This is a genomic window from Mycobacterium genavense ATCC 51234 (assembly GCF_000526915.1).
Taxonomy (GTDB): Bacteria; Actinomycetota; Actinomycetes; order Mycobacteriales; family Mycobacteriaceae; genus Mycobacterium; species Mycobacterium genavense.
This window is the reverse complement of record NZ_JAGZ01000016.1, coordinates 1-57,061: the sequence shown is the minus strand read 5'-3', so window position 1 is coordinate 57,061 and position 57,061 is coordinate 1. Positions and strand designations below refer to the sequence as shown.

The 57,061-nt window shown below is 67.1% G+C and carries 52 protein-coding genes, 2 tRNA genes and 6 pseudogenes (1 of these 60 cut by a window edge); 39 read left to right on the top strand and 21 right to left on the bottom strand.

Going from position 1 to position 57,061, the window contains the following annotated elements:
* Positions 1-336, bottom strand: partial view of an ACT domain-containing protein gene (locus T428_RS0123130; RefSeq protein ID WP_025738320.1) — the 5' portion only. 321 nt of this gene lie to the left of the window's left edge; the window shows 336 of its 657 coding nt (coding positions 1-336); its start codon is at positions 334-336; the stop codon falls past the left edge of the window.
* A 94-nt stretch (positions 337-430) separates the two neighbouring features.
* On the opposite strand from T428_RS0123130, the gene gatC reads away from it, so the two are divergent.
* The 10 genes and pseudogenes from gatC (at position 431) to gatB (ending at position 8,857) form a co-directional block, all read left to right on the top strand.
* Positions 431-730 (top strand): Asp-tRNA(Asn)/Glu-tRNA(Gln) amidotransferase subunit GatC, encoded by a 300-nt coding sequence (gatC, locus tag T428_RS0123125; protein WP_025738319.1) that lies wholly within the window; start codon positions 431-433, stop codon positions 728-730.
* The gene (gene gatA / locus T428_RS0123120) at positions 727-2,214 is read left to right on the top strand and encodes an Asp-tRNA(Asn)/Glu-tRNA(Gln) amidotransferase subunit GatA (RefSeq protein ID WP_025738318.1); all 1,488 of its coding nucleotides are present in this window, start codon (positions 727-729) and stop codon (positions 2,212-2,214) included. Before gatC ends, gatA begins: the two co-directional genes overlap by 4 nt.
* Positions 2,215-2,267: 53 nt before the next feature.
* The gene (locus T428_RS0123115; protein WP_025738317.1) at positions 2,268-3,299 is read left to right on the top strand and encodes an ATP-dependent 6-phosphofructokinase; all 1,032 of its coding nucleotides are present in this window, start codon (positions 2,268-2,270) and stop codon (positions 3,297-3,299) included.
* A gap of 52 nt (positions 3,300-3,351) precedes the next feature.
* The gene (locus tag T428_RS30475; RefSeq protein ID WP_051465334.1) at positions 3,352-4,335 is read left to right on the top strand and encodes an AraC-like ligand-binding domain-containing protein; all 984 of its coding nucleotides are present in this window, start codon (positions 3,352-3,354) and stop codon (positions 4,333-4,335) included.
* A gap of 176 nt (positions 4,336-4,511) precedes the next feature.
* Positions 4,512-6,063: pseudogene (locus T428_RS30470) on the top strand (GMC family oxidoreductase).
* A gap of 217 nt (positions 6,064-6,280) precedes the next feature.
* Positions 6,281-6,466, top strand: a complete 186-nt coding sequence (locus T428_RS35130) for a hypothetical protein (protein ID WP_245605052.1) — start codon at positions 6,281-6,283, stop codon at positions 6,464-6,466.
* A gap of 45 nt (positions 6,467-6,511) precedes the next feature.
* Positions 6,512-6,667, top strand: coding sequence for a hypothetical protein (locus T428_RS35125; protein WP_245605051.1), 156 nt, complete (start codon positions 6,512-6,514; stop codon positions 6,665-6,667).
* Positions 6,668-6,696: 29 nt separating this feature from the next.
* On the top strand, positions 6,697-6,915 hold the full coding sequence (locus T428_RS35120) for a hypothetical protein (RefSeq protein ID WP_245605050.1): 219 nt from the start codon (positions 6,697-6,699) through the stop codon (positions 6,913-6,915).
* Positions 6,916-6,921: 6 nt separating this feature from the next.
* Positions 6,922-7,290, top strand: a complete 369-nt coding sequence (locus T428_RS35115) for a hypothetical protein (RefSeq protein ID WP_245605049.1) — start codon at positions 6,922-6,924, stop codon at positions 7,288-7,290.
* A gap of 49 nt (positions 7,291-7,339) precedes the next feature.
* Positions 7,340-8,857: an Asp-tRNA(Asn)/Glu-tRNA(Gln) amidotransferase subunit GatB gene (gene gatB, locus T428_RS0123085; protein ID WP_025738314.1), complete on the top strand. Its 1,518-nt coding sequence runs from the start codon at positions 7,340-7,342 to the stop codon at positions 8,855-8,857.
* An 87-nt stretch (positions 8,858-8,944) separates the two neighbouring features.
* Here gatB and T428_RS0123080 read toward each other — a convergent pair whose 3' ends face one another.
* Positions 8,945-10,066: a PQQ-dependent sugar dehydrogenase gene (locus tag T428_RS0123080; RefSeq protein ID WP_025738313.1), complete on the bottom strand. Its 1,122-nt coding sequence runs from the start codon at positions 10,064-10,066 to the stop codon at positions 8,945-8,947.
* A 220-nt stretch (positions 10,067-10,286) separates the two neighbouring features.
* On the opposite strand from T428_RS0123080, the gene T428_RS0123075 reads away from it, so the two are divergent.
* Positions 10,287-11,129: a DoxX family protein gene (locus tag T428_RS0123075; protein ID WP_025738312.1), complete on the top strand. Its 843-nt coding sequence runs from the start codon at positions 10,287-10,289 to the stop codon at positions 11,127-11,129.
* 17 nt (positions 11,130-11,146) lie between these two features.
* On the opposite strand, the gene T428_RS0123070 is transcribed toward T428_RS0123075, so the two are convergent.
* On the bottom strand, positions 11,147-11,485 hold the full coding sequence (locus T428_RS0123070; RefSeq protein ID WP_025738311.1) for a PH domain-containing protein: 339 nt from the start codon (positions 11,483-11,485) through the stop codon (positions 11,147-11,149).
* A gap of 344 nt (positions 11,486-11,829) precedes the next feature.
* On the opposite strand from T428_RS0123070, the gene T428_RS0123065 reads away from it, so the two are divergent.
* The 3 genes from T428_RS0123065 to ilvC all read left to right on the top strand — a co-directional run bounded on the left by T428_RS0123065 (position 11,830) and on the right by ilvC (position 15,270).
* Positions 11,830-13,698, top strand: a complete 1,869-nt coding sequence (locus T428_RS0123065; RefSeq protein WP_025738310.1) for an acetolactate synthase large subunit — start codon at positions 11,830-11,832, stop codon at positions 13,696-13,698.
* Entirely contained in the window at positions 13,698-14,204 is a 507-nt protein-coding gene (ilvN, locus tag T428_RS0123060; RefSeq protein WP_025738309.1) for an acetolactate synthase small subunit, read from the top strand. The genes T428_RS0123065 and ilvN overlap by 1 nt, the downstream gene beginning before the upstream one ends.
* Before the next feature lie 64 nt (positions 14,205-14,268).
* Complete coding sequence (ilvC, locus tag T428_RS0123055) at positions 14,269-15,270, top strand: ketol-acid reductoisomerase (RefSeq protein ID WP_025738308.1); 1,002 nt, start codon at positions 14,269-14,271, stop codon at positions 15,268-15,270.
* A gap of 145 nt (positions 15,271-15,415) precedes the next feature.
* On the opposite strand, the pseudogene wrbA reads toward ilvC, so the two are convergent.
* Positions 15,416-16,014, bottom strand: a pseudogene (gene wrbA / locus T428_RS30460) (NAD(P)H:quinone oxidoreductase).
* A complete protein-coding gene (locus T428_RS0123045; protein ID WP_025738307.1) occupies positions 16,011-16,367 on the bottom strand; it encodes a hypothetical protein in 357 nt (118 codons plus the stop codon). The pseudogene wrbA and the gene T428_RS0123045 overlap by 4 nt, the downstream one beginning before the upstream one ends.
* A gap of 41 nt (positions 16,368-16,408) precedes the next feature.
* On the opposite strand from T428_RS0123045, the gene serA reads away from it, so the two are divergent.
* The 6 genes from serA to T428_RS0123015 all read left to right on the top strand — a co-directional run bounded on the left by serA (position 16,409) and on the right by T428_RS0123015 (position 21,685).
* Complete coding sequence (serA, locus tag T428_RS0123040; protein ID WP_025738306.1) at positions 16,409-17,995, top strand: phosphoglycerate dehydrogenase; 1,587 nt, start codon at positions 16,409-16,411, stop codon at positions 17,993-17,995.
* Positions 17,992-19,002 carry a 3-isopropylmalate dehydrogenase gene (locus tag T428_RS0123035; protein WP_025738305.1) on the top strand — a complete coding sequence of 337 codons (1,011 nt, stop codon included), beginning with the start codon at positions 17,992-17,994 and terminating at the stop codon, positions 19,000-19,002. The genes serA and T428_RS0123035 overlap by 4 nt, the downstream gene beginning before the upstream one ends.
* Positions 19,003-19,078: 76 nt before the next feature.
* Positions 19,079-19,879, top strand: coding sequence for a fumarylacetoacetate hydrolase family protein (locus T428_RS0123030; RefSeq protein ID WP_025738304.1), 801 nt, complete (start codon positions 19,079-19,081; stop codon positions 19,877-19,879).
* A complete protein-coding gene (gene gltX / locus T428_RS0123025) occupies positions 19,876-21,342 on the top strand; it encodes a glutamate--tRNA ligase (RefSeq protein ID WP_025738303.1) in 1,467 nt (488 codons plus the stop codon). Before T428_RS0123030 ends, gltX begins: the two co-directional genes overlap by 4 nt.
* Positions 21,343-21,467: 125 nt before the next feature.
* Positions 21,468-21,539: transfer RNA gene (locus tag T428_RS0123020), tRNA-Gln, on the top strand.
* Between the two features lie 73 nt (positions 21,540-21,612).
* A tRNA-Glu gene (locus T428_RS0123015) sits at positions 21,613-21,685 on the top strand.
* A gap of 5 nt (positions 21,686-21,690) precedes the next feature.
* Here the strand turns inward: T428_RS0123015 and T428_RS0123010 are convergent.
* Both T428_RS0123010 and T428_RS0123005 read right to left on the bottom strand, forming a co-directional pair.
* Positions 21,691-22,203 carry a pyridoxamine 5'-phosphate oxidase family protein gene (locus T428_RS0123010; protein WP_025738302.1) on the bottom strand — a complete coding sequence of 171 codons (513 nt, stop codon included), beginning with the start codon at positions 22,201-22,203 and terminating at the stop codon, positions 21,691-21,693.
* Positions 22,204-22,289: 86 nt separating this feature from the next.
* Complete coding sequence (locus tag T428_RS0123005; protein ID WP_025738301.1) at positions 22,290-22,991, bottom strand: IclR family transcriptional regulator; 702 nt, start codon at positions 22,989-22,991, stop codon at positions 22,290-22,292.
* Positions 22,992-23,077: 86 nt separating this feature from the next.
* Here T428_RS0123005 and leuC point away from each other — a divergent pair, with 86 nt between their 5' ends.
* The 3 genes from leuC to T428_RS0122990 all read left to right on the top strand — a co-directional run bounded on the left by leuC (position 23,078) and on the right by T428_RS0122990 (position 25,965).
* Entirely contained in the window at positions 23,078-24,517 is a 1,440-nt protein-coding gene (leuC, locus tag T428_RS0123000; RefSeq protein WP_025738300.1) for a 3-isopropylmalate dehydratase large subunit, read from the top strand.
* 20 nt (positions 24,518-24,537) lie between these two features.
* On the top strand, positions 24,538-25,134 hold the full coding sequence (gene leuD / locus T428_RS0122995; RefSeq protein ID WP_025738299.1) for a 3-isopropylmalate dehydratase small subunit: 597 nt from the start codon (positions 24,538-24,540) through the stop codon (positions 25,132-25,134).
* Between the two features lie 213 nt (positions 25,135-25,347).
* Positions 25,348-25,965 carry an HU family DNA-binding protein gene (locus T428_RS0122990; protein ID WP_025738298.1) on the top strand — a complete coding sequence of 206 codons (618 nt, stop codon included), beginning with the start codon at positions 25,348-25,350 and terminating at the stop codon, positions 25,963-25,965.
* A 64-nt stretch (positions 25,966-26,029) separates the two neighbouring features.
* On the opposite strand, the gene mutT1 is transcribed toward T428_RS0122990, so the two are convergent.
* The 3 genes from mutT1 to cofC form a co-directional block, all read right to left on the bottom strand.
* Complete coding sequence (mutT1, locus tag T428_RS0122985) at positions 26,030-26,977, bottom strand: 8-oxo-(d)GTP phosphatase MutT1 (RefSeq protein ID WP_025738297.1); 948 nt, start codon at positions 26,975-26,977, stop codon at positions 26,030-26,032.
* A gap of 71 nt (positions 26,978-27,048) precedes the next feature.
* The gene (locus T428_RS0122980) at positions 27,049-29,229 is read right to left on the bottom strand and encodes an RNA degradosome polyphosphate kinase (RefSeq protein WP_025738296.1); all 2,181 of its coding nucleotides are present in this window, start codon (positions 29,227-29,229) and stop codon (positions 27,049-27,051) included.
* Between the two features lie 86 nt (positions 29,230-29,315).
* The gene (gene cofC, locus T428_RS0122975; protein WP_025738295.1) at positions 29,316-29,966 is read right to left on the bottom strand and encodes a 2-phospho-L-lactate guanylyltransferase; all 651 of its coding nucleotides are present in this window, start codon (positions 29,964-29,966) and stop codon (positions 29,316-29,318) included.
* A gap of 139 nt (positions 29,967-30,105) precedes the next feature.
* On the opposite strand from cofC, the gene T428_RS0122970 reads away from it, so the two are divergent.
* Positions 30,106-31,125 carry an NAD(P)H-dependent glycerol-3-phosphate dehydrogenase gene (locus tag T428_RS0122970; RefSeq protein WP_025738294.1) on the top strand — a complete coding sequence of 340 codons (1,020 nt, stop codon included), beginning with the start codon at positions 30,106-30,108 and terminating at the stop codon, positions 31,123-31,125.
* 79 nt (positions 31,126-31,204) lie between these two features.
* Positions 31,205-32,314 (top strand): D-alanine--D-alanine ligase family protein, encoded by a 1,110-nt coding sequence (locus tag T428_RS0122965; RefSeq protein WP_025738293.1) that lies wholly within the window; start codon positions 31,205-31,207, stop codon positions 32,312-32,314.
* Here the strand turns inward: T428_RS0122965 and T428_RS0122960 are convergent.
* Entirely contained in the window at positions 32,311-32,877 is a 567-nt protein-coding gene (locus T428_RS0122960) for a DUF3515 domain-containing protein (protein ID WP_025738292.1), read from the bottom strand. The two genes, T428_RS0122965 and T428_RS0122960, sit on opposite strands and share 4 nt — an antisense overlap.
* Positions 32,878-33,040: 163 nt before the next feature.
* Between T428_RS0122960 and T428_RS0122955 the strand changes: the two genes are divergently transcribed.
* Positions 33,041-34,042 (top strand): thiamine-phosphate kinase, encoded by a 1,002-nt coding sequence (locus T428_RS0122955; RefSeq protein ID WP_051465336.1) that lies wholly within the window; start codon positions 33,041-33,043, stop codon positions 34,040-34,042.
* Positions 34,043-34,049: 7 nt separating this feature from the next.
* A complete protein-coding gene (locus tag T428_RS0122950; RefSeq protein ID WP_025738290.1) occupies positions 34,050-34,733 on the top strand; it encodes a uracil-DNA glycosylase in 684 nt (227 codons plus the stop codon).
* 6 nt (positions 34,734-34,739) lie between these two features.
* On the opposite strand, the gene T428_RS0122945 is transcribed toward T428_RS0122950, so the two are convergent.
* The 5 genes and pseudogenes from T428_RS0122945 to T428_RS30445 all read right to left on the bottom strand — a co-directional run bounded on the left by T428_RS0122945 (position 34,740) and on the right by T428_RS30445 (position 38,449).
* A complete protein-coding gene (locus T428_RS0122945) occupies positions 34,740-35,570 on the bottom strand; it encodes an oxidoreductase (RefSeq protein WP_025738289.1) in 831 nt (276 codons plus the stop codon).
* A 2-nt stretch (positions 35,571-35,572) separates the two neighbouring features.
* Positions 35,573-36,815: pseudogene (locus T428_RS35875) on the bottom strand (hypothetical protein).
* Positions 36,808-37,536 (bottom strand): sulfotransferase family protein, encoded by a 729-nt coding sequence (locus tag T428_RS30450; RefSeq protein WP_342666369.1) that lies wholly within the window; start codon positions 37,534-37,536, stop codon positions 36,808-36,810. The pseudogene T428_RS35875 and the gene T428_RS30450 overlap by 8 nt, the downstream one beginning before the upstream one ends.
* Entirely contained in the window at positions 37,431-38,006 is a 576-nt protein-coding gene (locus T428_RS36295) for a sulfotransferase (protein WP_342666368.1), read from the bottom strand. The genes T428_RS30450 and T428_RS36295 overlap by 106 nt, the downstream gene beginning before the upstream one ends.
* Positions 38,006-38,449, bottom strand: a pseudogene (locus T428_RS30445) (nuclear transport factor 2 family protein). The gene T428_RS36295 and the pseudogene T428_RS30445 overlap by 1 nt, the downstream one beginning before the upstream one ends.
* Positions 38,450-38,533: 84 nt before the next feature.
* Between T428_RS30445 and T428_RS0122925 the strand changes: the two are divergent.
* A complete protein-coding gene (locus T428_RS0122925; RefSeq protein ID WP_025738288.1) occupies positions 38,534-39,418 on the top strand; it encodes an SDR family NAD(P)-dependent oxidoreductase in 885 nt (294 codons plus the stop codon).
* A 2-nt stretch (positions 39,419-39,420) separates the two neighbouring features.
* The gene (locus T428_RS0122920) at positions 39,421-40,242 is read left to right on the top strand and encodes a mycofactocin-coupled SDR family oxidoreductase (protein ID WP_025738287.1); all 822 of its coding nucleotides are present in this window, start codon (positions 39,421-39,423) and stop codon (positions 40,240-40,242) included.
* A 2-nt stretch (positions 40,243-40,244) separates the two neighbouring features.
* Here T428_RS0122920 and rpmB read toward each other — a convergent pair whose 3' ends face one another.
* A complete protein-coding gene (gene rpmB / locus T428_RS0122915) occupies positions 40,245-40,439 on the bottom strand; it encodes a 50S ribosomal protein L28 (RefSeq protein WP_025738286.1) in 195 nt (64 codons plus the stop codon).
* 181 nt (positions 40,440-40,620) lie between these two features.
* Between rpmB and T428_RS0122910 the strand changes: the two genes are divergently transcribed.
* From T428_RS0122910 to T428_RS0122900, 3 genes are read left to right on the top strand one after another with little or no spacing between them, the layout of a single operon-like run.
* Positions 40,621-42,294 carry a DAK2 domain-containing protein gene (locus T428_RS0122910; protein WP_025738285.1) on the top strand — a complete coding sequence of 558 codons (1,674 nt, stop codon included), beginning with the start codon at positions 40,621-40,623 and terminating at the stop codon, positions 42,292-42,294.
* A 2-nt stretch (positions 42,295-42,296) separates the two neighbouring features.
* Entirely contained in the window at positions 42,297-44,516 is a 2,220-nt protein-coding gene (gene recG / locus T428_RS0122905) for an ATP-dependent DNA helicase RecG (protein ID WP_025738284.1), read from the top strand.
* Between the two features lie 47 nt (positions 44,517-44,563).
* Complete coding sequence (locus T428_RS0122900) at positions 44,564-45,274, top strand: HNH endonuclease family protein (RefSeq protein ID WP_025738283.1); 711 nt, start codon at positions 44,564-44,566, stop codon at positions 45,272-45,274.
* Positions 45,275-45,286: 12 nt separating this feature from the next.
* On the opposite strand, the gene T428_RS0122895 is transcribed toward T428_RS0122900, so the two are convergent.
* A complete protein-coding gene (locus tag T428_RS0122895) occupies positions 45,287-45,835 on the bottom strand; it encodes a peroxiredoxin-like family protein (protein ID WP_025738282.1) in 549 nt (182 codons plus the stop codon).
* 114 nt (positions 45,836-45,949) lie between these two features.
* Between T428_RS0122895 and T428_RS0122890 the strand changes: the two genes are divergently transcribed.
* Entirely contained in the window at positions 45,950-46,624 is a 675-nt protein-coding gene (locus T428_RS0122890) for a TetR/AcrR family transcriptional regulator (protein ID WP_025738281.1), read from the top strand.
* Between the two features lie 155 nt (positions 46,625-46,779).
* On the opposite strand, the gene T428_RS0122885 is transcribed toward T428_RS0122890, so the two are convergent.
* Both T428_RS0122885 and T428_RS0122880 read right to left on the bottom strand, forming a co-directional pair.
* Positions 46,780-47,625, bottom strand: coding sequence for an aldo/keto reductase (locus T428_RS0122885; protein WP_169733699.1), 846 nt, complete (start codon positions 47,623-47,625; stop codon positions 46,780-46,782).
* Between the two features lie 6 nt (positions 47,626-47,631).
* Positions 47,632-48,537: an aldo/keto reductase gene (locus T428_RS0122880; protein WP_084298848.1), complete on the bottom strand. Its 906-nt coding sequence runs from the start codon at positions 48,535-48,537 to the stop codon at positions 47,632-47,634.
* Between T428_RS0122880 and T428_RS30440 the strand changes: the two are divergent.
* The 6 genes and pseudogenes from T428_RS30440 (at position 48,536) to coaD (ending at position 55,503) form a co-directional block, all read left to right on the top strand.
* Positions 48,536-49,579: pseudogene (locus tag T428_RS30440) on the top strand (alpha/beta hydrolase). The gene T428_RS0122880 and the pseudogene T428_RS30440 overlap by 2 nt on opposite strands.
* 79 nt (positions 49,580-49,658) lie before the next feature.
* A complete protein-coding gene (locus T428_RS0122870; protein WP_025738278.1) occupies positions 49,659-50,426 on the top strand; it encodes a DsbA family protein in 768 nt (255 codons plus the stop codon).
* Positions 50,423-51,058, top strand: a complete 636-nt coding sequence (locus T428_RS0122865; protein ID WP_036468742.1) for a vitamin K epoxide reductase family protein — start codon at positions 50,423-50,425, stop codon at positions 51,056-51,058. The genes T428_RS0122870 and T428_RS0122865 overlap by 4 nt, the downstream gene beginning before the upstream one ends.
* A 9-nt stretch (positions 51,059-51,067) precedes the next feature.
* On the top strand, positions 51,068-54,451 hold the full coding sequence (locus T428_RS0122860) for a pyruvate carboxylase (protein WP_025738276.1): 3,384 nt from the start codon (positions 51,068-51,070) through the stop codon (positions 54,449-54,451).
* Positions 54,448-55,002: a 16S rRNA (guanine(966)-N(2))-methyltransferase RsmD gene (rsmD, locus tag T428_RS0122855; RefSeq protein ID WP_025738275.1), complete on the top strand. Its 555-nt coding sequence runs from the start codon at positions 54,448-54,450 to the stop codon at positions 55,000-55,002. The genes T428_RS0122860 and rsmD overlap by 4 nt, the downstream gene beginning before the upstream one ends.
* A 24-nt stretch (positions 55,003-55,026) precedes the next feature.
* On the top strand, positions 55,027-55,503 hold the full coding sequence (gene coaD / locus T428_RS0122850) for a pantetheine-phosphate adenylyltransferase (RefSeq protein WP_025738274.1): 477 nt from the start codon (positions 55,027-55,029) through the stop codon (positions 55,501-55,503).
* 9 nt (positions 55,504-55,512) lie between these two features.
* Here coaD and T428_RS30435 read toward each other — a convergent pair.
* Positions 55,513-57,042, bottom strand: a pseudogene (locus T428_RS30435) (HNH endonuclease signature motif containing protein).
* Between the last annotated feature and the right edge of the window lie 19 nt (positions 57,043-57,061).

Sequence of the window (57,061 nt, the reverse complement as noted above, 5' to 3'; positions counted from 1 at the left end):
GGCCTCGTCGGCCAGTACCTGCAGCCGGGCCGCCTTGTCCGCGGTCGCGGCGACGTGGTCGAGCAGTTCCAGCTCGCGGTGCGCCTCCAGCAGGCCGGTGTGCGGGCGCACGCTGTCCACCCGCACGCCGTTCAGCGATTCGGCCGCAGTGATCAGCGTGTCGGGCATTGTCCCGGCGGGCAGTTCGATGACCAGGTCGTCGGTCGCGTAGCCCGCGCTGCGGTCCACGACGTCGAGCGACAGGATGTCCCCGCCCACCGAACCGAGCGCCACCGCCAGCGCGCCCAGGCTTCCCGGGCGGTCGACGAGCTCGATGCGCAACAGATATGACGGCACGCCCCACTGTCGCACAGAGCCGCGCGAACGGCATTTCCGCAGGGTGGGTGCCAGCTGCACGCCGGCCGCCACTGCACCGATAGGCTTTTCGCTCGTGTCCCAGATCTTCCGCGACGAGGTCGCGCACCTGGCCCGGCTGGCACGGTTGGCGTTGACCGATACCGAGCTGGACAGCTACGCCGGCCAACTCGACGCCATCTTGACCCACGTCAGTCAGATCCAGGCGGTCGACGTCACCGGCGTCGAGGCGACCGACAACCCGCTCAAGGACGTCAATGTCACCCGGCCGGACGAGCCCAGGCCGTGCCTGACGCAGCAGCAGGCGCTCGCCGCGGCACCCGAAGCCGTCGACGGCCGCTTCGCCGTCCCGCAGATCCTGGGGGACAGCGAGTGAACGAGATCATCCGATCCGACGCCGCGACGCTGGCCGCCCGGGTGGCCGCCAAGGAGCTGTCGTCGGTCGAGATCACCCAGGCCTGCCTGGACCAGAGCGAGGCGACCGATGACCGCTACGGCGCGTTTTTGCACATCGCGGCCGATGAGGCGCTCTCGGCGGCGGCCGCGGTCGACGAGGCGGTGGCCGCCGGGGAGCGGCTGCCCTCGGCGCTGGCCGGCGTTCCGTTGGCGCTCAAAGACGTGTTCACCACCGTCGACATGCCCACCACCTGCGGATCCAAGATCCTCGAGGGCTGGCGCTCGCCCTATGACGCCAGTGTCACCACCCGGCTGCGCGCGGCCGGCATCCCGATCCTGGGCAAGACCAACATGGACGAGTTCGCGATGGGCAGCTCGACGGAGAACTCGGCCTACGGCCCCACCCGCAATCCGTGGGACCTCGAGCGGGTGCCCGGTGGCTCCGGGGGCGGCAGCGCGGCGGCGCTGGCCTCGTTCCAGGCGCCGCTGGCCATCGGCACCGACACGGGCGGCTCGATTCGCCAGCCCGCCGCGCTGACCGCGACCGTCGGCGTCAAGCCCACCTACGGCACGGTGTCCCGCTACGGCCTGGTGGCCTGCGCGTCGTCGCTGGATCAGGGCGGCCCGTGCGCGCGCACCGTGCTGGACACCGCGCTGCTGCATCAGGTGATCGCCGGCCACGACCGGATGGACTCCACCTCCATCGACGCCGCGGTGCCCGACGTGGTCGGCGCCGCCAGGGCCGGTGCGGCCGGCGACCTCGCGGGCGTGCGCGTCGGGGTGGTCAAGCAGTTGCGCGGCGAGGGCTACCAGCCCGGAGTGCTGTCGTCGTTCGAGGCCGCGGTGCAGCAGCTGACTGAGCTGGGCGCGCAGGTGAGCGAAGTCGATTGCCCGCACTTCGATTACGCGTTGTCGGCCTACTACCTGATCCTGCCGTCGGAGGTGTCGAGCAACCTGGCCCGCTTCGATGCGATGCGTTACGGACTGCGGATCGGAGACGACGGCAGCCACAGCGCCGAGGAAGTGATGGCGCTGACGCGGGCCGCCGGCTTCGGGCCAGAAGTCAAGCGCCGCATCATGATTGGCGCCTACGCGCTCTCGGCCGGCTACTACGACGCCTACTACAACCAGGCGCAGAAGGTGCGCACCCTGATCGCGCAGGATCTCGACGAGGCCTACAAATCCGTCGACGTGCTGGTGTCACCGACCACCCCGACCACCGCGTTCCGGCTGGGGGAGAAGGTCGACGACCCGCTGGCGATGTACCTGTTCGACTTGTGCACGCTGCCGCTGAACCTGGCCGGCCACTGCGGAATGTCGGTGCCGTCCGGGCTGTCCCCGGACGATCAGCTGCCGGTGGGTCTGCAGATCATGGCGCCGGCGCTGGCCGACGACCGCCTGTACCGCGTCGGTGCCGCCTACGAGGCGGCGCGCGGACCGTTGCCGGTTGCGCCGACCGTGTAGCCGCCCGCGCCCCAACTTGCCCCGGGGGCAGCCGTTACGGGCAAGATGAAGGGATGCGGATCGGAATTCTCACCGGGGGCGGCGACTGTCCGGGGCTCAACGCCGTCATCCGGGCGGTGGTACGCACCTGCGACGCCCGGTACGGCTCGTCGGTGGTCGGCTTTCAGGATGGGTGGCGCGGGCTGCTGGAAAACCGGCGCATCCAGCTGCAGAACGACGATCGTAACGACCGGCTGCTGGCCAAGGGCGGGACGGTGCTGGGCACCGCGCGCGTGCACCCCGACAAGCTGCGGGCCGGGCTGGACCAGATCAAGCAGACCCTGGACGACAACGGCATCGACGTGCTGATCCCGATCGGCGGCGAGGGCACGCTGACCGCCGCGCACTGGCTGTCGGAGGAGAACGTGCCCGTCGTCGGCGTGCCGAAGACGATCGACAACGACATCGACTGCACCGACGTCACTTTCGGTCACGACACCGCGCTGACCGTGGCCACCGACGCCATCGACCGCTTACACAGCACCGCCGAATCCCACCAGCGCGTCATGCTGGTGGAGGTGATGGGCCGCCACGCCGGCTGGATCGCGCTGAACGCCGGGCTGGCGTCCGGGGCGCACATGACGCTGATTCCCGAGCAGCCGTTCGACATCGAGGATGTCTGCCGGTTGGTCAAACGCCGCTTCCAGCGCGGGGATTCGCACTTCATCTGCGTGGTGGCCGAGGGAGCCAAACCGATTCCCGGATCGATGCTGTTGCGGGAGGGCGGGATTGACGAATTTGGCCACGAGAAGTTCACCGGCGTCGCCCAGCAGCTGGGCGTGGCGGTGGAAAAGCGGATCAACAAGGACGTGCGAGTGACCGTGCTGGGCCACGTCCAGCGCGGCGGTACCCCGACGGCCTACGACCGCGTGCTGGCCACCCGGTTCGGCATCCACGCCGCCGACGCCGCGCATGCCGGCGAATACGGCCAGATGGTGTCGCTGCGCGGGCAGGAGATCGGCCGGGTTTCGCTGGCCGACGCGACGCGTCAGCTCAAGCTGGTGCCCGACGCCCGCCACGACGAGGCCGCCGCCTTCTTCGGCTGACCCGCGGCCGCCGTCGCGGTAAACAAATATCGCGGCGGAAGCGTTGTCAACGATGATGATCGTCAGCAAATCCGATCCGCGCAGCGGTGTGGAGCGCTTCGAGGCGTTTGACGCGCTCGTGGGTGACACGTTCGTCCCGGTCGCGCTCTCGATGGCCGACGCCGACTCCTTCCGGGCAAAGCTGCACACGTCCAGCCTGGGCACGATGCGGATGAATCGGCTCCAGTTCAGCGGTGGGTTGGTGATGCGCCGGACGCCGCGACAGCTGCGGCGCGGCACGCCTCAGCTGATCGAGCACCATAGTGCCGAGTATTTGAAGGTCGGTGTCCACATCGCGGGGCGCTGCGTGGTCCGTCAGGACGGCCGCGAAGCAAACCTGTCCCCAGGGGATTACGTCGTGTACGAAACGACGCGACCGTTCGAATTCGCGGTCGGCGGAAAATTTCAGATGTCCAGTGCGCTTATTCCTCGCGAATTACTGCGCATTCCGTCGGTGCAACTGTCTTCGCTCACGGCTCGCAGCTTCGACGGCCGGCAGGGAATGGGCGCGCTGTTGGCCCCGTTCCTGGTCGAGGTTGCACGACAGACCACCAACGAAGCCCGGCCGACCAATATCCGATTGGCCGATGCGATGTTCGACATGCTGGAGGCCGCGTTTTGCGAGCAATTGGCCTCCGATCGCCCGGAGGGCCGCAGCCCGGTCCAGGTCGACTTGCTGTTGCGGATATTCGGCTTCATCGAGCGACACCTCGGTGACCCCGACCTGAATGGCATGAAAATCGCTGCAGCACACCATATTTCGATTCACCAGCTGCAACGGATGCTGGAAGTCAACGGTCACACGGTCACCGAGTGGATCAGGAACCGCAGGATCGAGCACTGTCGCAAGGACCTTGCGAATGCGGAGCTGGTCACGGTGCCGGTGAGTGCGATCGGCGCACGGTGGGGGCTCGTCAACGCCGCGCATATCTCTCGGCTCTTCAAAGCCGCACATGGTCTGTCGCCGCGGGAGTATCGCGCCGCGGCGCTGAGCTGACGTTTGCGCACCGCGGCAACATCCTGGCACGCACGTGCAAGATTTGCGTCTCGGCCCGACCAATAGTGGGTGGTGACAGGTGACTGCCCGGGTACGGAGGCGAGATGCAAGACACGGCAGACGAATTCGACGAGGACCAGAAATTCGCCGAGCGTGTCGCGGCGAACTAGGCCAGACTGACGGCCGTCCTCAAGCCGCGCTACGACTTCATCGTGTGCGGTTCGGGTTCCTTGGGTTCGTTCGTCGCGGGCAGACTGGCCGAGCACGCGGGCGTCGACGTGCTGCTGGTCGAGGCTGGCGGCACCGACAACGTCGCCGAGGTCGTCGCCCCGGGTCAATGGACCGCCAACCTGGGGTCCGAACGCGACTGGGGATTCCACGGCGAGCCGAACCCCCACCTCAACAACCGCTCCATCACCTACTCGATGGGCAAGGTGCCCGGCGGCAGCTCGAGTATCAACGTGATGGCTTGGATCCGTGGCCACCGCGACGACTGGAACCATTTCGCCGCCGAAGCGGGCGATCCGGTGTGGAACTACGAATCCGTCCTCGACATCTATCGAGGCATCGAAGACTGGCATGGTGCCCCGGATCCGGTGTACCGGGGAAGCGGCGGACCGGTTTTCGTGCAACCGGCACCCGACCCCAACCCGCTCGCCCTGGCGACATTGGATGCGGCGTCGGGCACCGGCACAAAGGTGTACCCGTCCGCCAATGGGGGGCTGATGGAGGCTACCGCGGGCGCGGCTCTGGGTGATGTCCGTATTCGAAACGGCCAACGCCAGTCCGTCTTTCGCTCATATACCTTCCCGCTGATGGACCGCCCCAACCTCACTTTCCTCACCCGTGCGGTCGTGCAGCGGGTCGTCATCGAGGGCGGCAAGGCGGTCGGCGTCGAACTTCGTCATCACGGGACGACTCGCCGCATCGATGCCAAGGCCGAAGTCGTTCTGTCGCTGGGTGCGCCCAACACGGCCAAGGTGCTGATGCTCTCCGGTGTGGGTGACCAAGACGAGCTGAGCCGCGTCGGGCTTCCGGTGCTCCAACACCTGCCCGGCGTGGCGCAACCTTCAAGACCACGTCGCCTTCGATTGCATCTGGGAGTACCGCGAGCCCCAACCACCGCGCAACAATGCCGCCGAGGTCGTCGTGCTCGGCGAGACCACGTCCGGGCTCACCCACCCGGACGTCTTCGCCTGGCAGGTGGAGGTGCCCTATGCGACCGAAGAGACGGCGGCCCGGATCGGCCTTCCCGACGCCGGATAAACCTTTCATGCCGCGATCACCCATCCGAAAAGCCGGGGCCGGGTACGGCTGGGCGGCCCCGACCCGACGGACCCGCTGCGCATCGAGGACAACACCTTGGCCGATCCCGACGATGTGCGCAAAGCCATGGCGTGCGTGCGGTGGTGCCGGAAAATCGCCAACAGCGCGCCGCTGCGGCCGTATGTCAAACGCGAGGTCATGCCCGGAAGCCGGTGCGCAGTGGCAGTGGAGGAGTTCGTTCGGGACGCGGCAACGACGTTTTTCCATCAGGTTGGCACCGCCAAAATGGGCCGCGACGCGATGTCCGTGGTCGATGGTGACCTCAAGGTTTACGGAATCGAGAATCTCCGGGTGGCCGACGGCTCGATCATGCCGCGGATCACCGCCACCAACACCATGGCGCCGTGCGTGATCATCGGGGAACGCGCCGCACGAATCCTCCGGCAAACGCACCGGCTCTAGCCCCGGGAAGGCAAATAACGGATGGCAGCCGCCTCAACGGTCACCCGATTTTGCCGCCCGATCAGCCAGCGCACCCGGCAAGCCCCGGCTTCTGGTTTAACCACCAGGTCGAAACGGCTATCCCAGCGGCCATGAGTAACCGCGAGGGGTTCGCGGAGTCAATGCCCTTTCCGCCGCTCCGGCGTATCCGTCGAATTCCGGCCCGCCTGGGTCTTCGGTGCCGCGCTGGCGCGCCGAAGCCGACCCGACGGCAGCCACCGTGCCCGAACCGCGCCGGACACCGGTTAGGCCGGTCGGGCCGGCCACGCCCAACCGGCTGGCGCGGGCCCGGCGGGCCGCCTCGCCGCACCGGCGGGAACTGACAGTGGGCGGGACCGCCCTCGACGGCCTGGACTCCCGGTAGCCGGCGGAACCGAGCAGGTTCGGCTGGCGGGAGGTGATTCACCGGGTGACCGGGATCGACCTCGGCCCGGGCAAAGACGCCGAGTACGAACGGAGTCTGCGGGAGCGCACCGCGGCCGTCGTCGGCGGTGCGTTTCCGATCGCGGTGCTCAACTTCAAAGGCGGCGTCGGCAAGACCGCCATGGTCGCCGCAACCCGCTGAGCCTGGCCGACCTGCTCGCCCGCGATTCGGTGACGCAGTACGCCCAGGTACGGGCGCACACTCACATGAACAGCTTCGGCCTGGAAGTGCTCGGGTTGCCCGACTACGGCCGCACCGACTGGCGGCTGGAGCGCCAGGACATCGCCAAGGCATTTTCGATTCTGCGGAAACACTATTCGGTGGTGCTGGTGGATTGTGTCAGGGCGATCAACTCTCATGTGATGGACGCCGTGCTGCCCGAGGCGTGAGCCCTGGTGGTGGTCAGCGGTACCTCGATTGATGCGGTGCGCAAGACCAGGACGACGCTGGAGTGGTTGTCCAACAACGGATATCACCGCTTGATGGGGTCGACGGTGCTTGCCATGAACTGCACCGAGCCGGCCAAGCTGGACGGCGTGGTCACCAAGGAATTCGAGTCCCTGTCGGCTCGCATCGCCGCCACGGTCGTGCTGCCCTTCCATCGGCACGTGCACGAGGGCAAGGAGCTCGGGCTGGACCGGTTGAGCCGGGAAAGCCGGCGTACCTATTTGCAAATGGCCGCCGCGTTGGGCGACATCGTCGCCGGCCGGCCGGTGGGAGAGGATCGGCCGATGCGGCCCGGGCGGGAATCCCGCCCGTCCTGAGCCCGGGCGGTGGTGCCGTCGACGGCCGAGCCGCCATTAGGATTGCCTCATGACTGTTACTTCCGGAGCGGCCGAGCTGCTGGATTACGACGAGGTCATCGCACGTTTCGATCCCGTCCTCGGGTTGGAAGTACACGTCGAACTGTCCACCGCGACCAAGATGTTCTGCGGCTGCTCCACCACATTCGGCGCCGAGCCCAACACCCAGGTGTGTCCGGTGTGCCTGGGGCTGCCCGGATCGCTGCCCGTGCTCAACCGGAAGGCGGTGGAGTCGGCGATCCGCATCGGGCTGGCGCTGAATTGCGAGATCGTGCCGTGGTGCCGCTTTGCCCGGAAGAACTACTTCTATCCGGACATGCCGAAGAACTACCAGATCTCGCAGTACGACGAGCCGATCGCCATCAACGGCTATCTGGACGCGCCACTGGACGACGGCACCACCTGGCGGGTCGAGATCGAACGCGCCCACATGGAAGAGGACACCGGCAAGCTCACTCACCTGGGCAGCGAGACGGGACGCATCCACGGCGCGACGACGTCGCTGATCGACTACAACCGCGCCGGCGTGCCCCTGATCGAAATTGTCACCAAGCCCATCGAGGGAGCCGGGGCCCGCGCACCCCAGATCGCCCGGGCTTGCGTGACGGCGTTGCGAGATCTGTTGCGCGCGTTGGAGGTATCCGACGTCCGGATGGACCAGGGCTCGATGCGTTGTGATGCCAATGTCTCGCTGAAGCCGACCGGAGCGGCCGAGTTCGGCACCCGGACCGAGACCAAGAACGTCAATTCGCTCAAAAGCGTCGAGGTCGCGGTGCGCTACGAAATGCAGCGGCAGGCCGCCGTTCTGGTTGCCGGCGGCTCAATCATCCAGGAAACCAGGCACTTTCACGAGGCCGGCGGCTACACCAGCGCGGGCCGCGCCAAGGAGACAGCACAAGACTACCGCTATTTCCCCGAGCCGGACCTGGAGCCCGTCGCGCCCAGCCGCGAACTCGTCGAGCGATTGGGCCAGACCATCCCCGAGCTTCCCTGGTTGAGCCGCAAGCGGATTCAGCAAGAGTGGGGTGTTTCCGACGAGGTGATGCGCGACCTCGTCAACGCCGGTGCGGTCGAATTGGTCACCGCCACCATCAAGCACGGCGCCTCCAGCAAGGAGGCACGCTCGTGGTGGGGAAACTTCTTGGTGCAGAAGGCAAACGAGGCGGGCATCGAATTGGACCAGCTGGCCATTACTCCCGCCCAGGTCGCCGCGGTGATCGCACTGGTCGACGAGGGCAAGCTGTCCAACAAGCTGGCCCGCCAGGTCGTCGAAGGTGTGCTAGCCGGAGAGGGCGAACCCGAACAGGTGATGACCGACCGTGGCCTGGCGCTGGTACGGGACGACTCGGTCACCCAGGCCGCCGTCGACGAGGCCTTGGCCGCCAATCCCGATGTGGCCGAAAAGATTCGCGGCGGCAAAGTGCAGGCGGCCGGTGCGATCGTGGGCGCGGTGATGAAGGCCACCCGCGGTCAGGCCGACGCGGCCCGGGTGCGCGAGCTGGTGCTGGCCGCCTGCGGGCAGGCCTGACGCTCGGGCCCGGTTACCGCGGGCGTAACCGCACGCCGGAAAACCGGCCCCAAAACCAGCGTGCGGCTACGCTCGCGCTGAAGGTACTCAGGCCTTGTCGTCGTTGTTGCGCGGGAAGCCACCGCCCTGCGGGAACAGCGGAAACACCACGTCGTCAAGCTTTTCGGCGTCACCGGCGGTCTTGTTGATGGTGGCACCCCAGACGTTTCCGTCGGGTGACATTCGCAGCGCCCAGGCGTGGGCGTGCGTGTCCTTGCGGACGACGTCGGGTTCACCGGTGACCGCACCCGATTTCGCCTCGAGCCGCACCGCCACCGTCGATTTGGTGTTGACCAAGTTGACCATCACCGTGCCGTCCATTGCCGCGCAGCTGGCCACGCCCGGCTTGTCCGGCCACGTCCACACCGTGGAGACTTCCGAGGCTTTCGTGATGCGCTGCAATCGGTCCGCGGTCGGGGTGCGGTCGGCGACGTACAGCGAGCCGTCGACCGGGTCGACGCACAATCCGCCGCCCGAGCCGACACCCGACAGTGCGGTCGTCGGCGGCGTCTGACCGATGGTGGTCGGCTGCTCGATGCGCAGCACCTTGCCGGCCAACGATTTCGGATCCGCGGCCATCGCCGGGTTACCCGCATCACCGGTCAGCACCAGCAGCGTGGTCGGGCTGGTGAACAGCAGCGCACCGGTGTTCCCGCCGGCGCCCTTGGGAATCCCGGTCAGGATGTCCTTGGGGATATCGCCGTCGGCGATGCGGATGACCCGGTTATCGGTCGGCGTGCTGATGTAGGCGTACATCAGGCGGTCTTGGGAGTAGGTCGGCGACAGCACGATATCCATCAGGCCGCCGTCCCCGGACCCGTCGACCGGGATGACCAGCTTGACCTTCGGCTCGGCGCTGACCGAGATCTCCTTGACCGCGCCGGTGGTGCGCTCGGCCACCAGTGCGGTTTTGCTGTCCGGCCCCATAATCAGGCCGCTGGTGCTCTCCAGGCACCCCTGCATCACCCCGGGGGCGGGGCAGGCTTTGGGAAAGGGGGTGGGCGGCAACGGCGGCGGCGGGGGCGGCGTCGAGCTGGGCTGTGGCTTGAGTTCGGGGGCGGTGGTAAAGGGCGCGGAGGCGGCGTCGTTGAACCGCGCGCAGCCGGTCGCCACCAGCAGCGCCGCGCACAGCGCAGCGAGCCCGCAGCGAACCGGCCACCCCAAACGCATGATCGACAGGCTACGGACAGGGCGGGCAGGCGCGCCACACCCGTGCCGTCGCGGCGTCGGGACAAACCTCGGCGGCGGGGCCCATTTATTACGTTTCTGCGGCGCCGGGAAGCCCATTTCGGGTAAATCCGGGCCCATTTAGTGGTCTAGGCGCCGATTGCACGGCGAAAGCGCCGCTCAAATCCCCAATTCGCGACTAAATGCCCTTACCCTGACACCCGTGACCGGTCAATCGAATGACGCGTCTTGGCAGCGGCCCGGCGAAAATCCGGAGCCGGCCCCGGGACGCCCCGCTGCAGCGCGCTTGGTCGACCCCGAAGATGACCTGACCCCGGTCGGGTATCCGGGCGACTTCGGAACCACCACCGTCATCCCCTACCAAGACCCGAATCAGGTCGTCAGCCCCGTCGGGCCGTCCTACAACGTTCTCGATCAGCAGGAACCGCTGCCCTATGTGCAGCCGCAGCCGGCGCCGCGGCATTTGGCGGCCGAACCGGCCGAGATCGACCCGAGCGAAGATTACGAACGGCAGTACGCGATCGGTCGGCGCGGCACCCAGAATCTCGGTTTGCTGGTGTTGCGGGTCGGGCTCGGGATGGTGCTCGGCGCGCACGGGTTGCAGAAGCTGTTCGGCTGGTGGGGTGGTCAGGGCCTGACCGGCTTCAAGAACTCGCTGTCCGATGTCGGCTACCAGCATGCCGACATCCTGTCCTATGTGAGTGTGGGCGGGGAGATCGTCTCCGGCGTGCTGCTGGTCCTGGGGTTGTTCACCCCGGTGGCCGCGGCCGGGGCCCTTGCGTTCCTGATCAACGGCTTGCTGGCCAGCGTGTCGGCCCAACCGCACACGTTCGCGTTTTTCCTGCCGCAGGGCCACGAATACCAGATCACGCTGATCGTCATGGCCGTCGCGGTCGTCCTGTCCGGGCCCGGCCGCTACGGCCTGGACGCCAACAGGGGATGGGCACACCGGCCTTTCATCGGGTCGTTTGTGGCCCTGCTCGCCGGCATCGCCGCCGGTGTCGCCGTGTGGGTGCTGCTCAACGGCGTCAACCCGATCGCCTGAATCGGCCGTTTAGGCGCTCATCGGTAGGGATTGGGCACTCGACCGGAACTCGCGGCCGTCAGCTGCGGAAGCGTCGCGAAAGTGACCGCGGGCAAGCGCAGTTCCGTTCCGTTCTTGAGCGCGGCGCGCGCCCACGAACCCCGGTGGAAGCGCAGCCCATCGATGTCATCCCAGCCAACCGTCCGGCTGCCGAGCAGGTTGCGCACCGTCACACCGTGGTCGTCGGCGACCGTGCGCAACCGGATGATCAATGCGGACAACAGCACCGGGATTCCCAGCAGTGGGGTCGATAACGGCCAGGCGAGCACCGGGATCAGCAATCCGAGGGTCAAAAATCCGACGGCGAGGTGCGCCATCGGTGAGATCTTGATGACTGTGGGCGCGGGTGTCGGGGAAGCGGGACCGGAAGCCACCCCAGCATCATTTCACCCCGGGGTGCGTGGCCACGATTGGTGCCCGCCGCACCGGATTTGACGGTTGAGCAGTGCGAAGGCTACCGTCGGAGGCTATGGAGACCACCGGAAAGCCCGGGATGCTCGTAGTAATTAGTCCGCGCGTTGGTGCGTGACTAGTTCCTTCAGCATGTGAAGCGATCCGGCACCAACGCGCAACCCTCGATCAGCGGGAGCTGACGGGGGTTTTTCTTGCGTATGAACCAAACTTCCACAGCCAAATCAGGACTAAGAGGACAATCACCAGAGTGAGCGCACCCACCAGGTCACAGACACCCAAGTCGCACAACGGCGACAACTGGGCGCCGGGCGCCGCGGAAGACGCCGCAAAAGTTCCGGCCAATCAAGCCAAACATGTTGCACCGCAACAACTTACCGGTGCTCAGTCGGTAATCCGGTCGCTCGAGGAACTCGACGTGGAGGTCATCTTCGGGATCCCGGGCGGTGCCGTGCTGCCGGTCTACGACCCGCTGTTCGACTCGAAAAAGCTGCGGCACGTGCTGGTTCGGCACGAGCAGGGCGCCGGTCACGCGGCAAGCGGCTACGCGCACGCCACCGGCAAAGTAGGCGTCATGATGGCCACGTCGGGCCCGGGTGCCACCAATCTGGTGACCCCCCTGGCGGATGCGCAGATGGACTCGATCCCCGTCGTCGCCGTCACCGGGCAGGTGGGGCGGTCGCTGATCGGGACCGACGCCTTCCAGGAAGCCGACATCTCGGGCATCACAATGCCGATCACCAAGCACAACTTCCTGGTCCGCTCCGGTGACGAGATCCCGCGGGTGCTGGCCGAGGCCTTCCACATCGCCGCCTCGGGCCGTCCCGGCGCGGTGCTGGTCGACATCCCCAAGGACGTGCTGCAGGGCCAGTGCACCTTCAGCTGGCCGCCGAATATGGATCTGCCGGGCTACAAGCCGAACATCAAGCCGCACAGCCGGCAGGTCCGCGAGGCCGCCAAGCTGATCGCGCGGGCGCACAAACCGGTGCTGTATGTCGGCGGCGGCGTCATCCGTGGCGAGGCGACCGAGCAACTGCGGGATTTGGCTGAGCTGACCGGGATCCCGGTGGTCACCACGCTGATGGCCCGGGGCGCGTTCCCCGACAGCCACCGGCAGAACCTGGGCATGCCGGGCATGCACGGCACCGTCGCCGCGGTGGCGGCGTTGCAACGCAGCGACCTGCTGATCGCGCTGGGCACCCGTTTCGACGACCGGGTGACCGGAAAGCTCGATTCCTTTGCGCCCGAGGCGAAGGTCATCCACGCCGACATCGACCCGGCCGAGATCGGCAAGAACCGGGCCGGCGATGTGCCGATCGTCGGCGACGTCAAGGCCGTGATTACCGACCTGATCGCGATGCTGCGCCAGTACGAAACCCCGGGCAAGATCGACATGACCGCCTGGTGGGCCTACCTGGACGAGGTGCAGTCCACCTATCCGCTGAGCTACGGCCCGCAAAGTGACGGCAGCCTGAGCCCGGAGTACGTGATCGAGCAGCTCGGCAAGATCGCCGGGCCCGAGGCGGTCTACGTCGCCGGCGTCGGTCAGCACCAGATGTGGGCGGCCCAGTTCATCTCGTACGAGAACCCGCGGACCTGGCTCAACTCCGGCGGGCTGGGCACCATGGGGTTCGCGATCCCGGCGGCCATGGGCGCCAAGGTCGCTCGCCCCGAGGCCGAGGTCTGGGCGATCGACGGCGACGGCTGCTTCCAGATGACCAACCAGGAGTTGGCCACCTGCGCGATCGAGGGCATACCGATCAAGGTCGCGCTGATCAACAACGGCAACCTGGGCATGGTGCGGCAGTGGCAGAGCCTGTTCTACGAGGAGCGCTACTCGCAGACCGACCTGGCCACGCACTCCCACCGCATTCCGGACTTCGTGAAGCTGGCCGAGGCGTTGGGTTGTGTCGGAATACGTTGTGAGCGTGAGGAAGACGTGATCGAGGCGATCAAGGCGGCGCGCGCGATCAACGATCGCCCCGTCGTGATCGACTTCATCGTCGGCGCCGATGCGCAGGTGTGGCCGATGGTGGCCGCCGGGACGAGCAACGACGAGATTCAGCACGCCCGCGGAATTCGGCCGCTGTTCGACGACGAAACCGAGGGGCACGCGTGATGCAGCCGAGGACGCACACCCTGTCGGTGTTGGTCGAGGACAAACCGGGTGTGCTGGCGCGCGTGGCGGCGCTGTTCTCGCGGCGCGGTTTCAACATCGAGTCGCTTGCCGTGGGCGCCACCGAGCAGAAGGACATGTCGCGGATGACGATCGTGGTGTCCTGCGAGGAAACTCCGCTCGAGCAGGTCACCAAACAGCTCAACAAGCTGATCAACGTCATCAAGATCGTCGAGCAGGACGAGCAAAACTCGGTGTCCCGCGAGTTGGCGTTGATCAAGGTGCGGGCCGATTCCGCCACCCGCAGCCAGGTAATCGAAGCGGCAAACCTGTTCCGCGCCAAGGTAGTCGACGTGTCACTGGATTCGCTGACCGTCGAGGCGACCGGTACCCGCGGCAAGCTCGAAGCGCTGCTGCGAGTGCTGGAACCGTTCGGTATCCGCGAGATTGTCCAATCGGGAGTGGTATCGCTGTCCCGCGGGCCGCGTGGAATCGGCACCGCCAAATAAGCGATACATATTCGGCAAAGTCCAACGAGAAAGAGAGAGATTCACCGTGCCAGAGGCATTAGAGATGTTCTACGACGACGACGCCGACCTGTCGATCATCCAGGGTCGCAAGGTCGCCGTGATCGGATACGGCAGTCAAGGGCACGCACATTCGCTAAGCCTGCGCGACTCCGGGGTGCGGGTGAAGGTGGGCCTGAAGGAGGGCTCGAAGTCGCGGCCCAAGGTCTCCGAGCAGGGCCTGGACGTCGACACCCCGGCCGAGGTCGCCAAGTGGGCCGACGTCATCATGCTGCTGGCACCCGACACCGCGCAGGCCGACATTTTCAAGAACGACATCGAACCCAACCTCAACGACGGCGGCGCACTGTTCTTCGGGCACGGCCTCAACATCCACTTCGACCTGATCAAGCCGCCCGGCGACGTCACGGTCGCGATGGTCGCCCCGAAGGGCCCCGGGCATCTGGTGCGTCGGCAGTTCGTCGACGGCAAGGGCGTGCCTTGCCTGATCGCGATCGACCAGGACCCAACCGGCAAGGGTCAGGCGCTGGCGCTGTCCTACGCCAAGGCCATCGGCGGCACCCGGGCCGGCGTCATCAAGACCACCTTCAAGGACGAGACCGAGACGGATCTGTTCGGCGAGCAGGCCGTGTTGTGCGGTGGCACAGAAGAATTGGTGAAGACCGGTTTCGACGTGATGGTCGAGGCGGGATACCCGCCGGAGATGGCGTACTTCGAAGTGCTGCACGAGCTCAAGCTGATCGTCGACCTGATGTACGAGGGTGGCATCGCCCGGATGAACTACTCGGTGTCCGACACCGCGGAGTTCGGCGGCTACCTGTCGGGCCCGCGGGTCATCGACGCCGGCACCAAGGAGCGGATGCGAGAGATCCTGCGCGACATCCAGAGTGCCGAGTTCACCAAGAAACTGGTCGCCAACGTCGAGGGCGGCAACAAGCAGCTCGAGCAGTTGCGCAAGGAGAACGCCGAACACCCCATCGAGGTCACCGGCAAGAAGCTGCGCGACCTGATGAGCTGGGTGGACCGCCCGATCACCGAGACGGCATAACGCTTTTCGCTTTCGCCCGCCGCTTTCGTCGCCCGTCGCCTTCGTAGCCCGGCCGCTTTCGTCACCCGTCGCCGCGGTCGCGACACTTAAAGCATGGCGACCGTTTACGGCGTGTCGTGTGCGTGGCTTCAGTGTCGCGGCGGCGCTATGACGTCAGGCGGTCGGCGACCGTCACCACCCGGCGCGCCAGGTGCTCCAGGGCGTTGCCGGTGACGTCGCCGATGTCTTCGATGTTGTCGTGCGTGGTGACCAGGCTGGTGCCGTACGGGTTGCCGTCGACGAACTTGGACGGATCGGTATACTTCGGCAGCACCAGAATGCCGCCGAAGTGCATCAGCGTGAGGTAAAGCGCGACGGCGTGGTCTCCTGGCCGCCGTGCGCGGTGTTCGACGACCTGAAGCCCGCGTACACCTTGTCGGCCAGCTTGCCGTCGGCCCACAGCCCGCCGAGCGAGTCCAGGAAGGTGCGCAACTGGGCCGCCGGTGAACCGAACCGGGTGGGCGAGCCGAAGATCACCGCGTCGGCCCACACGATGTCGTCACCGATGGCCGCGGGCAGATCCTTGGTGGCGTTGTAGTTCGCCGTCCAGGCCGGATTCTGCGCGAACGACTGCGGATCGCGGGTCTCGGCGACGGGACGTACCCGGGCCTCGGCGCCGGCCGCCTCGGCCGCCGCGGCGACGCGCTTGGCCATCGTGGTGCCGTGGCCGGTGGCTGAGTAGTAGATGATCGCGAGTTTGGTCACGCGATCAGCTTGGTCGGCTGGCGGGCAATTTGTCGACGCCGATTTCGCCGGGTTGCGTGGTCGCCGAGCCTGGGCGTCATCGAGCGCGAAGTCGACCCCGGCGACAACGGGTCAAATCGGCGGCCGTGCAATGCGTTAGCGCAGCGGTGCCGTCCCGACCCGTCGTCACCTCGCCGCCGCGCGGGCAGGTCGAACTCCGCGAAGAACGCCGCCGCTGTGCGGGTGTTCGACTTCGGAAACGTCAGTGTCGCGAGCGGGGCGGGGTCGCGCTTACGGCGGCGGCGGGCCTGACGACCTCCACTTTGAGTCAGCGGTGGGCGCATTTCGCGGCCGCCGACGACGGTGACGTTCATCGCCCAATTGCGGCGGACAGGCTGGCCTATAACCTGGTCGGGTGAACTTGCCTGTTGTGTTAATCGCCGATAAACTCGCTCAGTCAACTGTCGCCGCCCTGGGCGACCAGGTCGAGGTGCGCTGGGTAGACGGTCCGGACCGGGAGAAGCTGCTGGCAGCGGTGCCAGAGGCCGACGCGCTGCTGGTGCGGTCCGCGACCACCGTCGACGCCGAGGTATTGGCAGCCGCCCCCAAACTCAAGATCGTCGCCCGCGCCGGGGTCGGACTGGACAACGTCGACGTCGACGCCGCCACCGAACGCGGCGTCCTGGTGGTCAACGCCCCGACGTCGAACATCCACAGCGCCGCCGAGCACGCGATCGCGCTGCTGCTGGCCGCGTCGCGCCAGATCGCGGCGGCCGACGCCACGCTGCGTGAACACACCTGGAAACGGTCGTCGTTCTCGGGCACCGAACTGTTCGGCAAGACCGTCGGCATCGTGGGCCTGGGCCGTATCGGCCAGCTGGTCGCGGCGCGCATCGCGGCGTTCGGCACCCACGTCATCGCCTACGACCCCTACGTCGCACCGGCGCGCGCCGCCCAGCTCGGCATCGAACTGCTGCCCCTGGATGAACTGCTGACCCGCGCCGACTTCATCTCGGTGCACCTGCCGAAGACGGCGGAGACCGCGGGCCTGATCGACAAGGAAGCGCTGGCCAAGACCAAGCCGGGCGTCATCATCGTCAACGCCGCCCGCGGCGGCCTGGTGGACGAGGCCGCGCTGGCCGAAGCGATCACCAGCGGCCACGTCCGTGCGGCCGGGCTCGACGTGTTCTCCACCGAGCCCTGCACCGACAGCCCGCTTTTCGAGTTGCCGCAGGTGGTGGTGACGCCGCACCTGGGCGCGTCCACCGCCGAGGCGCAGGACCGGGCCGGCACCGACGTCGCCGAGAGCGTGCGGCTGGCGCTGGCCGGGGAGTTCGTGCCCGACGCGGTCAACGCCGGCGGCGGGGTGGTCAACGAGGAGGTGGCGCCCTGGCTGGACCTGGCGCGCAAACTCGGCGTGCTCGCGGCCGCACTGTCCGACGGTCTGCCCGCATCGTTGTCGGTGCAGGTGCGCGGCGAGTTGGCCTCCGAAGACGTTGAGGTGCTGAAGCTTTCGGCCCTGCGCGGCCTGTTCTCGGCGATCATCGAAGACCCGGTCACCTTCGTCAACGCGCCGGCGCTGGCGGCCGAACGCGGTGTGACCGCCGAAATCAGCACGGCCACCGAGAGCCCCAACCACCGTAGCGTTCTGGACGTGCGCGCGGTGGCCCACGACGGCTCCAGCGTCAACGTCGCGGGCACGCTGTCGGGTCCGCAGTTGGTGGAGAAGGTCGTTCAGATCAACGGGCGCAACTTCGACCTGCGCGCTCAGGGCACGAACCTGGTGATCAACTACGCCGATGCGCCCGGCGCGCTGGGTAAGATCGGCACCATACTGGGCGAGGCCGGAGTGAACATCCAAGCCGCGCAACTCTCCGAGGACGCCGAGGGTCCGAGCGCGACGATCCTGCTGCGACTCGACCAGGACGTGCCCGGCGACGTACGGTCGGCGATCTCACAGGCTGTCGGTGCGAACAAGCTGGAAGTTGTTGACCTGTCATGAAATTGGCGATCATCGGCGGCGACGGCATCGGACCGGAGGTAGTCGCCGAGGCGGTCAAGATCCTCGATGCGGTCAAGCCGGGCGTGGAGAAGACCGAATACGATTTGGGCGCACAGCGTTTCCACGCCACCGGCGAGCTGCTGCCGGAGTCGGCGCTGGCCGAGCTGCGCGAGCATGACGCGATCCTGCTCGGCGCAATCGGCGACCCGTCGGTGCCCAGCGGCGTGTTGGAGCGGGGGCTGTTGCTGCGCTTGCGCTTTGAGCTCGACCACCACGTCAACTTGCGGCCGGCCAAGCTGTACAAGGGTGTGAGCAGCCCGCTGGCGGGAAATCCCGAGATCGATTTCGTGGTGGTGCGCGAAGGGACCGAAGGCCCCTACACCGGCAACGGTGGCGCGATCCGGGTCGGAACTGTCCACGAGGTGGCCACCGAGGTCAGCGTCAACACCGCGTTCGGGGTGCGGCGTGTGGTCAAGGACGCGTTCGAGCGGGCCCAGCGGCGCCGTAAGCATCTGACGTTGGTGCACAAGAACAACGTGCTGACTTTCGCCGGCAAACTGTGGTCGCGCGTGTTCGCCGAGGTCGGTGCCGACTATCCCGACGTGGAGGTGGCGTACCAACACGTCGACGCCGCCACCATCTTCCTGGTCACCGACCCCGGGCGATTCGACGTGATTGTCACCGACAACCTGTTCGGCGACATCATCACCGACCTGGCCGCCGCGGTGTCCGGCGGAATCGGCTTGGCCGCCAGTGGAAACATCGACGCCACCCGGACGAACCCGTCGATGTTCGAGCCCGTGCACGGCAGCGCGCCCGACATCGCCGGCAAGGGCATCGCCGATCCGACCGCGGCCGTCGTCTCGGTGGGTCTGCTGCTGGCCCACCTCGGTGAGACCGAGGCCGCCAGCCGGGTGGAGCGGGCGGTCGAGTCGTATCTGGCATCGCGCGGCGACGAACGGCTTTCCACCACCGAAGTCGGCGAACGGATCGCAGCCGGGCTCTAGCTTTCCAGACCAGCGGTGAGAAACGCCGCAGCGCCCGGCTGCTGCCGGGCTCGCGACCGTCACTAGGCTCAAATGAATGCGCCTAGGTCGAATCGCCAGCCCGGACGGTGTCTCCTTTGTCAGCATCGAGGGTCCGCTGGAGGACCCCGGCGCGATGACTGCCCGCGAGATCGCCGAGCACCCGTTCGGCACCCCGACGTTCACCGGCCGCTCGTGGCCGGTGGCCGACGTCCGGCTGCTGGCCCCGATGCTGGCCGGCAAGGTGGTCTGCGTCGGCAAGAACTACGCCGACCACATCGCGGAGATGGCGAGCTTCGCGACGGGCTCGGCCGCGGCCGATCCGATCATCTTCCTCAAGCCCAACACCGCCATCATCGGGCCGAACGTGCCGATTCTCTTGCCCGCCAACGCATCACCGGTGCACTTCGAGGGGGAGCTGGCCGCGGTGATCGGCCGGCCGTGCAAGGACGTGCCCGCCGCGCACGCAGCCGACAACATCCTGGGCTACACGATCGCCAACGACGTGTCGGCGCGCGATCAGCAACGGGCTGACGGCCAGTGGACTCGCGCCAAGGGCCACGACACCTTCTGCCCGGTCGGGCCCTGGGTCGTCACCGACATCGACCCGGCCGACCTGGCGTTGCGCACCGAGGTCAACGGCCAAGTCAAACAGGACAGCCGCACCTCGCTGATGATTCACGACGTCGGTGCCATCGTGGAATGGATCTCGGCGGTGATGACCCTGCTGCCGGGTGATTTGATCCTCACCGGAACGCCGGCCGGCGTCGGGCCCATCGAGGACGGCGACATCGTCGCCATCTCCATCGAGGGCATCGGCACCCTCTCCAATCCCGTGGTCCGAAAAGGAAAGTCGTGACCGCCCCGGGCGCCGTTCGGGTCCGGTTCTGCCCGTCGCCCACCGGCACCCCACACGTCGGGATGGTTCGCACCGCGCTGTTCAACTGGGCCTATGCCCGGCATACCGGGGGCACCTTCGTCTTTCGCATCGAGGACACCGACGCCGAGCGGGACAGCGAGGAAAGCTATCTGGCTCTGCTCGACGCGTTGCGCTGGCTCGGGCTGGATTGGGACGAGGGCCCCGAGGTCGGGGGTCCCTATGGCCCGTACCGGCAGTCGCAGCGCGGCGACATCTACCGCGAGGTGGTGGACAAGCTGCTCGCCGTGGGTGAGGCGTACTACGCGTTTTCGACGCCGGAGGAGGTCGAGGCCCGCCACATCGCCGCCGGCCGCAACCCCAAATTGGGCTACGACAATTTCGACCGCCAGCTGACCGACTCCCAGCGCGCGGCGTTCTTGGCCGAAGGCCGCAAGCCGGTGGTGCGGCTGCGGATGCCCGACGAGGATCTGGCCTGGAATGACCTGGTGCGCGGGACCACGACCTTCGCGGCGGGCTCGGTGCCCGATTTCGCGCTGACGCGCGCCAGCGGAGATCCCTTGTATACCTTGGTCAACCCGGTCGACGACGCGCTGATGAAGATCACCCACGTACTGCGCGGCGAGGACCTGCTGCCGTCGACGCCGCGCCAGCTGGCGTTGTACCGAGCGTTGATCCGGATCGGGGTTGCCGAACGCACCCCGCAATTCGCGCACCTGCCAACGGTATTGGGGGAGGGCACCAAAAAGCTGTCCAAGCGCGACCCGCAGTCCAATCTGTTCGCTCACCGCGACCGGGGTTTCATCCCCGAGGGTCTGCTGAATTACCTTGCGCTGCTGGGCTGGGCGATCGCCGACGATCACGACCTGTTCAGCCTGGCCGAAATGGTGGCGGCGTTCGACGTCGTCGACGTCAACTCCAACCCGGCCCGCTTCGACCAGAAGAAGGCCGACGCGCTCAACGCCGAACACATCCGGATGCTCGACGTGGCCGACTTCACCGGCCGACTGCGCGACTACTTCGCCGTGCACGGCCACGACACCGGACTCGACGACGCCGGACTCGCGACGGCCGCCGAGCTGGTGCAGACTCGTATCGTGGTGCTGGGCGACGCGTGGGACCTGTTGAAGTTCCTCAACGACGACGAATACGCGATCGACCCGAAGGCGGCCGCAAAAGAACTCGGGCCGGACGGCGTCGCGGTATTAGACGCCGCGGTGGCGGCCCTGGACGCCGTGCCGGACTGGACCGCCGCCGCGATCGAGGAAGCCCTCAAGACCGCGCTGATCGACGGTCTGGCGCTCAAACCGCGCAAGGCGTTCGGCCCGATCCGGGTCGCCGCGACCGGGACGACGATCAGCCCGCCGCTGTTCGAGTCGCTGGAGCTACTCGGCCGCGATCGCAGCCTGGGGCGGCTGAGGACCGCGCGCGCCGGCGTCGGGTAAATCTTTGGTACTCTGCACTGCGGTTTGCAAAGCCGACAACGGCTGGCGGCAGCGGACTCCCAGGCTGGTAACAGCGCTTGAAAAAGTACGGGAAACCGCTCTGAGCAGCGGTTTTCGGCAGCCAATGGGGTATGGTGTAATTGGCAACACAGCTGATTCTGGTTCAGCCATTCTAGGTTCGAGTCCTGGTACCCCAGCAAAATCCGCCATGCTGTAAGCGATTAGGTGGCCCCCGTCGGGTGAGCTATGCTGGCAGCTCGGATCGGTTCTGGCCCCGTCGTCTAGCGGCCTAGGACGCCGCCCTCTCACGGCGGTAGCGTGGGTTCGAATCCCATCGGGGCTACATATTTACTGGCCGGTCCTCAGCACGGCCGGTGCGGTGGAACCACCCACCGGCATCGGCGGCAATCCAAGCTTGCGGTGATCCCACGAGCGCGTGCGCCGCGCGACGATGCGGACGCAGACCCGCTTGTTCATCATCTGCTCGACGAAGGGCTTCATCTCGTCGGTGTAGGGACCGGTGTAGCGCTCAAACACGCTGACCCCGACCCGGTGCGCGACTTCGGGGTCGTCGACGATCTCCGCGACGCCCTCGAAGGAAACCCCGCGCAGCGTGTCGTAGGTGTCGCCGTCCTCGATCAGGAAGGTCACCCGGGGGTCGCGGGTCAGGTTGACCGCTTTCTGTGACTTGGCCTTTGTCTCCAGCCAGATTTCGCCGTCGACGACGGCGTACCACATGGCGGTCAAATGCGGTTGGCCGTCGGGGCCAATGGTGGCCATTGTTCCGGTGCGGCTCTTGACGACGAAATCGGCGATCTCATCGTCGGACATGACGATGGCCGCGCGCTGATTGGTTCCCATGGCGTCAGTCTGTCAAATGCCTTTTCCGGGTGCGCTCAGGGCGTCTCACCCGCACACTCGCCGCCGTGGACACACATTCGAGACGATTAAAGGCGCCGGGCCATGGCGCCGGCGGCCGAGAGAAGGTCGGCGGCCCAGCGCGCCCCGGGCCGCCGACCGATCCGGTCGATGGGCCCTGACACCGAGATGGCCGCGACGACCACTCCGCGGCTATCGCGCACCGGTGCCGACACACTCGCCACCCCCGGCTCGCGCTCGGCAACGCTTTGCGCCCAACCGCGCCGGCGTACCTCGGCCAGCGTGCGGTCGGTGAACTTCGCCGTCGGCAGCACGGCTTTTTGCGTGGCGGCATCGCTGTGTGCCAGCAAGACTTTCGCCCCCGAACCCGCCGTCATCGGCAGCCTGGCCCCGACCGGAACCGTATCGCGAAGGCCCGCAGCCGGTTCCAGTGCGGCCACGCAGACCCGCGAGGTGCCCTCACGGAGGTACAGCTGCACGCTTTCCCCGGTGGTTTCCCGCAATTGGGGGAGCACAGCCGCACCGGCCGCCAGCAACGGATCGTCGACGCGGGTGGCGAGTTCGGTCAGCGCCGGACCCAGCTGCCAACGCCCTTCGCCGTCGCGCGCCAGCAGGCGATGTACCTCCAGCGCGGCGGCAAGTCGGTACGTGGTGGCCCGGGGGAAACCGGTTCGCTCGCACAGTTCGGCCAACCCGCAGGGAGATTCCGCGATCGTGTGCAGTACATCCACGGCTTTATCCAGCACGCCGATGCCGCTATGCTGTCTCATAAAGAGATACTAGCGTCTCGCATTCTGAGATCACAGCCCGGATTGATCGGCGAGCCGCGAACGACGCGAATAAAGGCGAGTTCACGATGGGAACCAACACACCAGGCGGTAAGCCGCGCACCCTGGCCGAAAAGGTTTGGGACGACCACGTTGTGGTATCCGGCTCGTCGGTCCAGGGGGCCGGCGGGCCCGACTTGATTTACATCGACCTGCATTTGGTGCACGAGGTCACCAGCCCGCAGGCGTTCGACGGCCTGCGCCTGGCCGGCCGGCCGGTGCGTCGGCCGGATCTGACGCTGGCCACCGAGGACCACAACGTGCCAACCGTCGACATCGACAAGCCGATCGCCGACCCGGTATCGCGTACTCAGGTGGAGACATTGCGGCGCAACTGCGCCGAATTCGGCGGCCGGCTGCATCCGATGGGCGACATCGAGCAGGGCATCGTGCATGTCGTCGGGCCCCAATTGGGGCTGACCCAACCGGGAATGACGATTGTCTGTGGGGACAGTCACACATCGACCCACGGCGCATTCGGCGCACTGGCGATGGGCATCGGCACCTCGGAGGTCGAGCACGTGCTCGCCACCCAGACCCTGCCGTTGCGGCCCTTCAAGACAATGGCGGTCAACGTCGACGGCGACCTGCCGCCCGGCGTGACGGCCAAGGACATCATCCTCGCGCTGATCGCCAAGATCGGTACCGGCGGAGGACAAGGCCATGTCATCGAATACCGGGGCAGCGCGATCGAATCGCTGTCCATGGAAGGCCGGATGACGGTCTGCAACATGAGTATCGAAGCCGGGGCGCGGGCCGGAATGGTGGCACCGGACAAGACGACGTACGAATTCCTGCGCGGCCGCCCGCATGCACCGACCGGCGCGCAGTGGGACGCCGCACTGCAGTACTGGCAAGGGCTGCGCACCGATGACGGCGCCGTGTTCGACACCGAGGTCTATCTCGATGCGCAGTCGTTGACCCCGTTCGTCACCTGGGGAACCAACCCCGGTCAGGGCGTGCCGCTGGGCGCGGCCGTTCCGGATCCGGAATCGATGACCAATGACGACGAGCGCCAGGCCGCGGAGAAAGCGTTGGCATATATGGACCTTCGGCCGGGCATGCCGATGCGCGACATCGCCGTCGACGCGGTGTTCGTGGGGTCTTGTACCAACGGTCGTATCGAGGATCTGCGGGTGGTGGCCGAGGTGCTGCGCGGTCGCACAGTGGCCCAGGGCGTGCGAATGCTGGTTGTCCCGGGCTCGATGCGGGTGCGAGCGCAAGCCGAAGCCGAAGGGCTCAGTGAGGTATTCACCGCTGCCGGCGCAGAATGGCGACAGGCCGGCTGCTCGATGTGCCTGGGCATGAACCCCGATCAGCTTGCGCCGGGCGAGCGTTGCGCCGCGACGTCCAACCGCAACTTCGAAGGGCGGCAGGGCAAAGGCGGCCGTACGCATTTGGTATCGCCGGCCGTCGCGGCGGCGACCGCGGTCCGTGGCACATTGTCTACCCCGGCCGACTTGAACTGAAAACGAAATCGAGGACGAAGATGGAAGCCTTTCACACCCACACCGGGATTGGTGTGCCGCTGCGGCGGTCCAATGTCGATACCGATCAGATCATTCCCGCGGTGTATTTGAAGCGGGTCACCCGAACCGGTTTCGAGGACGGCTTGTTCGCGTCCTGGCGCTCGGATCCGTCATTCGTGCTCAATCTCAGCCCATTTGACCGAGGCTCGGTCTTGGTCGCCGGACCCGACTTCGGGACCGGATCGTCGCGCGAGCACGCGGTGTGGGCGCTGATGGACTACGGGTTCCGGGTCGTCATCTCGTCTCGATTCGGTGACATTTTCCGGGGCAACGCGGGTAAGGCGGGGCTGCTGGCGGCCGAAGTCAGCCAGGACGGGGTGGAACTGCTTTGGAAGCTGATCGAGCAGAGCCCAGGGCTGGAAATCACTGCCAATCTTCAAGATCGAAATATCACCGCGGGAACGACGGTGCTGCCGTTCAAGATTGACGACCACGCCGCTTGGCGACTACTCGAAGGACTCGACGATATAGCCCTTACGCTGCAGAAACTCGACCAGATCGAATCTTTCGAGGCGGCCCGTCCGGACTGGAAACCGCGCACCCTACCCGCCCCCTGAGCGAATGATCGGGGCGGCAATTCGGCCCGATCACCTTAGCTAGCAAGGCTTATTTTTCGCCCGCGTCACCGGCCAAGGGCGGCAAGCAGATCCCGGAATTTCCTGTCGCTTGGCCGTGAAATTGCGCGTGGCGCTTGGAAATTTGCTGGGTGAGGGTTTACCGTGTTCGCTAGTCGGTTCCCAAAATGGGACCACTGGCTTCGGAGGGTTTGGATGAACAAAGCAGAGCTCATAGATGTGCTCACACAGAAATTGGGCTCGGACCGTCGGCAGGCGACCGCCGCCGTCGAGAATGTTGTCGACACCATTGTGCGTGCGGTGCACAAGGGCGACAGCGTGACCATCACCGGGTTCGGTGTGTTCGAACAACGGCGCCGCGCAGCGCGCGTGGCCCGCAACCCGCGGACCGGTGAGACGGTGAAGGTAAAGCCGACGTCCGTCCCCGCGTTCCGCCCGGGTGCTCAATTCAAAGCGGTTGTTGCTGGCGCACAGCGCCTCCCGTCGGAAGGACCGGCCGTGAAACGTGGTGTTTTTGCAGGCGCAGCCAAGAAGGCCGCCAAGAAGGCTCCGGCCAAGAAGGCCCCGGCCAAGAAGGCTGCGACCAAGGCCCCGGCCAAGAAGGCCGCCACCAAGGCTCCCGCCAAGAAGGCCGCCACCAAGGCTCCCGCCAAGAAGGCCGCCACCAAGGCTCCGGCCAAGAAAGCGGTCAAGGCAGTGAAGCAGACCGCCGCCAAGGCTCCGGTGCGCAAGGTCGCGACCAAGGCTCCGGCCAAGAAGGCCGCGAAGAAGGCGCCGGCCAAGAAGGCCGCCGCCAAGCGCGGTCGCAAGTAAGTCAACCGAGTTCAGCCGCGAGTACCCTTCGGGCGGCATTGCTGCCCGAAGGGTATTTCGTGTGTCAGGCCCGAACGTTGGTGGCCAGCGCGCCGCCGATGTGGTCGGCGGCCACCAGTCGGCCTTTGGCCAGCGACAGCACCCAGGTGCTGCCCTTGTGGTTGCGTGACTTGTCCGGGTCCACCCCGTCGCGTTCGCACCACCAGGTGATCAGATCCGGAATCACCTTGCCCTGCGTGCAGATCACCGGTGTGCCCTCGTGGTCGGCGATGTGCAGCACCCGGTGCCGGCCACGTTTGGGGTTCTTGGCGTAGGCCTCTTCGGTGAGCGTGGACTCGCTCTCGATTCGCACACCGAGCTCCGCGGCGAGCGGTTCGACCGTCTGGTGGCAGCGCACCCGGTCGGCGGCGTGCACGTGGGTGGCACCGAACGCCATCAGTTGGCCGACCAACGCCTCTGCCTGAGCGCGTCCTCGCTTGTCCAGTGGGCGTTGGGTGTCGTCCCCGGAAAAGCGCGACTTCCGGCCCGCGGTGCCGTGCCGCACCACCAACACGGTATGGGTGTCTGCTGGTTGTTTTATGAAGCGCTGCAACACATTTCGGTCTTGGGTATAGTCCAGTTTCTTCATCGCATCGGCGACGGGCAACCAGATCAATTCGTCGACCTCTTTGCCCGGTACAAATTTGCCGCCGGTGCTGCGCGCGGCCCAGTAGTACACCTTTTTGACACCCTGGTCGATCGGGTAGCTCACCTTGTTCAGCCGTCGGCCAAGGATGGCGTGGTGTCCGGTCTCTTCCAGCACTTCGCGTACCGCGGCCACCGGTGCGGTTTCGCCCGGATCCACCTTGCCCTTGGGTAGCGACCAATCGTCGTAACGGGGACGGTGGATCAGAGCGATCTCGAGCTCGGAGTCGTCCGAATCAGCACTGCTGTGTCGCCACAGCACCGCGCCCGCGGCGTAGACGATCCGTTTCCCTGAGCGCCGACCGCCTGACGAGTTCTGGTCCGACACCTCACTCCTGCAGGTCAATTCGGCCAGCGCCACGCCGGCCAAGGGGTGGCTTGGAAAATTACCACACGGCGTTACGTGCCGCGGTGGCGCTCCATCAGTGATTCCTGGTGGTCGCGTACGGAGTGACCGTCCCGCGGCGATGCGACCCACTGCCCGTCGGACTCCAGTTCCCAGCACCGCGTGGACGGGTCCAGCGCCGAGTCGAACAAGTCGTTCAGATAGGCGGTCAGCTTCGGATCTTTGACCTGAACCAGGGCCTCGACGCGACGGTCGAGGTTGCGGTGCATCATGTCGGCGCTGCCGATCCAGAACTCGTTGATGCGATTGAAATACATGATCCGCGAGTGCTCCAGGTACCGGCCGAGGATCGAACGCACGGAGATGTTCTCCGAGAAGCCTTCCGCGCCAGGGCGCAGCGCGCAGATCCCGCGCACCACCACCTCGACCCGCACGCCGGCTCGCGACGCGCGATACAGGGCGTCGATCACCTGTTCGTCGACCAGAGCGTTCATCTTCAACCGGATCCGGCCGCCGCCGTGTTCACGATGCGCGGCGATCTCGCGCTCGACACGTTCGATGATGCCGGTCCGGATGCTGTGCGGCGCAACCAAAAGATTGCGGTAGGAGACCTTGCGCGAGTAGCCGGTCAGCGAATTGAACAAGTCCGTCAGGTCGGCCCCGATATCGGGAGCCGCCGTGAGCAGACCGACATCTTCGTACAGTCGGGCGGTTTTCCCGTTGTAGTTGCCGGTACCGATGTGGCAGTAGCGCCGAATGGTCGAACCTTCGCGACGCACCACCAGGCAGGTCTTGCAGTGTGTCTTGAGTCCGACGTAGCCGTAGACGACGTGCACGCCCGCTTGCTCGAGGGTGCGTGCCCAGCGGATGTTGGCCTGCTCGTCGAAGCGAGCCTTGATCTCCACCATTGCCACGACTTGCTTTCCGGCTTCGGCGGCTTGGATCAGCGCCCGAACGATCGGCGAGTCACCGGAGGTGCGGTACAGCGTCTGCTTGATCGCCAGCACGTTCGGATCGGAGGCCGCCTGCTCGATGAATCGCTGCACGCTGGTGGAGAACGATTCATACGGATGGTGAAGCAGCACATCGCCTTCGCGCAGCGTCGCGAAGATGCTCTTGGGTGTCTCCCGGTCCGCGAAGGCGGGACTGGTGGCCGGAACATATGTCCGGTCTTTCAACGCCGGCCGGTCGATGCCGTAGATCTGCCACAGCGACGAAAGGTCGAGCAGCCCGGGAACTTCGATGACATCGCCGGGATCCACGTCGAGTTCGCGCAGCAGCAGCTCCAGCATGCTCTCGGTCATGTCGTCGGCGACCTCGAGCCGCACCGGTGAACCGAAGCGCCGGCGCGCCAATTCCCGCTCCAGCGCCTGCAGCAGGTCCTCGTCGCGGTCCTCTTCCACTTCGTAGTCGGCGTTGCGGGTGATGCGGAACGCGTGGTGCTGGACGATTTCCATGCCCGGAAACAGCTCCGGCAGGAACGCCGCGATCAGCTCTTCCGTCGGCAGGTAGCGCACCACCTGCCCGTCGTTTCCGTCCTCGGTGCCGAGTTCGACGAAGCGATCGACGTTGTCGGGCACCTTGACTCGGGCGAAGTGCTGACCCCCGCCGTCGTCCTTGACCGTGACGGCCAGGTTCAGGCTCAGTCCGCTCACGAACGGGAACGGGTGCGCCGGGTCGACGGCCAGCGGGGTCAGCACCGGGAATACCTGCTCGGTGAAATAGGTCGAGAGTTGGTCGCGCTCGGCCTGATCCAAATCGGCCCACGTGACGATATAGATGCCTTCCTGCGCCAGTGCCGGCCGCACCGAATCGAGGAACTCGCGCGCGTGCCGGGTCGCGATTCGCTGCGTCTGCTCACCGATGCGGGCCAGTTGCTCTCGCGGCGTAAGGCCGTCGGCCGAACGAACCGACAGTCCCATCTCGTCGCGGCGCTTGAGGCCGGCGACCCGGACCATATAGAACTCGTCGAGGTTCGACGCGAAGATCGCCAGGAATTTGGCGCGCTCCAACAACGGCAGCGAGGTGTCGGCGGCCAACGCCAGCACCCGCGCGTTGAAGTCCAGCCAGCTCAGCTCCCGGTTGAGGTACCGGTCCTCCGGCAGCGCGTCGTCGATCACGGCGGGGGTGGTCGCGGGGGGCGCGCCCAGGGCGGTGTCGCCGGATTGCCACTCGGTTTCGTCAAGCCGTGCTTGCGCTTCGATTTCGGTCACGATGGAATCATTGCTCATCACCCCTCCGTGCTGCTAGCGCTCGGTAGAGATCCACTCCCCGTTGGCATGCTGTTCACCCTTCGGACAGGTTTGCCACGCTGCCTTTTTCACGGGTGGCCGATCGCGCGGGCGGTTGCCGCTCCCACGCCGAGTCGCCGCGCGGCGGCCAAATCGGCGGGGGTGTCGACGTCGCAGCGCAGCCCGGGCCACGCGCCGGTCAGCTCGATCGCGCCCGAACGACGATGTCGCGCCGCGGAATCCGACCCGAACTGGGGATCCAGCGCGGTGCCGAAGGCGCACAGTGCGGCGGTGCCGGTCGTCAGCCGATCGGCCACGAAGCTGCGCCGGTAACCGCGTGCGGCGGTGATCGCCTCGGCCAGCTCCTGCGTTTGCAGTGCGGGCAAATCGCCTTGCAGCGCAACAACATTAGGAAACGAGTCCGCGACCGATCGTTCGGCGGTGGCGATCGCATGGTTGAGCGGATCGTCGTCGCCGTCGGGCGTCGGGTCGTCGATCACCTGCGCCCCGAGTCGTGCCGCCGCGGCCGCCGCGGCTTCGTCGGGCGTGATGACCGTGATCGAGCCGACCGAGCCGACGCCCGCGGCGGCCGTCACGGTGTCGACCAACATGGCCAACACCACGGTCTCGCGGGTCTGCGCCGAGAACACCGGAGCCAACCGGGTCTTGGCGGCAGTCAGCCGCTTGACGGCGATGATCAACGCGACATCGCCGACGCCGTCCCCCCGTGTGCCGCTCATGAGGTCAATCCTGCCAGCGAGCGAGTCACCCTGTCACGAGCGGGGGAATCGCCCGCTTGTGGGGGACATGGTGACGTCCGCCCGCCCGGCGTTCTAGGGTGTAGCGGCTGCGGATGCGACTGACAGATCGGGATGGGAAATGGCCGGCACAGCGGGCGCCGTTGCGGTGATGGGCGCCGGAGCATGGGGAACAGCGCTGGCCAAGGTGCTCGCCGAGGCGTGCGGACCAGAAGCCGAGATCAGGCTGTGGGCCCGGCGCTCCGACGTCGCCGAGCAGATCAACACCACCCGCTACAACCCCGCCTACCTGCCCGGCACGTTGCTGCCTGCCGGTATCCGCGCCACCGCCGACGCGGGCGAGGCGCTGCGCGGTGTGACGACGGTGCTGCTGGGGGTCCCGGCCCAGAATTTGCGCAGCAACCTCGAGGGCTGGACTCCGCTGATCGCCGACGGCGCGACGCTGGTCAGCCTGGCCAAGGGCATCGAGTTGGGCACCCTGATGCGCATGAGCCAGGTCATCGTCTCGGTGACCGGGGCCGACCCGTCGCAGGTCGCGGTGATCTCCGGGCCGAACCTGGCCAGCGAAATCGCCGAGTGTCAACCGACCGCCACCGTGGTCGCATGCAGCGACTCCGGCCGGGCGGTCGCCCTACAGCGGATGCTGAACACCGGGTACTTCCGCCCGTACACCAACAGTGATGTGGTCGGCACCGAGATCGGCGGAGCCTGCAAGAACGTCATCGCGCTCGCCTGCGGAATGGCGGCCGGCGTCGGCCTCGGCGAGAACACGGCCGCGGCGATCATCACCCGCGGTCTGGCCGAGATCATGCGGCTGGGCATCGCGCTGGGCGCCAAGGGTGCGACGCTGGCCGGGCTGGCCGGGGTGGGCGATCTGGTCGCGACCTGCAGGTCACCGCACTCGCGCAACCGTTCGATGGGGGAGCGGCTGGGGCGGGGCGCCAGCATGCAGTCGGCGCTGCAAGGGAAGGACGGCCACGTCGTCGAGGGCGTGACATCCTGCGAATCCGTGCTCGCGCTGGCGTCCAGCTACGACGTCGAGATGCCGCTGACCGACGCCGTGCACCGGGTCTGTCACAAGGGGCTCTCGGTCGACGAGGCGATGGCCCTGCTGCTCGGTCGCAGCACCAAACCGGAATGAGCTCGACGGGTTCGGCAAATCCCCGCTCCGGGTCGGCGCCCGGACCCCTCGGCGGCCCAGGCGGTAGCCTCTGAAGGTTGTGAACGCCAGCAGCCGGGTGCGCGTCGCCGTGGTCTTCGGTGGACGCAGCAATGAGCACGCCATTTCGTGCGTGTCCGCGGGCAGCATCCTGCGCAACCTGGACCCGCAACGGTTCGATGTGGTCGCCATCGGCATCACCCCGGAAGGGTCCTGGGTGCTCACCGACGGCGACCCGGATGCGCTGGCGATCAGCAATCGCCGGCTGCCCGGGGTGACCACCGAGTCGGGAACCGAGCTGGCGCTGCCGGCCGATCCGCGCCGCGGCGGACAGTTGGTGTCGCTGCCGCCGGGCGCCGGCGAGGTTTTGGGATCGGTCGACGTGGTGTTCTCGGTGTTGCACGGTCCCTACGGCGAGGACGGCACGATCCAGGGGCTGCTCGAGCTCGCCGGCGTGCCGTACGTCGGCGCCGGGGTGTTGTCCAGCGCGGTCGGGATGGACAAGGAATTCACCAAGAAGCTGCTTGCCGCCGAGGGGATTCCGGTCGGGCCGTACGCGGTGCTGCGCCCGTCGGCGCAGACGCTGCCCCCCGAGGAACGTGAGCGGCTGGGCCTGCCGGCGTTCGTCAAACCCGCACGCGGGGGTTCGTCGATCGGCGTGAACCGGGTGACCAGCTGGGACGAATTGGCCGCCGCGGTGGCCGATGCCCGCCGCCACGATCCGAAGGTGATCGTCGAAGCCGCGATCAACGGTCGCGAGCTGGAGTGCGGTGTGCTCGAAATGCCGGACGGCAGCGTAGAAGCCAGCACGGTGGGCGAGATCCGGGTGGTCGGCGTGCGCGGACACGAGGACGGCTTCTACGACTTCGAGACCAAATACCTCGACGACGCAGCCGAATTGGACGTGCCCGCCAAGGTCGACGACGAGATCGCCGACAGTGTGCGCCAATTGGCCATCCGGGCGTTCAAGGCCATCGACTGCCAGGGCCTGGCCCGCGTCGACTTCTTCCTCACCGACGACGGACCGGTGATCAACGAGGTCAACACGATGCCGGGATTCACCACGATCTCGATGTACCCGAGGATGTGGGCGGCCAGCGGCATCGACTATCAAACCCTGTTGGCGACCATGGTCGAGACGGCCATCGTTCGGGGCACGGGCCTGCGCTAACCCGCGGGTGGCCCGGCGGGGTCGATCGGCACCGCCGTGATGGTGCGATCGATCACCTCGGAGAGCTGCTGGATCGGTGTCGGCCCGGATCCCGGCGGCAGGGTCAGCGCCAGATACACCGGCCGGTCCACCGTGTACCAGGTGGATCTGCCTGCGTCACCGGCGGATTGCTGATCGGCCGCCACCTCGAACCACTGCACCCGGTCGACGATCTGGATCGGTGATCCCACCACGAAGTCGGTCGGACGTTCCAGCCCGCAGCGCAAGACCACCGGCTCGTTGCCGGTTCCGGTGCGCCAGGCGGACGCACCCTCGGGAGCCGGGGCGGCCAGCGGCGCGCGCTGGTAGTCGCCGAGCCGCTGCGGCAACGCCGCCAGCAGCGCTTCGCATGCGGGGCTGCCGGCCTGCGGCGCGGGCACGGTTGGCAGGGCGACCGGCTGCGGTGGAGCCTCGCGGGTGGCGGCGATGACGAGCACCACCCCGATCGCGACGACCGCCACCACAACCGCGGCGATAAGCAGTGCCCGCGGCGGTCGATCGTCGGAGTCCGAACCGGTCATCATCGCCGGGCCGTCGACGCCCGAGGCATCGACCACCCGGGCACCTCCCATCTCATCCTCACGCCCCCGGATCGTCGCAGCGCTCTACACTGGCGCCGTCCGCTCGCGCGGGCAAAGACCAAACTTACCGCAGGTGGGACCGCTGTACGAGAGCCTCGCCTGGGCGATGCGCGGCGCAGGAGGTGACGTGGGCGAAGACGCGGCCGGAAAGTCGCCCACCTTGGGGCAGCTCGGCGAATTCGGCGTCATCGACCGGCTGGTGCGCGGCCGTGTTCAACCCGATGCCGTGCTGCTCGGGCCCGGTGACGACGCGGCGGTGGTGTCGGCCGCGGACGGCCGCAACGTGGTGTCGACCGACATGCTGGTGGCGGACCGGCATTTTCACCTGGACTGGTCGACGCCGCACGACGTCGGCCGCAAGGCCATCGCGCAAAACGCCGCCGACATCGAGGCGATGGGCGGGCGGGCCACCGCGTTCGTCGTCGGCTTCGGCGCTCCCGCCGATACGCCGACGGGGGACGCGGCCGCGCTGGTCGACGGAATGTGGGACGAGGCCGCGCGCGTCGGCGCCGGTATCGTCGGCGGTGATCTGGTCAGCGCGCCGCTGTGGGTGGTGTCGGTGGCGGTGCTGGGCGACCTGGGCGGCCGGGCACCGGTGTTGCGCTCGGGGGCGAAACCCGGCGCCGCGGTTGCCGTCGCCGGTGAGCTTGGTCGCTCGGCTGCCGGATACTCGCTGTGGCACAAAGAGATTGGCGGATTCGACGAACTGCGTGCCCGCCATCTGGTGCCCGCCCCGCCGTACGGTCAGGGCGCGGTGGCCGCGGCAGCCGGCGCGCAGGCGATGATCGACATCTCCGACGGCCTGGTCGCCGATCTGCGGCACGTGGCCGACTCCTCGGGTGCGGGCATCGACTTGTCCACCGCGGCACTACGGCCCGACCGCGACGCGCTGAGTGCGGCGGCCGCCGCGGCCGGCGTCGATCCCTGGTCGTGGGTGCTGGGCGGCGGCGAAGATCACGCCCTGGTGGCCTGTTTCGCCGGCCCGGTGCCGTCCGGGTGGCGCGTCATCGGGCGGGTGCTCGACGGGCCGGCCCGGGTGCTCGTCGACGGCGCCGAGTGGCAGGGATACGCGGGCTGGCAGTCGTTCGCGCGTGAGGGTGGCCTTTAATAGCAACGTGACCGCACGACCGTTGAGTGAACTCGTCGAGCAGGGGTGGGCGGCCGCACTGGAGCCGGTGGCCGAGCAGGTGACCAAGATGGGGCAGTTTCTGCGCGACGAGCTCGCGGCCGGCCGCAGATATCTACCCGCAGGGCCGAACGTATTGCGCGCCTTCACCTTTCCATTCGATCAGGTGCGGGTGCTGATCGTCGGGCAAGACCCCTATCCGACACCCGGCCACGCCGTGGGTTTGAGCTTCTCGGTGGCCCCCGAGGTGCGGCCGCTGCCGCGCAGCCTGGCCAACATCTTCGACGAATACTGCGCCGACCTCGGGCACCCGCCGCCGTCGTGCGGCGACCTGACGCCGTGGGCGCAGCGCGGAGTGCTGCTGCTGAACCGGGTCCTGACGGTGCGGCCGAGCAACCCGGCGTCGCATCGCGGCAAGGGTTGGGAGGCCGTCACCGAGTGTGCCATCCGCGCACTGGTCGGGCGGTCACAGCCGATGGTGGCGATCCTGTGGGGGCGCGACGCGTCGACGCTCAAACCGGTGCTGGCAGAGGGTAATTGCGTGGCGATCGAGTCGCCGCACCCCTCGCCGCTGTCGGCCTCACGCGGATTCTTCGGCTCGCGCCCGTTCAGCCGCGCCAACGAATTGCTCGCCGGGATGGGCGCAGACCCGATCGACTGGCGGCTGCCGTGATCGTCGCTACGATTCCGGGAAGTTGACGTCCTTGGTGACGGTCTGCCACTCCTCGATCGACGCCGACATTGCGGCGAGCTTGTCGCGCATCGCCTTCAGCACGTCGCGGCCCAGCAGCAGCCGCAGCGGCGGCTCGTCCAGCGTGGTCACCATCAGCACCGCCTCGGCCACCTTTTTCGGGTCGCCCGGCAGGTGATCGGCGAACTGCTTGATCAGGTCCTTGCGCGCCGCCACGTCGGCGTAGGCGGCGATCGGTCTGGCCGATTCCTTCATCGACCGCGTCGCCCAGTCGGTGCGGAAGGCGCCCGGTTCGATCGCGATCACCTTGATGCCCAGCGGCCGCACCTCGGCGGCCAGCGCCTCGGTCACCGCCTCGAGCGCGAACTTGGTCGACGAGTAATAGGCGTTGGGCGGGTTGGCCACCAGGCCGGTCATCGACGAGATGTTGATGATGTGGCCGGCGCCGCGGGCGCGCATCGCGGTCAGCACCGCCTTGATCATGTCGACGGCCCCGAAGTAGTTGACGTCGAACAACTTTCGGACTTCGGCGTCCTCACCCTCTTCCACCGAGGACAGGTAGCCGTGACCGGCCTTGTTGACCAGGACGTCGATCCCGCCGAACGCCTCGTCGGCGGCCGACACCGCGGCGGCGATCTGGGCGGCATCGGTGACGTCGAGCGCAACCGCCACGGCCCGGTCGCCGAATTCGTCGGCGAGATCGGTCACCGCCTCGACCCGGCGCGCGGTCACCACCACGCTGTGGCCGGCTTCCAAAGCGGCGCGTGCGATTTCGCGGCTGAAGCCGGTGGAGCAGCCGGTGATCAGCCAGCGTGCCATCGTTAGATCGTCCCTTCCGGCAGGCGACGCAGATAGGCCGTGCGCCGCTGCGCCAGTTCGCTAGCCCGCTGCGCGGCGCTGACCCGCGGCAAGTGCGGCACCTCGGTGTCGAGGTGATCCAGCTTGACCACCCGTCCGCGCGCACCCAGGTTTTCGCGCGGGCCGTGCTCGCCGAACTCGGCCATGCGCAGGGTCAGGATGGCCTCGCGCAGGCCGTCGGAGTCGATCCAGTTCGCGACGCCGGGGTCGACGGGCGAGATCACGTAGGTGTAGGTGCCGTCCTCGTTCGGGACCGACTGCGCCTTGTTGAGGCTGCCGGTGCGGTCGACGAGATCGAGGGTGGTGCCCCAGATGTTGCTCAGCGGCACGGTGAAGTACTCGGCGCCGCCGTCGTTGAGGTCGACGACGAACGCCTCGTCGGGCTCGAGTTCGAACCGGCCCATCACGTAGACCTGGTTACGCATCGCGCCGACCTTGTCCGCCGACCAGGCCAGGTCGAAGTGGTTGGCCGGCATCTTGTACACGCCGTGGCTGAGCTTGCCGGTGAAGTTCGCGAAATACGACATCATCGCCGCGGTCGCCTCGGCCTGCTCGTCGAGCGTGCGCGCCGGGGTGGTCGGTGTGCCCCGCGCCGTTGCACCTCAATATGGTTGGGGTCGTCGCGACCCCAACCAGCAGCACGTCGCGGATGTAGAATTCGTGGGCCTGCGGCGAGGTCTGCACGTGATTTTCCCGCCCGTTGGGCGGGTCGGCGTCGACGGTGATCGTGAAGCTGCCGTCGGAGTCGACCGCCATGGTGCGGCCGTTGAGCACGTTGACGGTGCCCATGTTCGCGTCCCACAGCGTGAAGTAGTTCTCGGTCATGCGGTTCTTGCCGACGCGGCCGCGGATCTCGTAGCGCTCGTCGCCGGAGATCGGGATCACCCGATACACGCTGTCGGGATTGTCGATGCTTCAACGTGATCCGGGAATGCGCCGGCCCTGCACGGGATGTGCCAGCCGGGTGATGCAACTGACCTTGGGGCGCAGCTTGTCCTGGTTGGACGACCACATCGCCGACGAGAACATCACCTCGGCAAACGCGTCGTCGAAGCGCTCGCGCATCGCGTCGGACGCCTTGGCCCGGCCCAGCCAGGTTTCGGCCACACTGCGATAGGCGGCCTTGACTACCGGGTGTTCGATCAGATCGAGGGCGGCCAGCTCCTGTTCGTGCTGGGATATCGTCGCGACGGGATCGTCAGGCATGCGCTGTTCCTCCGATGTGCTGTCCAAAACGTTTGTGGTACAAGGCGAATCGCTCATCGACCTGCTCGGGGCGCAGGCCGTAGTTCTCCAGCCCGTAGGGCGGTCGCGCGGCCTCGCGGGGACGCTCGCGCAGCCAGCGCCGCATCGCCGCCTCGGTTTCGGCGGTCAGCGGCAGGCCGATCGTGTCGTAGACCCGGGCCACCTGCCCGATCGGATCGGTCACCGCGTCGTCGAACCCGATGTCGGTGACCATCGCAGCCTCTCCGCCGGTTTCCGAGGCCCAGCCGTCGCGGGTCGACATGGCCCGGTCATTGGTCCAGCCCATTCGCTGTAACCATTGCGCTCCCACCCGGTGCGCGTCCACGGTGTCGGCGTGCATCGCGTGCAGGGTGGCGTTGAGGCTGGCTCCCGACGCGATCGTGGTGCGTGGGTCGCGGTGCATGTGCACGATGTGCAGGTCGGGAAACCGTGCCTGCAGCAGGTCCAGATAACCCAGGCGCGCAGGCGATTTCAATACCCAACGCTGTGCCTGCAGGCCCCGCTGCCGCTTCTGCCAACCGATGAACTGCAGCATGCGGTGCAGGTAGTCGTAGGCGGGGGAGAAGTCCTGCTCGTCTAGCCAGGACCGGTAATGCGGAAGGTGCGCACCGGATTCGGAGACATGCGACAGGAATGCGTCGGCCAGAAACACGATTTCTTCTTCGGCCTCGCGGGCGTACATCGGGTGGATGGCGAACAGACCCGGCGCCAGCTCACGCGATTTCGCTTCTCGCGCTTCACTGATCGCGATGCGCGGATCGGCGGTAGCGCCGAATCGATAGTCGAGTTTGGGCGCGACCTCGACGACCTCCAGCCGTAGGCGCAGACGAAACGCGGGTTGGCGGCCAGCAGTCGCTGCAACAGGGTGGTGCCGCTGCGCATCATCCCGACGACGACGATCGGCGCGGCGACCGGTTCGTCGAGGATCTCCGGGTGGCGGCGGATCCACTCCTGGGTACGAAGTCGCATCCGTAGGCTGTGCACCAGCCCCGAGCGCAGGATGTGCACGCCGATCGCGTTGAGGTCGGCGCGTGCGTAGTCGTCCAGCAGCACCCGCAGCGGACCCTCGAATTCGCCGGGGCCCCAATCGGTTAGCGCTTCTTTGCGCTGGGCATCGCCCAGCACCGTATGGAAGTCGAACGGGGAGTACACTAGAACTTCAGGTGCTGGCTGACGTCGCCGACCTGGTCGACGAACATGATGCGGCTGTCGAACCACCAGGCGCCGTCCACCCGGTGGAAGGTGTCTTTGTAGTGGCCGGTGACGATCACCTGCAGCGGGAGGTCGGGGGTGGCCTGCGTGACGCAGTAGTAGGAGGTGCTGCGTGCGGTGCCCGCGGCCTCGTCGATGTGCAGTTGCACATTGCTGGTGTGGTGCTTGGTCTTCGGGGTGCCGTCGTCTTAGATGCGGGTGGCCATCTCGTACATCTGCCGCACCCGGGCGGACCCCTCGAACACCGTCTCCGGCGGACCGTCCTGGACGCCGCAGATGCGGCCATGCACGAAAAGCCGGGCCACCCCGTCCAGGTCGCCACCGTCGAGAAGCTCGGCGTAGGTGTAGATCAGGTTGGTGATTTCGCGCCCGCTGTCACTCATGCCAAGCCACTCCTGTGCCGTTTGCAGACCATGTTGGCAGAACTGACCCAACTTACATAGAACCGCCCATTACTCTTAGTCGCCGTGACGATACCTTGGACGCCGAGCCGGCTCGGCAACTTGACCGGCAAACGAGTCGTCGTGACCGGCGCGACCAACGGCGTCGGGCTGGGCACCGCGCAGGCGCTGGCCAAGGCCGGTGCCCACGTGATCATGGCGGTGCGCAACACCGAGCTGGGCAAGCAGCGGGCCGCGGCGATGGACGGCTTGACGTCGGTGATCGATCTCGCGGACCTGTCGTCGGTGCGCGCTTTCGCCGATCAGGTCGACGATGACATTGACATTCTGATCAACAACGCCGGCACGCTGACCGACCGTCGCAAGGAAACCGTCGACGGCTTTGAGATGACGATCGCCACCAACCTGCTGGGACCGTTCGCATTGACCAATCTGCTGCTGCCCCGGGTGCGTTCGCAGATCATCAACGTCGGCTCCGACGCGCACAAGTCGGCCACCCTGCGACTCGACGACATGCACCTGGGGCGCAACAAGTGGACGCGGCTGGGTTCCTACGCGCGGTCCAAGCTCGGGGTGATGCTGTGGGGGCTCGAGCTTGACCGGCGGCTGCGTGCCGCGGGATCGCCGATCGTCACTCAGCTCACTCACCCCGGCTGGGTGGCCTCGAACCTGTCGAACATCTCGGATGCCCCGTTGATGTCGTTGGTGCAAAAGGGTGTGACGGCGGTGACCGACCGGTTCGCCAACGACATCGACGAAGGCGCGGCGACTACCCTGTACTGCATCAGCGAACCGGTGCCGCCGGGTAGCTTCGTCGGTGTCAGCGGCAGGTTCGGCCTGCGCGGCGAGCCGGCGCTGATCGGCCGCACACCGCTGGCATCCGACTACGACGTGGCCGCCCGCCTGGTGGCGTTCGCCGAAGAACAGACCGGAACCAGGCTGGAGGTATAGGCATGGGTGAACTCGACAACTCGGTCGCCGTCATCACCGGCGCGGCGCGGGGCCAGGGCCGCAGCCACGCGGTGGCGCTCGCCGAGCAGGGCGCCGACATCATCGCGGTGGACATCTGCGCCGATATTGACGCGATTCCCTATCCACTAGGCACCAAAGCCGACCTCGACGAGACCGTAAAGCTGGTCGAAGCCGCAGGTCGCCGGGCGGTTCCCGGCGTTGCCGACGTGCGAGACCTGGCGCAGTTGGAGGCCGCGGTGCAGGCCGGCATCGACGAGCTCGGCGAGGTGGACATCGTCATCGCCAACGCCGGGGTGGTGGCGATCGGTGACACCGAAGCCCGCAGTGAGCCGGTGTTCACCTCGATCGTCGACACCAACCTCAAGGGGGTCTGGCACACGCTGCTCGCGACGGTGCCGTCGATCATTCGCAAGGGCCGCGGCGGCTCGATCGTGATGATCAGCTCGTCACAGGGGCTGACCGGCAAGGGCGGTGACGGCAGCGCGGCGATGTTCGCCTACGCCGCGTCCAAGCACGGCGTGGTGGGGCTGATGCGTTCGGCCGCCAATGCCTATGCGCCGCAAAAGATTCGGGTCAATTCGGTCCACCCGGCCGGTGTGACGACGCCGATGATCCTCAACGATTTCGTGGTGAACCGGATGCTGGAGAATCCGAATCCGGCCGTCTCCCAGATGCTGTTGCCCGACGTGCCGCTGGTCGAGCCGCAAGACGTGACCGAAGCGGTGCTGTGGCTGGCCGGTCCCCGGGCGCGCTACGTGACGGGCGTGTCGATACCCGTCGACGCCGGGCACATCGTGATGTGAGGCTAGCCCCGGACGACCTTGCCGGCCTTGATGCAGGACGCGCAGACGGTGAGGCGCTGCTTGTTGCCGCCGGGACGCGTCACGACGTGCACCGTCTGGACGTTCGGGTCCCAGCGCCGGCTGGTGCGCCGGTGGGAGTGCGACACCGACTTGCCGAAGCCGGGGGCTTTCCCGCAGATATCGCACACAGCGGCCATCGTTCAAGCTCCTCAGATGTTCGGGGGTCGCCGCGTAGAGATCGCGCCGCGACAGCTCAGGATACCGACTCATGCGGGCAACCACCAAAACGATCCACAACGGAGCGTCGGCTTACCTCTGACGGTGTCGCCACCGCTGGCTAGGCTCAATAGGCCGGTTGGCGGAGGAGGTGGGTCGGAAGTGGGCAGTTCGGATCGTCTGCTCGACGCACCGGCCCTGCGGGACTGGGCGCACACCGCGGTCAGCGACCTGATCACCCACATCGACGAGATCAACCGCCTCAACGTCTTCCCGGTCGCCGACTCCGACACCGGGGCGAACATGCTGTTCACGATGCGTTCCGCGCTGGCCGAGGCCAACGCGGGCGTCGGCGCCGACGGCGGCCCGCGATGCGTCGCCCGGGTGGCGGCCGCGCTGTCGGCAGGGGCGCTCAACGGCGCCCGCGGCAACTCCGGGGTGATCCTGTCGCAGATCCTGCGCGGTATCGCCGACGTCACCGCGACCGCGGCGGCCGAGTCCGGCGGGGAACTGCCGCACCTGGACGCGGTGCTGCTCGGGGCGGCGTTGCAGCGCGCCGTCGAGCTGGTCATCACCTCGATGGGCCGGCAGGAAGTCCCGGGAACCATCGTCTCGGTGCTGCGCGCGGCCGCCGACGCCGTCGAGGAGTGCGCCGACGACGGGCTGGCCTCGGCGATCACCGCCGCCGGCGATGCCGCCGTCGTGGCGCTGGAAAAGACCCCGGAGCAGCTCGATGTGCTGGCCGACGCCGGTGCCGTGGACGCCGGCGGGCGGGGTTTGCTGGTGTTGCTCGATGCGCTGCGCTCGACGGTCGGCGGCCAGCCGCCGGCCCGCACGGTCTACGAGCTGTCGCCGCGCGCCCAACCCACGCCGGGCGCCACCGAACGGCCCGCGCCGCAGTTCGAGGTGATGTACGGGCTGGACGGTTGCGACGCCGCGGCCGCCGACCGGTTGCGGCAGCGGCTCGAGGACCTGGGCGAATCCGTGGCGATCGCCGCCGTGCCGTCGGGCACCTACTCGGTGCACGTGCACACCGATGACGCCGGCGCCGCCGTCGAGGCCGGACTCGGAGTCGGGCGGCTGAGCCGGATCGTGATCTCGGCGCTGAGCTCCGGGGTCGTCGGGCTGCCCGCGGGCAGCTGGACCAAGGAGCGGGCAGTGCTGGCCGTCGTGGACGGGGACGGGGCCGCCGAGCTGTTCGCCGGCGAGGGCGCCCACGTGTTGCGGCCCGCCCCGGATGCGGGCGATCCGGCCACCGGCATCAGCGCGCACCAGCTGACGCGCGCCGTCGTCGACGCCGGTGCCGCGCAGGTGATGGTGCTGCCCAACGGCTATGTGGCCGCCGAGGAATTGGTGGCCGGCTGCACCGCGGCCATCGGCTGGGGCATCGACGTGGTGCCGATACCGACGGGGTCGATGGTGCAGGGATTGGCCGCGCTGGCGGTGCACGAGACGGACCGTCAGGCGGTCGACGACGGCTACACCATGGCCCGCGCGGCGGGCAGCGCTCGGTACGGATCGGTGCGCATCGCCACCGAAAGCGCGCTGACCTGGGCGGGCCGCTGTCAGCCGGGCGACGGCCTGGGCATCGCGGGGGACGAGGTGCTGATCGTGGCCGCCGACGCGGCGGGGGCTGCGATCGGTTTGCTGGATCTGCTGTTGGCGTCCGGCGGTGACCTGGTGACCGTGCTGGTCGGTGCCGGCCTGGACGCGGAGGCCGGCGCGTCGGTGACCGGTGTGCTGCACCAGCACGTGCACGATCACCACTCGGGCACCGAGCTGGTGACCTACCGCACCGGCCATCGCGGCGACGCTCTACTGATCGGAGTCGAGTAGCCGTGGCGTCGCTGAACGATCGGCTGGACTACGTGCTGGGCGCCAAGGCCGCGAAGCCCCTCGACGAGGTATTCGGCATCCGGACGGTCGATGATCTGCTGCGCCACTACCCGCGCAGTTACACCGAGACCGCCGCGAAATGGGATGCTTCCGACGATCGGCCGGAGGTGGGTCAGCACATCACTCTCGTCGACACGATCACCGCCACCCACTCGTTCCCGATGAAGAAGAACCCGCGGCGCAAATGCCTGCGCATCACCGTGGGCTCCGGACGCAGCAAGGTGACCGCGACGTTCTTCAACGCGGACTACATCAGCAAGGGCCTCACCGAGGGCACCCGGGTGATGCTGTCCGGTGAAGTCGGATACTTCAGAAACGCGATGCAGCTGACGCACCCCGACTTTCTCCTGCTGAATTCGGCGGGTGGACGCAACCGCGGCAGCAAGTCGCTGAAGACGATCGTCGACACCGCGCCGGCGCTGCGTGGCGAGGAGCTGATGTCGGCATTCGACGGCCACTTCTTTCCGATCTACCCGGCCAGCACCAAGCTGCAGAGCTGGGACATCTATGCCTGCATTCGCCAAGTGCTCGAGGTCCTCGACCCGGTGATCGAGCCGCTGCCCGCCGAGCTGCTCGCCGAACACGATCTGATGGCCGAAGACGATGCGCTGCGCGCGATCCATCTGGCCGAGGACGACACGACGCGCCGCAAAGCGCGCGAGCGGTTGACGTTCGACGAGGCCGTCGGCTTGCAATGGGCGCTGGCGGCGCGTCGGCACGGCGAGCTGTCGCAATCGGGGCCTCCGGCGCCGCGACAGCCGGCCGGTTTGGTGGCAGAACTGTTGCAGCGCTTGCCCTTTGAGCTGACAGCCGGACAGCGTGAGACGCTCAACGTGCTGTCGGAGACGCTGGCGGCCAATCGTCCGATGAACCGGCTGCTGCAGGGCGAGGTGGGGTCGGGGAAGACGATCGTCGCGGTGCTGGCGATGTTGCAGATGGTGGATGCGGGTTACCAGTGCGCGCTGTTAGCCCCGACGGAAGTCCTTGCCGCACAGCATCTTCGGTCGATCAACGACGTGCTCGGCCCGCTCGCGATGGCCGGCCAGCTGGGCGGGGCCGACAACGCGACGCAGGCCGCGCTGCTGACCGGATCGATGTCGACCGCGCAGAAGAACCAGGTACGCCGCGAGATCGCCGGCGGCGAGGTGGACATCGTCATCGGCACGCATGCCCTGCTGCAGGACGTGGTGCAATTTCACAACTTGGGCATGGTGGTCGTCGACGAGCAACACCGATTTGGTGTGGAGCAACGAGACCAGTTGCGCGCCAAGGCTCCCGCGGGCATCACGCCGCACCTGCTGGTGATGACGGCGACGCCGATCCCGCGCACCGTCGCGCTGACCGTCTTCGGCGATCTGGAAACCTCGACCCTGCGCGAGTTGCCGCGCGGCCGCCAGCCCATCACCAGCAACGTCATATTCGTACACGACAAACCCGCCTGGCTCGATCGCGCCTGGCAGCGCATTCGTGAGGAGGTCGCGGCCGGCCGGCAGGCCTACGTGGTGGCGCCGCGCATCGACGAGACCGACGAGCCGGAGAAGAAGGAGGACAACGCGCGACCGACGGAAACCGCCGAAGGCCTGTTCGAGAGGTTGCGCTCCGGTGAGCTGTCGAACTTGCGGTTGGGGCTGATGCACGGACGGTTGCCCGCCGAGGAGAAAGACGCCGCGATGGCGGCTTTCCGTAGCGGCCAGACCGATGTGCTGGTGTGCACCACCGTCATCGAGGTCGGCGTCGATGTTCCCAACGCCACGGTCATGCTGGTGATGGACGCCGACCGGTTCGGGATCAGTCAGTTGCATCAGCTGCGTGGCCGCATCGGCCGCGGCCGGCATCCGAGCCTATGTCTGCTGGCCACCTGGAGTTCGCCGGAGTCGCCCGCCGGCCGGCGCCTGCGTGCCGTCGCCGGGACTCTGGATGGTTTCGCCCTTTCAGAGCTGGATCTCAAGGAGCGACGGGAGGGAGATGTGCTGGGCCGCAACCAGTCCGGTCGGGCAATCAATCTGCGGCTGCTGTCGCTGGCCGACCATCTGGCCTACATCGAAGCGGCGCGGGACTTCTGCACCCGGACGTATGAGGCTGACAGCCAGAACCCCGGATTGGCTACGCTGGCAGCGCGTTTCACCGATACCGATCGCATCGAATACCTGGACAAGTCGTGACGCGCCAGCGACGATGCAGAGCGGAGCGATGAGGAGAAGTGGCGCAAGTGAATCGCAAAGTGCTGCTGTGGTTGTCGGCAGCCGCGGTGCTCGCGGTGCTGGTCGCCTATCAGACGCTGGGGTTCACGGCCGCCAAGCAGGCGGAGGTCGCCGCGCGTGCCGATGTGCCCACGGTGGTGCCGGGTACCGATGTGCTGGCCGGCATCGCCGTGGCACCACTTCGGCTGCACCGTTACGACTACCGTCGGGCGGCCTTCGGCGATACGTGGGACGACAACAATGACGCGCCGGGCGGCCACAACGGGTGCGACACCCGCGACGACATCCTCGACCGCGACCTGGTCGACAAGACCTACGTGGCGATCAAGCGCTGCCCCAACGCCGTAGCCACCGGCACCCTGCACGACCCCTATACCAACACCACCATCGCGTTCCAGCGGGGCGCCAAGGTCGGCGAAGCGGTCCAGATTGACCACATCGTCCCACTCGCCTACGCCTGGGACATGGGAGCTTTCGGCTGGCCGGATCCCGAGCGGCTGCGCTTCGCCAACGATCCGGCCAACCTGCTGGCGGTGCAGGGTCAGGCCAACCAGGACAAGGGCGACCTGCCGCCCGCGTCGTGGATGCCGCCGAACAGGGCCTTCGCCTGCCAATACGCGATGCAGTTCATCGCGGTGCTGCGGGGCTATCAGTTGCCGGTGGATCAGGCCTCGGCCGGGGTGCTGCGCCAGGCCGCGGCCACCTGCCCGACGGGCTGATGCGCGGCCGGGTCACGGTGTCGGGTGCTCCGGGCGACGCGTCGCCGATCGCGCAGCGGCGAGGATATCGTCGATGGGCGCGATGTCGCCCGCGGTGGTGCTTTGGTGGGCATACACGATGCGCCCGTCCGGGTTGACGACGAAGCTGCCCCGACCCTGAAGGACACCCGAAGCGGGTATGCGTGCCCGGCTTCCCGAACGCAGCGCGTGAACAAGGCGCCTCGGCGAGAATGCCGCGTAGCGGGTGATCGAGAAACGTTCAATCTCGGTGGCATTCTCCAGCTCGCGACCGGGATCGCTGACGCAGTCGAACGGGACGGCGCGTTGGGTGCATGCGTCGCAGACCGTGTCGATGTCGTCGTGGTAGACCAAAACCATCCGGGCTCCCACTGCGTCGAGCTGGTCTTTTATTTCGACGAGTTGGCGAGCGGCCTGTTGACAGAATGGGCACCACAGCCGGTGGAAAGCGACCACAACAGGTCCATCGGTGAGCATGTCCGACACAGTGACACGCCCGCCCACCGATTCGATGGCGACGTCGATCGGAAACTTCGCTCCCACAGTGAGACTCACGGCGACCTCCAACAGCTACTGCGTAAACCGAACCGGTGCACGACATCTCGTCTTCTGTACCAATCAGTACATAAAATGTACTGATTGGTACAATACGTATTTATGATCACCGAACCGACCACCGATCGGGGGAGAGCGACCGTCGCCCGGGTACTGGAGGCGGCCTGTGACTTGTTCGCGCGTCAGGGCGTTCGCGCGACGACACTCGACGACATCGGGGCCGCGGCCGGCGTGGGGCGTGGTCAGCTGTACCACTTTTTCGCCGGCAAGGCCGATCTGGTGGCCGACGTCGTCGCCTTTCAGGTCGAGCAGGTGCTATCGTCGGTCCGGCCGTCATTCGATGTGACGTCCACCGCCGCTGATGTGCGGAGATGGTGCGCGGAGGCGGTGCGAATGCACGCGTCCTCACGCGATCGCGTCCGCTGCCCGATTGGATCCCTGGTCTACGAGCTGGACGGGGGCGACGACGGGGCTGCTCGCGCGGCGCTGAAGGCTGGGTTCGCCCGCTGGGAGGAGGTGTTCACCGACGGATTTCGGCGACTCGCGGCGAACGGCGAACTGTCCCCCGGCAGCGACCCGGCGGTATTGGCGGCCGGGCTGCTGGCTGCCTGTCAGGGCGGCATGTTGCTCGCCGACATCAGCGGTGACGTCGGACCGTTGCGCCACGCCTTGGACACAGTGCTGGCCGCGGCACTCCCTGCGAAGCCAAATGCAAAGTCGCGTAAGCGAACTCGTGCTGTCGCCGTATCGCCGTCAGCCACGGGAGCCGACGGATAGGGCGGTATCCGGCCGCAACCACTCGTCAGGCGGACTGGACGACTCGAGTGTCAGACGGTTCTTCGTCACAACAGTCGTCATCCGCACGGCGTGCGTCTCCGTGACCGAATCGCAACTGCGATAGTACGGGCGCTATCGCGTTCGAGAAAAGGTGCCTAGATGTCTTCGAAGGTCTCGGGGTCCGGACGCAGCCGGGTTCCGTCGTTGAGCGCGTTGATCGCGTCCATGTGCTCGGCGGTCAATTCGAAATCGAACACGTCGAAGTTGGCAGCGATGTGCTCGGGGTTGCCCGAGCGGAAGATGGCCGCGTTACCCAATTGCAGGTTCCAGCGCAGCAGCACCTGCGAAGCCGTCTTGCCGTAGTCGTTCGCGACCGAGGTCACGGTGGGGTTGTCGTTCAACCTGCCCAGCGCCAGCGGTGTGTAGGACTGCGTCACGACATTGTGCTGAGCGTTGGTCTTGCGCATGTCGTCTTGATTGAGCAGCGGGTGCAGCTCGATTTGGTTGACCGCCGGCGTGGTGAAGGCCAGATCGATGACCATCTCCAGGTACTCCGCGGTGAAGTTGGCGACGCCGATGGAGCGGGCGTGTCCGGCCGCACGGACCTGCAGCAGCCCACCGAAGGAGTCCACATACTTGCCCAGCGCTGCAGCCGGCCAGTGGATCAGGTACAGGTCGACGTAGTCGAGGCCCAGTCGCTCCAGGCTGGCCTCGCAGGCATCCTGGGCGGCCCTGAGTCCTTGATCGGCGGTGGAGAGTTTGGTGGTGACGAACAGCTCCGCGCGGGGAATCCCCGAGGCCGCGATCGCGCGACCGACGGCCGCTTCGTTGCCGTACGCTTTGGCGGTGTCGATCAGCCGGCAGCCGACCTCCAGCGCCGCCGCGATGGCACGTTCGGTCTCGTCGTCCGACAAATCCGCGACGCCGAGGCCCAGCACCGGCATCGTGTTTTCGTCATTGAGCGTGATCGAGGGCATGACGAGGCCCGCGTCGCCAGTCAACGTCATTCACCTACCTGTGAAACTGAAGGTTCGTGGATCGGGACCAAGTCGAGTTCCATCGTCGAGCGAGGAAATCGTCGCCATTTCCGTGGCGCTGAGTTCGAAATCGAACACGTCGAAGTTGCTCGCAATCCGTGCAGGGTTCACCGACTTGGGGATCACGATATTACCGAGCTGAATATGCCATCTGATCAACACCTGGGCCGGTGTCCGCCCACATCCTTCGGCAACGCCGGTGACGGTCGGATGCGTCAGCAGCGCTCCTTGCCCCAGCGGCGCCCACGCCTCGGTCGCGATTCCGTGCTGGGCGTGCACTTTTCGCAATTCCGTCTGGGGAAAACGAGGATGCAGCTCGATCTGATTGACCGCGGGGACAATGCCGGTGGCGTCGATCAGAACCATCAGGTGTTCGGGCTCGAAATTGCTGACCCCGATCGAGCGGATCCGGCCCTGGTCGCGCAGATGGGAGAACGCCTTGACGGTTTCGACGAACTTTCCCAGCGCCGGCATCGGCCAGTGCACCAGGTAGAGATCGAGATAGTCCAGGCCAAGCCGGTCCATGCTGGCGTCGAAGGCCGTCAACGTGCTGTCGTAACCCTGCTCGGAGTTCCACAGTTTGGTCACCACGTAGAGTTGATCGCGCGGCATGTCGGATTCGGCAACCGCACGCCCCGTTTCCCGTTCATTGCGGTAGGCGGCGGTGTCGATATGCCGGTACCCGGCTTGCAGCGCTGCACTCACCGCCCGCTCGGTCTCGGCCGGAGGGACCTGGAAGACGCCGAACCCGACGGCGGGGATCGTATGACCGTCATTGAGGGTGACCAAGGGGGCTGCCGTGACACAGAGTCTGCCAGGCGCACCGAACCTCCATCTCGACGCCAAGCGCGGATTGACTCGCTGGGCGACTCGCATGCAGGACGTCGTCACCACCGTGGGCGTCAAGGCCATTCCGTGGATCCCGACCCCGGCCAAGCGGGTCATGTTCGGCGGCCGGTCGATCATCATCGACGGCAACACTCTCGATCCCACCCTGTAGCTGATGCTGTCCGGCCTGCGGCTCAGCGGGATCGACGGCCTGGCCGTCAACGGCGACCCGGTGGCATCTCGCGCGCAGATGCGTCAGTCGTTGCTGTCGCTGCCCGGTCCGCAGATTCACGTTATGGCCGACGACCTGACGATTCCCGGACCCGCCGGTGAGATCGGGGCGCGCCACTACCGACCGGCCAGCGGCGAGGCCACCGATTTGCTGGTCTTCTACCACGGCGGGGGCTGGGTGCTCGGCGACCTGGACACCGCTGACGCGCTGTGCCGGTTGACCTGCCGTGACGCCGGTATGCACGTGTTGTCGATCGACTACCGGCTGGCACCCGAGCATCCGGCATCGGCCGCGATCGACGACGCCTACGCCGCGTTCAAGTGGGCCTGGGAGCATGCCGGCGAACTCGGCGCCACCCCCGGGCGGGTCGCGGTGGGCGGAGACAGCGCGGGCGGCAACCTGGCCGCGCTGGTGTGCCAGCTGACCCGCGCCGAGGATGGCCCGGCGCCCCTGCTGCAGTGGTTGATCTACCCGCGCACCGACTTCACCGCGCAGACTCGGTCGCTGAGTTTGTTCGCCCACGGTTTCCTGTTGACCAAGCGGGACATCGACTGGTTCACCGCCTAGTACCTGCGCGGTACGGGCATCGACGCGTCCGACCCGCGGGTGTCGCCACTGCTGGCCGAGTCGCTGTCCGGGCTGGCGCCCGCGCTGATCGCCGTTGCGGGATTCGACCCGTTGCGCGACGAAGGCGAGCGCTACGCGACGGCACTGCAGGCCGCCGGCACCGCGGTGGATTTGCGGCGCCTGGGTTCGCTGACGCACGGTTTCGCCAGCCTGTTTCAGCTCGGGGGCGGCAGCGCGGCTGCGACCAGCGATCTGATTTCTGCCCTGCGCGCGCACCTGAGCCGGGCTTGATTTGCTCGAGTGCGCTCGCCGGTAATCTAGAAGCGCCGTCTTCGCCAGCCGACCCACACACAGAAGGATCACCGAGCCCGTGGCCGACAAATCGAAACGTCCCCCCCAATTCGACCTGAAGGCGTCAGACGGAAAGTCGGGCCGGCTCGTTCAGATCGGGGGGACCGCGTTCATCATCGTCTTCGCGGTCGCGCTAATGTTCTACATCGTGACGTCGCATCACGACAAGAAGAGCGGCGTCGCCGGTCAGGGCGACACCGTCCGGGTGACGTCGAGCAAGGTCGTCAACCAACCCGGGACCAACAATCCCAAGGCAGTGGTGACCTTCTACGAGGACTTCCTGTGCCCGGCCTGCGGCAACTTCGAACGCACCTTCGGGCCGACGGTCTCCAAGCTGATCGACTCCGGCGCCATCGCGGCCGACTACGCGATGGTGGCCATTCTCGACAGCTCCAAGAATCAGAACTACTCGTCGCGAGCCGGCGCGGCGGCGCTGTGCGTCGCCGACGAGAACATGGACGCGTTCCGTCGTTTCCACACCGCTCTGTTCAGCACCGGCATTCAGCCGGACGAGCGCGGCCCCAAATTCCCCGACAACGCGAAATTGATCGAGCTGGCGCGCGAAGCCGGGGTCGTCGGCAAGGTGCCGGACTGCATCAACAGCGGCAAATACTTGTCCAAGGTCACCGGGGAAGCCTCGAACGTGGGCATCACCGCGACCCCGACGATCAAGATCAACGGCGAGAACTACGACCCGTCGACACCCGATGCGTTGGTCGCCAAGATCAAGACCATCGTCGGTGACGTTCCGGGCATCGACGCACCCGTCGCTCCTGCGGGTTCGTGACGGTCGCCGTGTCGGCCGACCCCGCCGAGCCATCCGGCGACCCGACACCGGCTTCGACGCGTGACGTGCGGCTCAGCGCGTGGTGGCTGCTGACTGCCGGGGTGGTCGGGCTGGTCTGTTCGATGACCCTGACGGTGGAGAAGATCGACCTCCTGCACAACCCGTCCTATGTGCCGTCATGCAACCTCAACCCGATCATCTCGTGTGGCTCGGTAATGGTCACGCCCCAAGCCTCGGTGCTGGGGTTCCCGAACCCGTTGCTGGGCATCGTGGCGTTCACGGTGGTGGTGGTTGCGGGCGTCCTGGCGGTGGCGAAAGTACCGATACCACAATGGTTTTGGTCGCTGCTAGCGGCCGGGCTCCTGCTGGGTGCGGCGTTCGTGCACTGGCTGATCTACCAGAGCCTGTACCGGATCGGGGCGCTGTGTCCGTATTGCATGGTGGTCTGGGCCATGACGATCACGCTGCTGGTGGTGGTCGGCGCCATCGCGTTTCGTCCGCTGCTCGACGGAGGCAGTGTCGCGGTGCGGCTGCTCTACCAATGGCGGTGGTCGCTCACCGCGCTATGGTTTATCGCGGTGTTTCTACTGATCATGGTGCGGTTCTGGGACTATTGGTCGACGCTTCTGTAAGGAGTCGCAGTGATCTCCAAGGTGTTGGTGGCCAATCGCGGCGAGATCGCGATTCGCGCGTTCCGCGCGGCCTACGAACTGGGCGTCGGAACGGTGGCCGTCTACGCCTACGAGGACCGCAATTCGGTGCATCGGCTCAAGGCCGATGAGTCTTATCAGATCGGCGAGGTGGGCCATCCCGTGCGGGCTTACCTGTCCATCGACGAGATCGTCGAAACGGCCGCCCGGGCAGGTGCCGACGCGGTCTATCCCGGATACGGCTTTCTCTCCGAGAACCCGGCACTGGCCGCGGTGTGCGCGGCCGCCGGCATCACATTCGTCGGCCCTAGCGCCGAAATCCTTGAGCTGACCGGAAATAAGGCACGGGCAATCGAGGCCGCCCGTGAAGCCGGGTTGCCGGTGCTCACCTCCTCGGCCCCGTCGGCGTCGGTCGACGAGCTGGTGTCGGCCGCCTCGGACATGCGGTTTCCGTTGTTCGTCAAGGCCGTTGCCGGTGGCGGGGGACGAGGAATGCGGCGCGTCACCGACATCGACGCACTCACCGAGGCTATCGAGGCCGCCAGCCGTGAGGCCGAGTCGGCGTTCAGCGACCCTACGGTCTACCTCGAACAGGCGGTGGTCAAGCCACGCCACATCGAGGTGCAGATCCTGGCCGACAATGCGGGCAACGTGATCCACCTGCACGAGCGGGACTGCAGTGTGCAGCGTCGCCACCAGAAGGTTGTCGAATTAGCGCCCGCGCCAAACCTTTCCGCCGAGCTGCGGGACAAGATCTGCGCCGACGCCGTCGCTTTCGCCCGGCACATCGGCTACAGCTGTGCGGGCACCGTGGAATTCCTGCTGGACGAGAACGGTCACTACGTCTTCATCGAGATGAATCCCCGGATTCAGGTGGAGCACACCGTGACCGAGGAGATCACCGACGTCGACCTGGTGTCCAGCCAGTTGCGCATCGCCTCCGGCGAGACGCTGGAGGATCTGGGCCTGCGGCAGGAGAACATCGCACCGCACGGCGCGGCGCTGCAATGCCGGATCACGACGGAAGATCCGGCCAACGGCTTCCGCCCCGACACGGGTCGAATCAGCACCTACCGCAGTCCCGGTGGCGCCGGCATCCGGCTGGACGGCAGCACGAACCTCGGTGCGGAGATCAGCGCCCACTTCGATTCGATGCTGGTCAAATTGACCTGCCGGGGCCGCGACTTCCACACCGCGGTATCCCGGGCCCAGCGCGCGATCGCGGAGTTTCGGATTCGCGGGGTATCGACGAATATTCCGTTCCTGCAAGCAGTTCTGGAAGATCCGGACTTCCAGGCCGGCCGGATCACCACGTCGTTCATCGACGAACGGCCACACCTGCTGACCGCCCGCGGGTCGGCAGACCGCGGGACGAAGATCCTCAACTATCTGGCCGACGTGACGGTCAATCATCCGCACGGAACGCACCCGTCGACGGTGTACCCGCACGACAAGTTGCCCGAGGTTGATCTCGACGCCGTGCCGCCGGCCGGATCCAAGCAGCGGCTGGTCGAGTTGGGGCCGGAGGGTTTTGCGCGTTGGCTGCGCGAGTCGCCCGCGGTGGGCGTGACCGACACGACCTTCCGCGATGCCCACCAGTCGCTGCTGGCGACACGGGTGCGCACCAGCGGGCTGATGATGGTGGCGCCGTATGTGGCCCGGACGATGCCCCAGCTGCTGTCGGTGGAGTGCTGGGGCGGTGCGACTTACGATGTGGCGCTGCGCTTCCTCAAAGAGGATCCGTGGGAGCGGCTGGCCACGCTGCGCGAGGCAATGCCCAACATCTGCCTGCAGATGTTGCTGCGCGGCCGAAACACCGTGGGATACACGCCATATCCGGAATTGGTCACGTCGGCGTTCGTCGAAGAGGCAACCGCGACGGGTATCGACATCTTCCGGATCTTCGATGCGCTCAACAACCTGGACTCGATGCGCCCGGCGATCGACGCTGTCCGCGAAACAGGTTCGGCCATAGCCGAAGTCGCGATGTGCTACACCGGAGACCTGTCCGATCCGGGGGAGCGGCTCTACACGCTGGACTACTACCTCAACCTGGCCGCGGGGATCGTGGAGGCCGGTGCGCACGTGCTCGCCATCAAGGACATGGCCGGACTGCTGCGGCCCCAGGCCGCACACCAACTCGTCAGCGCGTTGCGCGCTCGGTTCGATCTGCCGATCCACGTGCACACCCACGACACCCCGGGTGGGCAGCTGGCCAGCTACCTGGCCGCCTGGCATGCCGGTGCCGATGCCGTCGACGGTGCCGCCGCGCCGCTGGCGGGCACCACCAGCCAGCCGGCGCTGAGTTCGATCGTCGCCGCCGCGGCGCACACCGAGCACGACACCGGTTTGTCGCTGTCACAGGTATGCGCGCTGGAGCCGTATTGGGAGGCGCTGCGAAAGGTATACGCTCCCTTCGAATCCGGGTTGCCCGGCCCGACGGGGCGGGTGTATCGCCACGAAATCCCGGGCGGCCAATTGTCGAACCTGCGCCAGCAGGCGATCGCGCTGGGATTGGGCGATCGATTCGAAGAGATCGAAGAGGCCTACGCTGGCGCCGACCGGGTGCTGGGCAGGCTGATCAAGGTCACCCCGTCGTCGAAGGTGGTCGGCGACCTGGCGCTGGCCCTGGTCGGTTCGGGGCTGACCGCCGACGAATTCGCTTCGGAACCAGCACGATTGGACATCCCTGAATCGGTGCTGGGATTTCTGCGCGGCGAGCTCGGCGACCCGGCCGGTGGGTGGCCGGAGCCGTTGCGCAGCGCCGCACTGGAGGGCCGCGGCTCTGCCAAGCCCGTCGAACAGCTGAGCCCGGAAGACGAGGCCGTACTGGCGTTGAGCGGGACCAAACGTCAGGCAACGCTGAACCGGTTGCTATTCCCCGGTCCGACAAAGGAATTCGAGGAGCACCGAGAAACCTACGGCGATACCTCGCATCTGTCGGCCAATCAGTTCTTCTACGGGCTGCGGCAGGGCGAGGAACACCACGTCGAGCTGGAGCGCGGCGTCGACCTGATCATCGGACTCGAGGCCATCTCCGAACCCGACGAGCGCGGCATGCGCACCGTGATGTGCATCATGAACGGCCAGCTGCGTCCGGTGCTGGTGCGAGACCGCAGCATCGCCAGCACCATCCCGACCGCCGAGAAGGCCGAACGCGGCAATGCCGACCACATCGCGGCACCCTTCGCGGGCGTCGTCACCGTTTCGGTGGCCGAGGGCGATCGGGTGAGCACCGGCCAGACGATCGCCACGATCGAGGCGATGAAGATGGAAGCTCCGATCACGGCTCCGAAGGATGCCACCGTCGCGCGGGTGGCGGTGTCGAGCACCGCGCAGGTCGAGGGCGGGGATCTGCTGGTGGTGCTGAGCTGACCCGGATCATCGGCGGCGTCGCCGGAGGGCGACGCATCGCGGTGCCGCCTCGCGGAACCCGGCCGACCACCGATCGAGTGCGCGAGTCGCTGTTCAACATCGTCACCGCGCGGCTGGACCTGAGCGTCCTGGCGGTGCTCGACCTCTACGCCGGTTCGGGCGCGCTGGGGTTGGAAGCGTTGTCCCGGGGTGCGGCGTCCGCGGTGTTCGTCGAGTCCGATCCTCGCACCGCGGCCATCATCGCGCGCAACATCGAGACCCTGGGTCTGCCCGGAGCGACGCTGCGCCGGGGTGCGGTGTCCGCGGTGTTGGCGGGCGGGGCTTCGTCTCCGGTCGATCTGGTGCTGGCCGATCCCCCGTACGAGGTCGCGGCCGCCGAGGTCGAGGCCGCGCTGGCCGCCCTGAGCGCCCACGGCTGGGTGCGGGAGGGGACCGTCGCGGTCGTGGAGCGTGCCGCCGCGGGCGCACCCTTGACCTGGCCGGACGGCTGGACGTCGTGGCCGGAGCGGGTTTACGGCGACACCCGTCTGGAGCTGGCCGAAGTTGGCTGATCCGCCCTGCTACGTTGGTCGCTTATGAGCGGCGCCGTATGCCCGGGCTCATTCGACCCGGTGACGTTGGGTCACATCGACGTTTTCGAACGCGCCGCCGGCCAGTTCGACGAGGTGGTCGTGGCGATCCTGACCAACCCCGCAAAGAAGGGCATGTTCGACATCGACGAGCGCGTCGCGATGATCGAGGAAGCGACGGCTCATCTGCCGAACCTGCGTGTCGAAGTCGGGCAGGGTCTGGTGGTGGACTTCGTGACGTCGCACGGGATGACCGCGATCGTCAAAGGCCTGCGCACCGACACCGACTTCGAATACGAGTTGCAGATGGCGCAGATGAACAAGCACATCGCCAATGTGGACACCTTCTTCGTGGCCACCGCGCCGCAATACTCGTTCGTGTCCTCGTCGCTGGCCAAAGAGGTCGCGACGATGGGCGGTGACGTCTCGGCGTTGCTGCCGGAATCGGTCAATCGTCGACTGCGCCAACGATTGTCGGGCTAGCGCTGCCTGTTAGAAGGGTGGGTCGTCGGGTAGGGGTGGTAGGTCGGAGGGGGTGGGGGTCCAGTCGGGGGGTAGTTCTTCGGGTTCGCGGGGTTGGTTGACCCAGATGCAGAAGGGGCTGGTGCTGGGGGTGCCTTGAAGGCGAAGAGGCTGTCGCGCATGTGGTTTCGGAATTTGCGTGCGGCGATTTCTTTGTTGCGGGCGCGTTGGCGCCGGTTGTGCGCGCGGGTGCGGGTGATGTGGGCGTGTCGTTGCTGGGTCCGGTCGCCGCGGGGTGGGGCCGCTGGGGTGCAGGCGGGTCGGCATGGCCCGAACAGGTCGACCCCGCCGGGGTGGGTGCGGTAGGTGCGCCCGGCAGGTGAGGTCCAGATGATGGTCGTCGGCTAGTTGAGTGTCGCGCCATCCGCCGAAGGTTTTGAGTCGATGGTGCAGGCGGCATAGGCATTTGAGATTGTGGTCGACGGTGTGGCCGCCGGCGGCGGGATCGTGGTGGTTGAACGCCACGGTGTGGTCGAGGTCGCAGATTTCGGCGGGGCGGGCACAGCCGGGGAAGCGACACGTCAGATCCCGGCATCGGATGAAGCGTTGCAGTGCCGCCGGTGGGTTGGTAGCGCAGCGCCTCGGCGGCGCTGACGATCGGGTCGACCCCGAGGTGGGTTGCGGTGTCGGCCAGGGCGCGGACCTGCTCGGCGTCGATAAGCCCGTAGCCCTCGAGGTAGCCCGGGGCCGCATTGTCGGCGTAGACGGTGGGCGCGGCGGCGATGACGTTGACCACGACGCGCACCCCGGCACCACCTGGGTGGTCGGCGGCGGGGCGGCCGGGCAGCCGGGCTGGTGGCAGCGGTAGGCCAGGGCGCGTCCTTGGATCAGGGCGGCCAGCGCGCCGGCGCGGCGCTGATCGAGGGTGCGCGGATCGGCGGCACACACCTGCCCGGCCAGCTGGGACAGCCCGCGATCGAAGGCCTTGGCGGTCGCGGCGGCGATGGTGCCGTAGACCTCGGCCATCCCGTTGGCCAGCGGGGACACCGCCAGGTAGCGGTCGGTGTCGGCGCTGTGGCGGCGCTGGCGGGCGGCATCGGGATCCACCGCGACCACCGCGGCGTCGACCGCGTTGACGATGCGTTGGCGCGACCAGCCCCGCCAGCTGCCCAGCCGGGCGGCCAGGGACCGGTCGACCCGGGCGATCAACGCCTCGTCGGTGATCAGGCCGGTGCGGGCGATGATCAACCGCACCGTGCGCCAATCGGTGCGGCCCTGGGCCAGCAACGCCGCCACCTGCGGCAGCCGGGTATCGAGTGCCTCGGCATCCGAGACGCCATAGCCGGCCGCCACCGCCGACAGGTTCATCGCCGCGGCCACCTCGGCCGCGGTCTGCTCACACCCGTCGATCACCGCAAACTCCCGCCGCTGCGCATCCCGCCCCGCCGCGGCCACCCGCTGCCGCAACAACGCCGCCACCACCGCCAACCGCCGCGCCACCAACACCGACTCCTGCCGATGCAACGACTCAATCTCGGCCACCAAACCCCCATCGAACATACATGCGATCATAAAAGGG

What these genes read in the sequence shown, in the direction of transcription:
- gatB (WP_025738314.1), top strand. Translation starts at nt 7,340, where the DNA reads ATGACTGTTACTTCCGGAGCGGCCGAGCTGCTGGATTACGACGAGGTC.
- T428_RS0122990 (WP_025738298.1), top strand. Translation starts at nt 25,348, where the DNA reads ATGAACAAAGCAGAGCTCATAGATGTGCTCACACAGAAATTGGGCTCG.
- leuC (WP_025738300.1), top strand. Translation starts at nt 23,078, where the DNA reads ATGGGAACCAACACACCAGGCGGTAAGCCGCGCACCCTGGCCGAAAAG.
- T428_RS0123030 (WP_025738304.1), top strand. Translation starts at nt 19,079, where the DNA reads ATGCGCCTAGGTCGAATCGCCAGCCCGGACGGTGTCTCCTTTGTCAGC.
- T428_RS0123080 (WP_025738313.1), bottom strand. Translation starts at nt 10,066, where the DNA reads ATGCGTTTGGGGTGGCCGGTTCGCTGCGGGCTCGCTGCGCTGTGCGCG.
- ilvN (WP_025738309.1), top strand. Translation starts at nt 13,698, where the DNA reads ATGCAGCCGAGGACGCACACCCTGTCGGTGTTGGTCGAGGACAAACCG.
- rpmB (WP_025738286.1), bottom strand. Translation starts at nt 40,439, where the DNA reads ATGGCCGCTGTGTGCGATATCTGCGGGAAAGCCCCCGGCTTCGGCAAG.
- T428_RS0122920 (WP_025738287.1), top strand. Translation starts at nt 39,421, where the DNA reads ATGGGTGAACTCGACAACTCGGTCGCCGTCATCACCGGCGCGGCGCGG.
- T428_RS0123115 (WP_025738317.1), top strand. Translation starts at nt 2,268, where the DNA reads ATGCGGATCGGAATTCTCACCGGGGGCGGCGACTGTCCGGGGCTCAAC.
- T428_RS0123035 (WP_025738305.1), top strand. Translation starts at nt 17,992, where the DNA reads ATGAAATTGGCGATCATCGGCGGCGACGGCATCGGACCGGAGGTAGTC.
- T428_RS0123070 (WP_025738311.1), bottom strand. Translation starts at nt 11,485, where the DNA reads ATGGCGCACCTCGCCGTCGGATTTTTGACCCTCGGATTGCTGATCCCG.
- T428_RS0122945 (WP_025738289.1), bottom strand. Translation starts at nt 35,570, where the DNA reads ATGGCACGCTGGCTGATCACCGGCTGCTCCACCGGCTTCAGCCGCGAA.
- T428_RS0122960 (WP_025738292.1), bottom strand. Translation starts at nt 32,877, where the DNA reads ATGATGACCGGTTCGGACTCCGACGATCGACCGCCGCGGGCACTGCTT.
- T428_RS0122955 (WP_051465336.1), top strand. Translation starts at nt 33,041, where the DNA reads ATGCGCGGCGCAGGAGGTGACGTGGGCGAAGACGCGGCCGGAAAGTCG.
- leuD (WP_025738299.1), top strand. Translation starts at nt 24,538, where the DNA reads ATGGAAGCCTTTCACACCCACACCGGGATTGGTGTGCCGCTGCGGCGG.
- T428_RS0122970 (WP_025738294.1), top strand. Translation starts at nt 30,106, where the DNA reads ATGGCCGGCACAGCGGGCGCCGTTGCGGTGATGGGCGCCGGAGCATGG.
- T428_RS0123010 (WP_025738302.1), bottom strand. Translation starts at nt 22,203, where the DNA reads ATGGGAACCAATCAGCGCGCGGCCATCGTCATGTCCGACGATGAGATC.
- cofC (WP_025738295.1), bottom strand. Translation starts at nt 29,966, where the DNA reads ATGAGCGGCACACGGGGGGACGGCGTCGGCGATGTCGCGTTGATCATC.
- T428_RS0123005 (WP_025738301.1), bottom strand. Translation starts at nt 22,991, where the DNA reads ATGAGACAGCATAGCGGCATCGGCGTGCTGGATAAAGCCGTGGATGTA.
- T428_RS0122890 (WP_025738281.1), top strand. Translation starts at nt 45,950, where the DNA reads ATGATCACCGAACCGACCACCGATCGGGGGAGAGCGACCGTCGCCCGG.
- ilvC (WP_025738308.1), top strand. Translation starts at nt 14,269, where the DNA reads ATGTTCTACGACGACGACGCCGACCTGTCGATCATCCAGGGTCGCAAG.
- T428_RS0122880 (WP_084298848.1), bottom strand. Translation starts at nt 48,537, where the DNA reads ATGCGAGTCGCCCAGCGAGTCAATCCGCGCTTGGCGTCGAGATGGAGG.
- T428_RS30450 (WP_342666369.1), bottom strand. Translation starts at nt 37,536, where the DNA reads ATGTACGCCCGCGAGGCCGAAGAAGAAATCGTGTTTCTGGCCGACGCA.
- T428_RS30475 (WP_051465334.1), top strand. Translation starts at nt 3,352, where the DNA reads ATGATGATCGTCAGCAAATCCGATCCGCGCAGCGGTGTGGAGCGCTTC.
- T428_RS0123045 (WP_025738307.1), bottom strand. Translation starts at nt 16,367, where the DNA reads ATGAACGTCACCGTCGTCGGCGGCCGCGAAATGCGCCCACCGCTGACT.
- coaD (WP_025738274.1), top strand. Translation starts at nt 55,027, where the DNA reads ATGAGCGGCGCCGTATGCCCGGGCTCATTCGACCCGGTGACGTTGGGT.